Raw genomic sequence first — 51,409 nt, forward strand, 5'->3', positions numbered from 1 at the left:
CTGGCCGTCCCGCGGCTGTCGGGTCGTCGACCGGCCCCGACCGGCCTCCCGGGTGCGGCGCAGCCCCGGCGGGTTCAGCGCTGCACGCGCGCGCCGGCGCCCCGCACGAGCGCCTCGACCTCCCGGAGACTGGCCATCGAGGTGTCGCCGGGCGTGGTCATCGCCAACGCGCCGTGCGCCGCGCCGTACTCGACGGCCGTGGCGAGGTCGCCCTTCTTCAGCAGGCCGTAGATCAGGCCGGAGGCGAAGCTGTCGCCGCCGCCGACCCGGTCCATGATCTCCAGGCCGGGCCGGTGGGTCGCCTCGACGAAACGCCCGTCGCCCCAGGCGATCGCACCCCAGTCGTTGACGGTGGCGGTGCGCACCGTACGCAGGGTGGTGGCGACGACCTTGAAGTTGTCGTACGCCTCGGTGGCCGCCTCGATCATCCGCTTGAAGTTGGCCACCTCCAGCTGCGACAGGGAGGCGTCGGTGTCGGGCACCTCGAAGCCCAGCGAGGCGGTGAAGTCCTCCTCGTTGCCGATCATCACGTCGACGTAGCGGGCGAGCCGGCGGTTCACCTCCCGCGCGCGGTCCTGCCCGCCGACCGCCTTCCACAGGCTGGGCCGGTAGTTGAGGTCGTACGAGACGACGGTGCCGTGCCGGGCTGCGGCGGCCATCGCGGCCTCCATCGTCTCCGGGGTGGTCTCGGACAGGGCCGCGTAGATGCCGCCGGTGTGCAGCCACCGCACCCCCAGCGTGCCGAACAGGTGGTCCCAGTCCACCTGGTCGGCCCGCAGTTGGCTGGCGGCGCTGTGGCCGCGGTCGGAGGTGCCGACGGCACCCCGGACGCCGAAGCCGCGCTCGGTGAAGTTGAGCCCGTTGCGCACGGCGCGGCCGACGCCGTCGTAGGGCAGCCAGGTCACCAGTGACGTGTCCACCCCGCCCTGGAGTACGAGGTCCTCCAGCAGCCGGCCCACCTCGTTGTCGGCGAACGCGGTGACCACGGCGGTCCGCAGCCCGAAGCAGCGGCGCAGCCCGCGTGCCACGTTGTACTCGCCGCCGCCCTCCCAGGCCCGGAAGGTGCGCGCCGTGCGCACCCGACCCTCGCCCGGGTCGAGCCGCAGCATGATCTCGCCCAGGGAGACCAGGTCGTACCGGCACTCGCCGGCCGGACGGATCGACAGCACGGCTCAGGCCTCCACGGTGGGTCGGGCGGCTTCGACGGCCGCGGCGGTGCGGGCGGCGACCTCGTCCCAGCGCCCGGCGGCGATCAGGTCGGGGGCGACCATCCAGGTGCCGCCGACCGCCAGCACGGCGGGCAGGGCGAGGTAGTCCGCGAGGTTGGCGGTGTTGACCCCGCCGGTCGGGATGAACCGCACCGAGCGGAACGGCGCGGCGAGCGCCTTGATCATCCCGCCGCCGCCGAGCTGCTCGGCGGGGAAGAACTTGACCGTGTCGAGCCCGGCGTCGAGGGCCATCTGGATCTCGGTACCGGTGGCGACGCCGGGGAAGACGGGCACGCCCCGCTCCTGGCAGCGCGCGACGACCTTCGGGGAGAAGCCGGGGGTGACGACGAACCGGGCACCCGCCTCGACGGCCCGGTCGACCTGGGCGGGGGTCAGCACGGTGCCGGCGCCGACGAGCAGGTCGGATCGCTCGGACATGACGCGGATCGCCTCGGCCGCGGCGTCGGTGCGGAACGTCACCTCGGCCGAGCGCAGCCCGCCGCGGACGAGGGCGTCGGCCAGCGGGGCGGCGTCGCGGGCGGCGTCCAGCACGACGACCGGCAGGATCCGGGCCGCACCGACGGCCGCGACGACCGCATGTCTCTGTTCATCATTCTGTACGCCAGTCACATATGTGACCCTAGCCGTGCCGCCCGGCCTGTCAACCCCGCTAGAGTGGCGCCCATGACGCTGCCCGGCGGGTTCCAACCGGTGAAGTCCTCCACCCGGACGCTGGAGGTGCTCGAGGCGCTCGCCGCCTCGCCGCAGCGGCGCTCGCTGGTCGACCTGGCCCGCGCGCTGGACATCCCGAAGAGCAGCCTGCACGGCATCCTGCGCACCATGGCCCAGCGCGGCTGGGTGGAGAGCGACCCGACCGGCACCCGGTTCGGGCTGGGGGTGCGCGCGCTCCAGGTCGGCGCCGCGTACCTCACCAGCGACGACACCGTGGGCCTGCTCGGCGGGGTACTCGACGACCTGTCCCGGCAGTTCGGTGAGACCGTCCACCTCGGACGGCTGGACGGCGCGCACATCGTCTACCTCGCCAAGCGCGAGTCGGTGCACCCGCTGCGGCTCTACAGCGCGATCGGCCGGCAACTGCCGGCGCACGCCACCGCCCTGGGCAAGGCGCTGCTCGCCGAGCGCCCGGACGACGCGCTCGACGAACTGCTGAGCTGGCCGCTGCCCGCGCTCACCCCGCACACCGTCACCGACCGCGAGGCACTGCGCGCCGAGCTCGCCGCCGTCCGCGAGCGCGGCTACGCGGTCGACCGCGAGGAGAACACCGAGGGCATCGTCTGCTTCGCGACGGCCGTACCCCTGGCGGCGCCGGCCACCGACGCGATCAGCCTGTCGGTTCCGGTGGCCCGGCTCGACGCCGCCGGCGAGGACCGCATCGTCGCCGCCCTCCGGCGGGCCGTCGACCAGGTCCAGGCGGCGCGCGGCCTGCTCTCCACCGCCTGATCCGACGCCCTCCCGGCCCCGCCGCCCTCGACGGGGCCGAGGTGGGCGGCCCGACGCCGTCGCCGAGGGCGACAGCCGGACCACAACTGGCAACCTTCTTGACAGATGCGACGGGACATCGACAGACTTCTCTCAGAGAGCGCTCTCTGCACCCGTCCGCCACCCCTCGCCGCACCCCCGGGAGGATCTCCTTGTCTCGAAGACTGCGCGTGCTCGCCCCCGTCGCCACCGCCCTGCTGCTCGTCGGCCTCGCCCCCGCGGCGGGCCACGCGAGCGACACTCCCCCCGCCGCCCCGGCCCCCGCCGCGGCGGCCACGGTCGACCTCAGCCCCGCCCTGGTCGAGGCGATGCGCCGCGACCTCGGCCTCACCCCCGCCCAGGTCGACGAACGCCTGCGCACCGAGGCGGCGGCGCCGGTGGTCGAGCGACGCCTGCGCGCGAAGCTCGGCCCCGCCTTCGCCGGCGCCTGGATCCCGTCCGGCGGGCAGCGCCTCACCGTCGCCGTCACGGACGCGGCGCTCGCCCCGACCGTCCGCGCCGAGGGCGCCGACGTCACGGTCGTCGCCCGCAGCGAGCGCACCCTCGACACGGTCAAGCGCGCCCTCGACCGGCGCTCCGCCGCCGCGGACCCCCGCGACGTGCACGGCTGGCACGTCGACGTCGCCGGCAACAGCGTCGTCGTGTCGGCCCGGCCCGGCGCCGCCGACGAGGCGATCGCGTACGCGAGGGCCAGCGGCGTCCCCACGGACGCGATCCGGGTGGTCACCTCCCGCGACGCGCCGCGCCCGCTCTACGACATCCGGGGCGGCGACCAGTACGTCATCAACGGCAACACGCTCTGCTCGGTCGGCTTCGCGGTCGTCGGCGGCTTCGTCACCGCCGGCCACTGCGGCGGCGTCGGCAGCCCCACCCTCGGCTTCAACAACGTCTCGCAGGGCACGTTCGCGGGCTCCTCGTTCCCCGGCAACGACTACGGATGGGTACGCACCAACGGCTCCTGGACGCCCCAGCCCTGGGTGAACAACTACGCCGGCGGCAACGTGACGGTGGCCGGCTCGCAGGACGCGGCGATCGGCAGCTCGGTCTGCCGCTCCGGGCGTACGACCGGCTGGCGCTGCGGGACCATCCTCGGCCGCAACGAGACCGTCAACTACCCGCAGGGCGCGGTGTCGGGCCTGACCCGCAGCAACGCCTGCGCCGAGGGCGGCGACTCCGGCGGCGCCTGGGTCTCCGGCAACCAGGCCCAGGGCGTCACGTCCGGCGGCTCCGGCAACTGCTCCACGGGCGGCACGACCTGGTTCCAGCCGGTCAACGAGATCCTCGGCGTCTACGGGCTGTCCCTGGTGACCACCGGTGGCGGCGGCGTAAGCCGGCTGATCAGCAACTGGAACAACCGCTGCATCGACGTGCCGAACTCCAACTTCTCCGACGGGGTGCCCCTGCAGACCTGGACCTGCAACGGCACCGCCGCGCAGTCGTGGACCTTCACCGGCGGCACGCTGCGTACGCAGAACAACAAGTGCATGGACGTGGCCTGGGGCTCCACCGCCAACGGCGCGACGATCCAGATCGCCAACTGCAGCGGCAACCCGGCCCAGCAGTTCGTCCTCTCGGCGGCCGGCGACCTGGTCAACCCGCAGGCGAACAAGTGCGTCGACATCAAGGAGTGGAACAACTCCGACGGCGCCCGCCTGCACCTGTGGGACTGCGTCGGCGGCGCCAACCAGAAGTGGCGGCGCGGCTGACCCGGTCCCGCCGCCGGGTCACCGCCGCTCGTCCCGCCGTCGCCGCGAGAGACGTCGCGCCGGCGCAGTTGCCAAGGAGGTCCTACATGTTCAGAGTCCGTACCCGTCGACGGCCGTGGGCGCTCGCCCTCGCCGCGACCGCGATCATCGGTGCCACCACGGCCCTCGCCGTGCCGGTCCACCCCGAACCGGCGCAGGCCGCCATCGGAGGGATCACCTGGCAGGACGAGTTCAACGCGCCGGCCGGCACACCCGTCGACCAGAGCAAGTGGCGCTTCGACATCGGCGGCGGCGGCTGGGGCAACAACGAGCGGCAGTACTACACCAACAGCACGAGCAACGCCGCGCACGACGGCCAGGGCAACCTGGTGATCACCGCCCGCCGGGAGAACCCGGCCAACTACCAGTGCCACTACGGCCGGTGCGAGTACACCTCGGCCCGGCTGCTCACGGCGGCCACGTTCACCCAGGCGTACGGCCGCTTCGAGGCCCGTATCAAGATCCCCCGGGGTCAGGGCATCTGGCCGGCGTTCTGGATGCTCGGCAACGACATGGGCAGCGTGGGCTGGCCGAACGCGGGCGAGATCGACGTCATGGAGAACATCGGCCGGGAGCCGAACACCGTCTACGGCACCATCCACGGCCCCGGCTACTCGGGCGGCGGCGGCATCACCGGCAGCCGCACCATCGGCCAGCCGCTCGCCGACGCCTTCCACACCTACCGGGTGGACTGGGAACCGAACTCGATCGTCTGGTACCTGGACGGCGTCGAGTACCACCGGGTGGACCCGGGACGACTCGGCGGCAACCGGTGGGTGTTCGACCACCCGTTCTTCATGCTCCTCAACGTGGCGGTGGGCGGGAACTGGCCCGGCTACCCCGACGCCTCCACGCAGTTCCCGCAGCAGATGCTCGTCGACTACGTACGCGTCTCGGGCTACACCTCGGGCGGCAACCCGCCGGGCACCACCGCGATCAGGGGCGCGCTCAGCGGTCGCTGCATCGACATCCCGAGCGCCAACCCGGTCGACGGGGCCAAGCTTCAGATCTGGGACTGCAACGGCACCGTCGCGCAAGCCTGGACGTTCGCCTCCGACGGCACGATCCGGGCGATGGGCAAGTGCATGGACCCGGCCTGGGCCGGCACGGCGAACGGCACCGAGGTCAACCTCGTCACCTGCAACGGCAACCCGGCACAACGCTTCACCCTCAACGCCGCCGGTGACCTGGTCAACCTCAGTGCGAACCGCTGCGTCGACGTGCGCGACCGCAACACCGGCAACGGGGGCAAGCTGCAACTGTGGGACTGCACCGGCGACGCCAACCAGAAGTGGTCGCGCGCCTGACGCGCCCCCACGCGGGTGACGACACCCGTCGGCGGCCCGCCTGAGCGGCGGGGTCGGCCGAGGCACCCGGCCTCGACCGGCCCCGCCGCCTGCTGTTTGCTCTCGCACCGGGCGGGTAGGGAGCCACGGGTGACCGCCACCGACGAGTCCCGCACCGTCGAGTTCAGACAGTCGACGCGCCGGCGGATCCTGGCGACGGCCCTCGGGCTCGTCGCCGTCGCGGCGGTAGGCGTCGTCGTCAGCCTCGCGCGCGGCCGGCAGTGGTGGGACCTGCTGTGGATGCTGCCGCTGTTCCTCGTACTGGGCGCCACGCAGCGGTCCGCCCACCGGCCACGGCTGCCGCTGCGCCTCACCGAGCAGCACCTGGAGGTGACCGGCCCCAGCCACGCCACCGTGGCCATCGAGTGGTCGAACGTCGCCCGCGCCGAGATCCGTGGACGCCTGACGTCCGTCCTGGTCGTCGAGCCGGTCGACCCCGACCGGACCCGACCTCCGCTGCGGCGGTGGCAGTGGGCCGGGCACGGGCGGAGCCGGCCGTACGAGTTGGTCGTACCGCTCGCGGGCATGACGCCCGGCCGTGGGGTGCTGCGCCGTGAGCTCGCCCGCCGGCTGGCCTGACCGGGGCGTCCGACGCCGCCGTCGTCCGGACGGCCGCACCGATGGCCGCCGGGCCCGTCCGGTTGCGCACATCAGGAGGTGTCGGAAGCGCCATCGAGATGTGAGGATCCGGTGGACCTTGGCGTACGCGATCAGGAGGCCGCCGTGAGTACCGGTTTGTCGCTCGTGCTCTTCCCTGTCGCGTTGGGCATCGTGATGCTCGGCCTCGGCCTCACCCTCACCGTGGCCGACTTCCGCCGCGTCGTCGCCTATCCCCGGGCGGTGATCATCTCCCTGGTCTGCCAGATGCTGGTCCTGCCGGCCATCTGCCTCGGCCTGGTGCTCGCCGCCGACCTGCGCCCGGAACTGGCCGTCGGGATGATGCTGCTGGCCGCCTCCCCGGGCGGCAGCACGGCCAGTCTCTACAGCCACCTGTTCAAGGGCAACGTCGCGCTCAACGTCACCCTGACCGCCATCAACTCGGTGCTCGCCCTGTTCACGCTGCCCCTGGTCGTCAACCTCTCCGTCGCCGCGTTCATGGGTTCGGACAGCTCGCTCGGCCTCCAGTTCGACAAGGTGATCCAGGTCTTCGCCCTGGTGCTCATCCCGATCGTGATCGGCATGGCCATCCGTCGCCGTCGCCCCGGGTTCGCCGCGCGCATGCAGCGACCCGTGAAGATCCTCTCCGTCGTGGTCCTCGCCGTCGTGATCACCGGCGCGGTGCTCGGCGTCAAGGACGAGTTCGCCGCCACCATCGGCGCCGTCGGCCTCGTCGCCCTGCTGTTCAACCTGCTCAGCCTGGGCATCGGGTACGCGGCGCCGCGGCTGCTGCGCGTCGGGCACCGGGACTCCGTCGCCTCGTCGTTCGAGATCGGCGTCCACAACGCCACCCTGGCCATCACGATCGCGCTCAGCCCCGCCCTGCTCGACAACACCGACATCGCCATGCCGGCCGCGATCTACGGCATCCTGATGTTCTTCACCGCCGCCGCCTTCGGCTTCGTCGCCGCGCGCCGGGGCAGCGCCGCGGCCGAGCCCACCCGGCCGTCGGCCACGACGGTGTGACCGGCGCGCTGCGGGCCCGTACGGGAAGCGAGGGCTCGGCGCGGGTAGCCGGGACCCACCGGAGTTCGCAGCGTCTCTCCCGCTTTGGGGACGGAGCGGCGCGTCGCTCGACGGTGCCCACCGGTGGCTGTTCGACCCGGTGGGCCGGCACGCCGGGAGCCGTCGGGATCCGCCCGTTGCAGCCCAGCGCCGCGTGTGCAATCGATCACCCTCTGCGGTCAGCGTCTCCCTACGCTCCTGGCACGGTCGTCCCGACAGGAGAGGAACCGCCATGAAGCGTTGGTTAGCGGGGACGTTGAGCGTCCTGATGGCCACGGCCGGCCTGGTCGCCGGGGTGGGTGCCACCCCCGCCTCGGCCGGCACCGGCTTGTTCTACCAGGTGGTCGACGCCGACAACGACCCGTACGCAGGCATCTACCTGCGCAACTCGACGAGGATGGACGACGTCAACCGGGTGTTGTCCCGGTACATGCTCTACGGCAGCACGATCGAGCTGATGTGCGGCACGTGGGGCGAGGCCGTGGGCCCGTACGCCAACCGGCGCTGGCACCAGGTCTACGTGCCGGGCGGGGATGCCCGGGGTCAGACCGGTTGGGTGGCGGACCGTTACCTGAACACCCCCAACCGGGCCAACGAGCCGACCCCCCACGAGCCCGAGTGCGGGGCGCCGCCGCCTCCGCCACCGCCGCCCGCCCCGGTGGGCCTGTACGCCCACCCCAAGGACGATCCGGGCGACACCACCTACCGCTTCCGGTACACCTCGGCCACGACCCGGTACGCCTACCTCAGCAACTGGTCCGCCGGGGAGTGTGACTCGGCCGGCGCCTACAGCCGGATCAGGTCGTTCACCGCGAACACGCCGATCGGTTGGATGGCCTCGTGGAGCAGGAGCCGGTACGCGCCGCTGTACTTCCTGCACAAGGCCTCACTGGAGGAGAGGCGGCAGCTCGACTACATCCTCCTGATCGACCCGGGGAACTACAGCGACATGGCCACCTGCGGCAACGGCTCCGGCGACGGCACCGCGGGCACCCAGTTCGACGCGGGCCGGGTGCTGGCGAGATGGCTGAACGACAACCCGGACGCGCGGCTCGTGGTCATCGACGGGGACTACACGCGCGGCGACGGCAGTAGCGGCATCCAGAACGTGCTGTTCAACGACGTGCGCAACCACGCCGGTCCGGCCCGGGGACGCGTCGGCGTGTGCGAGTACAGCCTGGCCCACGAACCCGACTCGTTCCGCTCCTCCGAGTGGTACATCGAGCGACCGATCACGGACAGTTGCCCGCGTCTGGAGAACAACAACTACCCGCTCCACGGCATGTGGCACCCGTAGGCCGTACCTGGCGGCGCGGAGCCGGCGAGCGTCGCCCTTCCGGGTGTCCCGCCGGCTCCCTCGTCGCTCGTAGACTCGAACCAGGCCGGGCAGGGCCACGGAGGCGATGGGCATTCAGATGTCGCTGACAGCTCGACGTACGGACCGCGTCTTCTTCGACGAGCGCGTGGCGTGGATGCTGCGGGTCAACCGCACCCTCGGCGCCGACGGCCGGTGGGTCAGGGCCAAGCGCTTCGCGGCGGCCTTCCACGGTGGTTCGTGGGAGAGGTTGGTCAGCGAGAGCAGCGTGTCGCGGTGGGAGACCGGCGGCAGCCGCCCGAGCCGGGCCGCCATCAGCCGGTACGAGGAGATCCTCGAACTCGATCCGGGCGAGATCACCGCGACGGTCGACACGATCCGGCGCTACGTCGACACCCCCGGATCCCCGGGCGCGGCGCCCACCGGCGCCGCGGACGGCGCCGCCACGGCCGAACTCGACGCGCTGCTCGACCGCGCCCTGTCCCGGGAGATCATGACCGGCGCCGGGTGGGACCGGCTCTCCGCGCTGGTCACGGCCGCCCCGCACCTCGTCATCGCCCCGAGGTCCGCCCGGGAGAGCGTCACCCAGCGCCTCGTCAGCGAGATGATCATCGCGCACGGTCGGCCGTGGCGGCAGCGCTTCGAAGCCCTCAACCGGCTGTTCGGCCACGAGACGCTGGGACGGGAGGCGGTCGCCGCCTGCGCGGCGCTGGGCGCCGATCGGGAGAACCAGATCTTCATCGAGACCGTCGGTGCCCTCGACGGCAGCCGGCACCCCGACGCCAGCGCCCACGTGATCGCGCAACTGCACGACCCGACGAACGACCGTGCGCTGCGGGGCGCGCTCCTCGCCTGCCTCCGCAAGGTGCGGTTCGGGCACTTCGCGCCCGGGCAGCGCCGGGTGCTGGTGCCTCGGATCAGGGATCTGCTGCGGGACCCGCTCTTCCACGCCGACGCCGTCCCGGTCGCGGCCGCCCTCCAGGCGGGCGCGGGTGTCCCGCTGGGCGGCCCGCAGGTCGCCCCGGCGCTGCCCCACCCGGTCCCGCACGTGGCCGCCACCGTCGCCCGCCGGGTCTTCGACGCCACGACCGGGCGGCTGCCGCGCGAGCCGCAGTCCGACTGCCGCGACGCGACGCTGCTCACGCTGATCGGTGAGATCCTGCTCCATCCGGCCAGCGACCGGCGCCTCTACGCGGCGATGCTCGTCGCCTCCACCCCGTACGGCCCGTCGCTCGCCGCCGCCCTGGCGGCCGAGGTCGTGCCCACCGCCGCCGACCGCGTGGAACTCAACGTCCGGCTGCTCGCCGGCCTGCGGGTGCTCGGCGGCCAGGCCGAACGGCCGACGGTCGAGCGCCTCGTCACCGCGGCCCGGCTGCCGCGAAGCGTCGTCGATGCCGCCGCGTTCGCGATCGGGCACCTGCGGGGCACCAGCGAGCGGGGGTTCTGGGAGGCCGCGCTGCGGCACCACGCGCGTCGCTGGCGGGCCCGGCGCGACGCGCCGTCGGCCGCCGCGCTCACCGGCATCGTCTACAGCCTCGGCATCGCCGGACAACGGCAGATCCTGGCGGCCGTACGCGACGACCCGGGGTCCCCCGAACCGAGCCGGGCCGCGGCCCGCTGGTGGCTCAACCTGCCCGGCCACGTCTACGACAGCTCACGCCTCTGAGAACAGCTCACGCCACTGAGCCGGGCGGGCACCGGCACCACCTCGACGAGGCGGACTCCCCCGCCGGACGCCCGACCCCCGCAGCGTTGCCGGGGGGCCGGGCGTCCGGACCGATCTTCCGGGAGCCGGGCGGCGCGTCAGTGGATGATGACGGGGGCCTTCGCCTGCCCCGGCTGCTCGTCGTCGAGCAGGTGCGACGGCTCACGCCGGCGGGGCAGGAACGCGGCCGGGATGAACGTGAGCAGCACCAGCGCGAACGCGACCCAGAACGTGGTGGCGAAGGAACTGGCGGCGAAGTCGAGCCCACGGGAGAGCAGCGACGGGTCGACCGGGAACCGCTCGGCGAGCTCCGGCTGCTGCTGCACGACGATGGCGACCTTCGCCTCGGTCAGCGGCTCACCGTCCGGGCCGACGGCGCCGGGGATCTCCCGGGAGCCGTTCATCTCGCTGGTCAGGATCACCGACATCGTGGCGGCGCCGACGGAGCCACCGATCTGCTGGAGGATGTTGACCAGGGTGGAGCCGCGGGCCACCTCGTGGGTTTTCAGGGTCTTCAGCGCCGAGGTCATGATCGGCATCATGGTGCCGCCCATGCCGAGGCCCATGACGAACAGCGACCCGCAGAGCAGCACGTACGACGTCTGCGGGTCGATCTGGGTGAAGGTGAAGAACCCGAGAGCGATGAGCACCAGCGCGAACGGCACGGTACGGCCGACGGGGACCCGGTCGGCCAGCATCCCCGCCACCGGCATGGTCACCATCGCGCCGATGCCCTGCGGCGCCATCAGCAGGCCGGCGGTCAGCGTCGACTCGCCGCGGATCTGCAGGAAGTAGCTGGGGAACAGCAGGCCGGCGCCCATGAACGCGATGATGAACACGAACATGGTCACCGTGGCGATGGTGAGGTTGCGGTTGGCGAACAGCCGCAGGTCGAGCAGGGGGTGCCGGGGCCGGAAGGAGTAGCGCACGAAGGCGACGACGAGCACTCCGCCGACCAGCATGGGAGCCCACACCTCAGGGTCGGCGAACGTGCCGGCGTCGGGCAGCGAGGAGACGCCGTAGAGGAAGAGGGCGAGCCCCGGCGAGAGCATCAGCATGCCGACGAAGTCGAACGACTCGGAGGGCTCGGGGTTGTCCTTCGGCAGCGCCAGGGCGGCGTAGACGAGCGCCACGGCACCGATCGGCAGGTTGATCAGGAAGATCCAGTGCCAGCTCGCGATGTCGATCAGCCAGCCGCCGAGGATCGGCCCTCCGATGGGCCCGAGCAGCATCGGGATGCCGAGGACGGCCATCAGCCGGCCGATCCGGTGCGGGCCCGCCGCCCGGGTCATGATCGTCATGCCGAGCGGAAGGAGCATGCCGCCGCCGAGGCCCTGGAGCACGCGGTAGCCGACCAGTTGCCCGATCGTGTCGGCGTTGGCGCACAGCCCCGACCCGATCGTGAACAGCGCCAGGGCGATCATGTAGAGCCGCTTGGTGCCGAACCGGTCGGCGGCCCAGCCGCTGAGCGGGATCACCGTGGCCAGCGCGAGCGTGTAGGCCGTCATGGTCCAGGCGACGTCGGCGTACGACGCGTCGAACTCGCGCTGGAAGGTCGGCAACGCGACGCTGACGACCGTCACGTCGAGGATCGACATGATCGCGCCGAGGACGACGACCCCGGCCACCTTGAGCACCGAGGCGTCGAGTTTGTCCGAGGTCGCGATGGATTGCTGTGTCACGAATTCTCCTGAAGTCCCCGTTGTGGCCGGCGTCGGGCCGTGCCTCGACCTGTCACCTGCCGAGCAGTGTCCGCAGGCAGACTAACGAGCGACACCGACGATCGGCCGACGATTTTCGACCGGCAGAAACGGCGGTGCCGACCGGCAGGAACGGCGGCCCGCCCGGCGGTGACGTCGGCGTCGTCCCGGCGGCGCGGCTACCCCGGGAACGAGCCCGCGAGTTCGAGGCGGCTGCGCACCCCCAGCTTGTGGTACGAGCGCTGGAGGTGGTTCTCCACCGTGCGCACCGACAGGCGCAGCCGGTGGGCGATCGCGGTGTTGTCCAGCCCCGTGGCGGCCAGCTCGCAGATCTCGCGTTCCCGGCCGGTCAACGGGCTCGGCGCGGACTCGACCCGCCCGCACCAGGCCGGCCAGTACGCGTCGCAGTGGCCGCGCAGCTTCTCGGCGCGGGCGGCGTGGGCGTTGGCGGCGCGGTGGTCGCCGCGCCGCCGCCGGGCCGCGCCGGCGGCGATCGTCGCCTCCAGCTCCAGGGTGGTGTATCCCCGCTGCCCGAACGTCGCCGCCAACTCCTCCAGCGCGTCGGGATCCGCGCCCGCCAGCGCCGCGGCCAGGTCGGCGTAGAGCCCGAAGAGCGGGCTGTCGCAGGCGTCGGCGACCTGACGGAGCGCCGAGGCCGCCGAGGTGGACGGCGCCACCCGGGACAGCAGGTGCAGCGCCTGCGCGGCGATGGTGCGTACGCCATTCTCGCGGGCCTGCGCGGCCAGCGCGGTGAGCTGCCCGGCCGCGACGGCGAGGCGCCCCTCGGCGACGTGCGTCCAGGCCTCGGCGAGGCCCCAGAAGTCGGCGGGCCCGCTGTGCGTGGGGAAGCTCCCACCCAGCTCGTCGCGGACCTCCCGGACGTCGCGCGCCGCACCGGCCTGCGCGGCGAACCAGGCACTGACGGACAGGACGTAGCCCCGGATGGGGAACAGCGTGTGCCCGTCGACGAGGGCACGCGCCTCACGCAGCCAGCGCAGCGCGTCCCCCAGGCGCCCCCGGTGGTAGCGGCAGTTGCCGACCATCAGGGCGAGCAGGGCCACGCCGTCGGCGGAGCCGCGGTCGACCGCGTCCAGGTAGTAGGCCTCCGCCGACTCCGTCGCCTGGGTCAGGCTTCCCGACATCACCAGCGCCTGCACGTGCAGGGCCTGGGTGGCGGCGCGCATGGTGGGCCAGGCCTGCGGGAAGGTGACCTCGTCGCCGTCGAACATCGCGGCGGCGCGGGCCGGCTGACCGGAGAAGACCAGCAGGTAGGGCAGGAGCGGGGCGCCGGCCATGCCCAGCAGCGGGTCGCGCGGCGGGTGCTGGCCGAGCCGGGTGACGGCGTCGCGCCCCTCGGCTATCCGGCCGTCGAAGACGGCCATCGCGGCGACGGCGGTCAGCAGACCGTCGTGCACGGCGGCGGGCAGCGCCGCCGCCGCGTCGGCGAGCACGGTGCTGGCGGCCCCGGGCCGGCGCAGCCCCCAGAACAGGTTCACCGCCCGCAGCGCCGCCGTCTCGGCGCGGTCGCGGGGGTCGTCCAGCGAGTCGTACGCGCGGCGCAGGTGCTCGTCGGCCTCCTCGCCGCGCCCCTGCGCGACCAGGGCGCGGCCGAGCTGGCGCGCGGAGCGGGGTGAGGCGACCCGCCGGGCGAGCCGCTCGGCGAGGCGGGCCCCGCGCCGCAGCAGCGCCGACTCGGAGGCGGCCAGCAGGTCCGCGTCGTCGACCGCCAGGTCGGCCTCGCACCGCCACGACACCACGCGCAGGTGGTCCTCGTACTGGGCCGGCGAGGTGTCCTCCAGGGCGTCCGCCAACTCGCGCAGGATGCGGCGGGTACGCAGCGCGCCGGTGCTCGCCCGGGCCGCCTCGGCGTAGAGCGGGTGCGCCACCCGGACCAGGCCGCGCTGCTCGCCGGTGGTCAGCTCGATGAGCCCCCGCTCCTCCAGCCGCTCGGCGACCTGCGCCGGGACGAGCCGCTCGACGACGGGCAGCGGCGCGGGCTCGCCGTGCGCCACGTACTGCAACGCCTCGATCTCGTCGGGACCGAGCTGGCCGAGCGTCTCGGCGATGAGGTCGCTCAGGTGCGGGTGTTCCAGCGGGGTGCCGCGCCAGGTCCACACGCCGCGCCGCCGGGCGAGGGCGCCGGTCTGCCGCCCGCCGCGCAGCATCTCCCGCAGGAACAGGGGGTTGCCGCGTACCGCCTGCCAGACGGTGGCGAGGGTCAGGCCGTCGGTGGGCCCGCCGAGCATCGCCTGGATCAGCTCGGCCGTCTCGTCCTGGCTCATCGCCGCCAGCTCCACCCGCTCGACGGGGCCGAGGCGGCGCAGGGCGGTGACGGCCGGGCTGGCGACCGCCTCGCTGCGGGCGGTGGCGAGGACCCGTACCGCCTCGCCGGCCACGAGCCGCTCGAGCAGCGCCGACGACGCGTCGTCGAGCCAGTTGACGTCGTCGACGACGAGGACGGGCCGGTCGGCGGCGATGGCGCGCAGCCTGGCGGTCACGTCGCGGAAGGCCTCGACGACCGACGGACCCACCGGCTGGGCGACGAGCTGGGCGAGCACGCCGAAGGGCACGCTCTGCCAGCCCGGCGTCGCGGTCACCCGCAGCGCCAGGAAGCCGCGCCGTCCCGCCTCGGCCAGCACCTCCGTGACGAGGCGGCTCTTGCCGATGCCGGCCTCCCCGGTCACCAGGGTGCAGCGGGTCACGCCGCTGTCGAGGCTGTCGAGCAGCCGGTCCAGCTCCCGCCGCCGCCCGACGAGTGGCCATGGTGTGGACAACGGGTCCCTCCCCACAAGACGTCTGCCGTGACAGACGCTGTCAGCGGCGCACGAGGTTGTCGGCCGGGATGACGGTAGGGCAACCGCGATGGTTGAGTACCGAATTCCTCCGGCCCTGAGTAGCCCCGCCGGCGCCCGCGTACGCATGCTGACCTGCGCATGTAGCTATCTTTCAGCAAGGCGCTCCTACGTGGCGTCAGGTTTCAGACACCGTCGCGCACGTCGCCGCGCGCGGTCGGCGGTGACCGGTTCGCGACTGCGGTGGAGTAGCCGCTACTCACGCCCCGGCCCGCGCCCCCGGCCAGTCTCGAAGGGACGGACCGCGGCACCCGGCCGCCGGTCGCGACCAAGGAGGAACCTGATGTCGATCACCGACGTCGTCCGTGCCTGGAAGGACGAGTACCACCGCGGCGAGGCGTCGCCCGACCACCCCGTCGGCCTGGTCGAGCTGAGCCGCGAGGAGCTGGAGACGGTCGCCGGCGGCATGCCGCCGATCGACGGGCACACCGAGAAGTGCTGCCACTGCATGTCGCCCTGCTGACCTGTCCATCACGGCGACCGCGCCGGAGCCCGGCGAGCTGCCGGGCTCCGGCCCCGCCCCGCACCCGAGGATCGGCGATGACCGTTGGGTTCCTACCCGCCCTCTCGCTCACCGAGCGCGTCCCGGTCGACGGGGCCGGCGCGTACCCCGTCTCCGACCGCGCGCGCTGGCGGCTCTCCCGGTGGCGCGACTCGCAGGCCTTCGCCACCGCCGGGGCCTGGCAGCGCCGCCTCGCCGCCGACGCGTGCGACGAGGACGTCCTGCTGCGCCTGCTCGACGAGCCCGCCGCGGCGATCGCGGCCCGGCTCGCGCGCCCCCCGGAGTGGTCACGACGGTTGCGGCGCCTGTACTCCGGGCCGGCCCCCGACGACTGGCGCCCGGAGCGGCTGCCGGGCCGCCCGCTCGACGACGCGCTGGTCGTCGCCGCCCCGCTGCTCGCCGACGCCCGCCGCCGCGTGCGCGAGGCCGCGGCGGAGCTGGCCGGCCCCGCCACGCCCGTCGACCCCGCCGCCGTCGACGCGCTCGGCCTCGCCGAGCTGCTCGACGAGCTGGTCCGGCTGCTCAGCCGCGCGAGCGTGCTGGAACTGAACGTCGCCCGCGTACGCGGCGAGCTGACCGGGCCGACGCCGGCGCGGCGCTTCGCCACCTTCTTCGCCCGGATGGCGCAGCCCCGCGTCGCGATGGACTTCCTCACCGAGTACCCGGTGCTGGCCCGCCAGCTCCTGACCGTGGTCGACGCCTGGGCCTCGTCCACCATCGAGTTCCTGCGCCGGCTGCACGGCGACTGGGCCGCGATCGCGCCGGCCCTCGGCGTACGCCCGGACGCACGGCTCACCGGGCTCACGCCCGCCGGCGACGCCCACTGGGGCGGGCGGCGGGTGTGCGTCGCCCGCTTCGACGACGGCTCGCGCGTGGTCTACAAGCCCCGCGACCTCGCCGTGGACGCCCGCTTCCAGCGGTTGCTGGGCTGGCTCGCCCGGCGCGACGCCGACCTGGGCCTGCGCCCCTTCGGGGTGCTGACCCGCGACGGCTACGGATGGACGGAGTTCGTCGCCGCCGCCGCACCGACGTCGCTGCCCCGCTACGCCCGCCACTACGGCAGCCTGCTCGCCCTGCTGCACGCGCTGGGCGCCGGCGACTGCCATCCCGGCAATGTGGTGGGCGCCGGCGACACCCCGGTGCTCGTCGACCTGGAGACCCTGTTCACCCCGGCGCTGGAGCGCGGTCGCGGCGCCGCCGACGGCGGGGCTGTCGCGTCCTGCGTCCTCGCCGTCGGTCTGCTGCCGGCCGGCGAGCCACCGGCGGGCGAGGCGGGTGCGTGCAACTGCGCCGAGTGGCTCGGCGCGGGCACCGACGAGATGCAGTTGCACGTACCCGGCGTGCACGTCGGGCACGGGGCGCCGGTCGCCGTCGAGGGCGTCCGGCCGGCGGACCTGCGGGCGTACGAGGCCGACGTCGTCGCCGGCTTCCGCCGCGCGTACGACGTGCTCGGCGCCGAGGCCGGGGTGCTGGCCGACCGGGTACGCGCCTTCGCCGGCGACGAGATCCGGGTGGTGCTGCGCCCGACGCGCACCTACGCCCGGCTCCAGGAGGCGCTGCTGCACACCGACCACCTGCGCGACGCCCTCGACCGCGACCGGCTGCTGGACTGGCTCTGGGTCGGCGTGGAGGAGTTGCCCGTGCTGGCCGCGACGATCGCCGCCGAACGCGCCGACCTGGCGGCCGGGGACACGCCGCTGTTCACCGCCCGGGTGGGCTCGCGCGACCTGTGGGCCGGCCGCGACCGGCGGCTGCCCGGCGCCCTGGCCGGCTCGGCGCTGGACGAGGCGCTGCGTCGCATCGCCGGCCTGGGCGGGGCCGACCGGGAGCGGCAGGTGTGGCTCATCCGCGCCACGTTCGCGTCCCTGGCCGAGACGCCCGACGCCCCGCACGCCGAGGTCCGCTGGCGTCCCGGGCCGGTGCCGGCGGAGCCGTCGACGTTCCGTCCGCTGCTGGCGCGGGCCGCCGAGATCGGGGAGCGGGTCGCGGCGATGGCCCACGGCGGGACGTGGTTCACGTTCGGTCCCACCGCCGGGGCCCGCTGGGCGCCGGTGCCGATGGGGGCCGGCCTCTACGACGGTCTGTCGGGCCTGGCCCTGTTCTACGGGTACCTGGGCGAGGTCACCGGGCACGAGGACTTCACCGACCTGGCCGCCGGGATCGCCCGCCGGCTCGGCGAGCGGCTGCGCGCCGACGGGTTCCCCCTGACCGCCGTCGGGGCGTTCAACGGCTGGGGCGGCCCGTGCTACGCGTACGGTCACCTGGCCGCCCTGTGGGGCGACGACCCGACCGCCCGCGCCGGGCTGGACCTGGCGCTCACCCGGCTGGCGGCGCTGGCCGACGACGCCGGCGACGCCGACGTGGTCGACGGGCTGGCCGGCGCGGTGCTCGCGGTGCTGGCGTGCGGCGCGGAGCCGCAGCGCGCGGTCGAACTGGCGCGTCGCCTCGGCGACCGGCTCGTCGCGGCGCTGCCCGCCGCGCTCCGGCTGGGCGGCCTGTCGCACGGCGCCGCCGGGATGGCGACGGCGCTGTTCGAGCTGTGGAGCGTCACCGGCGTGGAGCGCTACGCCGAGGCGGGACGCCGCGCCCTGGAGTTCGACCGCTCGCTGTTCGACCCGGCCTCGGGCAACTGGGCGGACCTGCGCCGGCCCGGCCTGCTCAGCAACGCCTGGTGCCACGGCGCACCCGGCATCGGGCTGTCGCGAGTGCGGATCCGGCGGGCGCTGTCCCGCCGCCCGCTGCCGCAGGTCGACGGCCTCGACGCCGAGATCGCGGTGGCGCTGCGCACCACGTTCACGCACGGCTTCGGACGCAACCACAGCCTGTGCCACGGCGACCTCGGCAACCTCGACCTGCCCCTGCTCGCCGGGGCGGACCCGGCGGCGGTCGGCGCGGTCGTCGACGGCGTGCTGCGCGACGTGACCGCCCACGGGTGGCGCTGCGCCAACCCGGCCGGGCTCGACTCGCCGGAGCTGATGACCGGGCTGGCCGGCATCGGCTACCAGCTGATGCGGTTGGCGGAGCCGCAGCGCGTCCCGTCGCTGCTGACCCTGGCGGGTGCCCCGTGAGGCGGCGCGGCCGGGTGCCCGTCGTGTTGCAGATGACCGACACCGACTGCGGCGCCGCCTGCCTCGCGATGGTCCTGCGCCACGCGGGCGTACGCGCCTCGCTCGCCGGGTGCCGCGAACGCCTAGGGGTGGGCCGCGACGGGGTCAGCGCGCTGGCCCTGCTGGACGCGGCGAGGGAGCTGGGGCTGCGCGCCAGCGCCTACCGGGCGACCCCGGAGGACCTCGCGTCGCTGCCGATGCCGCTGATCGCGCACTGGGAGGGCTCGCACTTCGTCGTGGTGGAGCGCCGCACCCGGCACGGGTTCTCGATGGTGGACCCCGCCCTCGGGCGCAGGACGGTCCCGTTCGCCGAGGCCGCCGAGTTCCTCACCGGCACCGTGCTGGTCTTCACCGGCCGCGCGACGGCGCCCGGCCCGGCCGGGCGCGCCGGGGCAGCCCGTACGCCGTGGCTGCGCCGGGGTTACCGGCTCGCGCGGGGGTTCCTGCCCGCGCTGGGGACCGTGCTGTCGGTCTCCGTCGCCCTGCAACTGCTCGGCCTCGCCCTGCCGCTGGCCATGTCGACGGCCCTCGACGCGATCCTGCCGGCGCGGGAGACCGGGCTGCTGCCCTACCTCGGCCTGGCGGTGCTGGCCCTGGCCCTGACCCAGTTCGGGCTGGCGCACCTGCGCTCGATGCTGCTGGTGAACCTCCAGTCGCGGGTGGACCGGGAGCTGATGACCCGGCTGTTCGCCCACCTGATGAGCCTGCCGTTCCGCTTCTTCCAGCAGCGCTCCAGCGGCGACCTGATGCAGCGGCTGGCGAGCAGCGTGCTGCTGCGCGAGATCGTGACGACCCAGGTGCTGACCGCCGCCATCGACGGCGCGCTGGTGCTCGGCTACCTCGCGGTACTCTTCGCCGCCGACACCGGGTTCGCCGTGGTGGCGCTGGGGATCGGCCTGATCCAGGTCTGCGCGGTCGCGGCCGTCAACCGCCGCCTGCTGCGGCTGAACCACCGCCAGCTCACCGTGCAGGCGGAGGCCGAGAGCGTGCTCATCGAGGCGCTGTCGGGCATCGCCACCATCAAGTCGATGGGCGCCGAGAAGCAGGTGTACGACCACTGGCTGGGCCGCTACTCGGCGGCGCTCGCGGTGGACCGCGCGCGCAGCCGGCTGTCGTCGACCGTCGACAACGTGGCGGCGACCGTACGGCTCGTGGGACCGCTGGCCCTGCTCTGGCTGGGCATGTACCGCATCTTCGCCGACGGCATGAGCCTGGGCGACGCAATGGGCCTGCAGATGCTGGCCCTGGCCGTGATCGCCCCGCTGGGCTCGCTGGTCGCCAGCGCGCAGGTGCTCCAGTCGGTCGCCTCGACCGTGCAGCGGCTGCGCGACGTGTTCTCCGCCCGGCCCGAGATCGAGGACCCGTCGCGGCTGCTGTCGCCGACGCTGCGCGGCAAGGTCGAGGTGCGTGGGCTCAGCTTCCGCTACGACGGCACGGGCCCGTACGTGCTGCGGGACGTCTCGTTCACCGTGCAGCCGGGCCGGACGGTGGCGGTCGTCGGCGCCTCCGGCAGCGGCAAGAGCACCCTGGCGATGCTGCTGACCGGGCTCTACCGGCCCAGCGGCGGCCAGATCCTCCTCGACGGGGTGCCGCTGGAGCGGATCGCCCCGGACGCGCTGCGCCGCCAGTTCGGCGTGGTGTTCCAGGAGAGCTACCTGTTCCGCGACTCGATCCGGCGCAACATCGCCCTCGCCCGGCCGGACCTGCCGATGGCGGACGTGCGGCGGGTCGCCCGGCTGGCCGCCATCGACGCCGACGTCGAGGCCATGCCGCTGCGCTACGACACCCGGGTGGCCGAGCGGGGCCAGGCGCTCTCCGGCGGGCAGCGGCAACGCCTCTCCATCGCGCGGGCGCTCGCCGGGGGGCCGGTGGTCCTGCTGCTCGACGAGGCCACCAGCCACCTGGACGTGGCCACCGAACGCCGGGTGAGCCAGGCCGTGGCGGCCCTGCGCTGCACCCAGATCGTCATCGCGCACCGGCTGAGCACGGTGCGCCACGCCGACGAGATCCTCGTGCTCGACGGCGGCACGGTCGCCGAGCGCGGAAGTCACGACGAGCTGCTGGCGCTCGGCGGCAGGTACGCGGCGCTGGTCCGCGCGCAGCTCGACGGCCAGGCCGCCGACGACGCCGCCGAGGTCGTACGCGACAGCACCGGAGCACCCGTGGAACACGAGCCGGTCGTCACCGGAGGGAGTCACCGATGAGCGTCACGTTGCCGTTCGAGCGGGTCCTCGTCGCCGTCTGCGGATCCAGCGGCGCCATGTCGCTGCCGCAGTCGTTGCTGGCGATGAGGCACGCGCTCCACCTCGAGGTGCGGGTGGTGATGACCGGGGCCGCCGCGACGTTCGTGACCCCGACGGCGCTCGCGGCGATCACCGGCCACCCGGTGACCGTCGAGGAGGCCCAGGGGCAGCCGGGGGTCCCCCACCTGGACCTGACCGAATGGGCGCAGCTGGTGCTCGTACTGCCCGCCACGGCCAACACCCTGGCCAAGGCGGCGGCGGGCATGGCCGACAACCTGGTCACCGCGTGCGTGCTGGCCTCCGCCGCGCCCGTGGTGTTCGTCCCCGCGATGAACGTACGGATGTGGGAGAAGCCCGCCGTCCAGCGCAACGTGGCGCAGCTACGCGCGGACGGGCACGGCGTCGTACCGCCCTCGCGGGTCCTCGCGCTCAGCTCCGGCACGGCCACGGGCATCGGGGTGCCCGGCATCGAGACCGTGCTGGAGTGGACGGTGGCCCACCTGGCCTCGGCGGCCTCCGATGCCTGACGCGATCGACCGGGAGGCGCGGGCGACGCGGTGGGTGGCGGGGCTGATGGCGCTGCTGGGCGTCGGCCTGGCCGGCTGGGTGGCGGCGCCGATCGCGCGGCAGCGGCTGGCTCCGCCCCCGCCGATCGCGTCGTTCGGGGTGCCCGAGGCGGCGGCCGGCTGCGATCCGGAGCTGACGGACCCGGTGTCGGGCAAGGGCGTCCACGTCGGGCGGGGCGCCCGCGTCGCCTACCTGACCGTGCCGCCGTCGTCGGGGCCGCACTACGAACTGCCCGCGCCGCTGCGCCGGTTCTACCTGACCGGCGACCGGCCCCCGGTGGAGGTGCTGGTGCACAACCTGGAGCACGGCTACACGGTGGTGTGGTACTCGGCCGACCTGCCGGCGTCCCAGGTGGAGGCCCTGCGCGGCCTGGCCGCCCGGCTCGGGGCCGACGAGCGGACCGCGAAGTTCGTCGCCGCGCCGTGGGACGCCTCCTACGGCCGGTTCCCGCCGGGGCGTCGCGTCGGCATCAGCCGCTGGGGCGCCACCGCCGGCTACCGCCTGTTGTGCGGGTCGGTCAGCGGCGCCGTCATCGAGCGCTTCCTCGCCGCCCACCCGGCGACCGACTCGCCCGAACCGGAGGGGGCATGACGGCGGCCGGCGCCGCGGCCGGTCAGCCCACCTTGGGCACCGCGCGGGAGATGATCGCGGCGAGGTCGACGCCACGGGGCAGCGTGCCGTACGCCTGGCCGTGGTCGCCGTCGAGCCGCGAGGCGCAGAAGGCGTCGGCGACGGCGGGGTGGCCGTGGCGCACCAGCAGCGCGCCCTGCAGGACCAGGGCGAGGCGCTCGACGACGCGGCGGGCCCGCAGCTCGACGTCGTCGGGGTCGGCCAGCTCGGCCCGCACCCGGCGTACGGCGGCGTCGAGCCGGGCGTCGGCGCCGGCCGCGGCGGTGACCTCGGCCTGGAACGCCGCCATGACCGCGGGTTCCCTGGCGAGGGCGCGCAGCACGTCCAGCGCGGCGACGTTGCCGGAGCCCTCCCAGATCGAGTTCAGCGGGGACTCGCGGAACAGCCGGGGCATGCCCGACTCCTCGACGTAGCCGTTGCCGCCCAGGCATTCGAGGGCCTCGGCGGCGTGCGCCGGCCAGCGCTTGCAGACCCAGTACTTGCCGACGGCGAGGGCGAGGCGCTTGAACGCGGTCTCGGCGGCGTCGCCGCGCGCGGATCGGTCGGTGGCCCCGGCGAGCCGCATCATCAGGACGGTGGCGGCCTCGCTCTCGACCGCGAGGTCGGCGAGCACGTTGCGCATCAGGGGCGCCTCGACGAGGTACCGGCCGAAGGCCTGCCGGTGGGCGGCGTGGTGGGCGGCGGTGATCACGCCCTGGCGCATCCCGGCCGCCGCGCCGATGACGCAGTCCAGCCGGGTGAGGTTGACCATGTCGATGATGGTGCGTACGCCACGGCCCTCGTCGCCGACCCGCCAGGCGACCGCGTGCTCGTACTCGACCTCGGCGGAGGCGTTGGAACGGTTGCCGAGCTTGTCCTTGAGGCGCATCAGCCGCATGGGGTTGCGCGTGCCGTCGGGCAGGACGCGCGGCACGAGGAAGCAGGTGAGCCCGCCCGGCGCCTGGGCGAGGGTGAGGAAGACGTCGCACATCGGCGCGGACGTGAACCACTTGTGCCCGAGCAGGCGGTAGGTGCCGTCCGGCTCGGGGCGGGCGGTGGTGGTGTTGGCGCGTACGTCCGAGCCGCCCTGCTTCTCGGTCATCGACATGCCGGCCAGCAGTCCCCGCTTGGCCAGCGGCGCACGCAGCCCGAAGTCGTACGACGTGGCGGTGAGCAGCGGCTCGTAGCGCGCGGCCAGTTCCGGGGCATGCCGCAGCGCCGGCACGGCCGCGTAGGTCATCGAGATCGGGCAGCCGTGCCCGGCGTCGGGACGCCAGGTGTAGAACTTGGCCGCCCGCGCCACGTGCGCGCCGGGCCGCTCGTCCGCCCACGGTGCGGCGTGCAGGCCGTGCGTGACCGCCGTGCGCATCAGCTCGTGCCAGGCGGGGTGGAACTCCACCTCGTCGACGCGGTTGCCGTGCCGGTCGTGGGTACGCAGCACCGGCGGGTGCTCGTTGGCCAGCCGCCCCTGCTCGATGGCCTGCTCGCCGCCGCCGAGGCGGCCCAGCTCGTGCAGCTCGGCGGCGGCCCAGCCGGCACCCTCGCGGTCGAGCGCGTCGAGCAGGGCCGGGTCGTCGGCCGCGTCGTGACCGACCAGCGGCGGAACCTGGTTGAAGACCTCGTGCGTCGTCACGGCGACACTCCCAGCGCGCGGTGGAGGAACGTGATCAGGTGTGCGATGGTGCGCGGCCCGGCGACCCCGGCGGCCAGGGGGCCGACCATGGCCTCGGCCAGGGCGCCGACGAGCGCGGTGGCGGTCAGCTCGGGATCCTGCGGGGGAAGCTCGCCGTTCGCCACCCCCTGCGCGACGTGGCCGGCGATCAGCTCGGCGTACGCGCGGCGGAAGACGAGCCGCTCGGCGTCGACCGCCGGGTCGGCCGGCTCGGCGAGCAGGGCGTACGCCAACCGGGGGGACCGCAGCGCCCGGCCGGAGAACGTCTCGATGACGGCGGTGACCCGCTCGGCGACGGTGTCCTCCCGCGCCGCCGCACGCGCCACCGCGTCGACCTCGCGCTGCGAGGCCGTGCGGAACACCTCGGCTACCAGGTCGGCCTTGGTGGGGAAGTGCCGGTAGACGCTGCCGGTCGCCATCCCCGCCCGCTCGGCGACGGCGGCGACGGAGCAGCCGGCGTACCCGTGCTCGGCCATGATCTCCAGCGCGGCGGCGATGATCCGCTGCCGGGACGCGCTCAGCCGAGCCTGCACGCGCTCGGTGCTCCGGTAGACCACGCCAAGGATTGAACCATCGTTCACTCCTTGGCGGCAAGGTGCCCCTGGCCGGCGCAGGACCGCCCGCGACGCGGTCTAGGATCACTCTCTTCGGCAGGCGTACGCCCCGGAGTCCTCGAAGGCGGTCCCGCCGTGACCCCTGATCCGATCGACGTGAACCGCCGCCTGGACGCGGCGCTGGCGGGCGTGGCCGCCGCCTTCCGGGGCATGACCGCCCACCGGCGGGAGTCCAACTGCGAGTGCCACTGGGGCAGCGCCGAGGAACTGGCACTGCTCAAGACCCCCGACGCGCCGCTCGACGAGGATCTGCTGCGCCGCACGTACTGGACCACGGACTGGCGCTACCCGGGGCCGCTGCTGCGCCGCATCCTGCCCCCGGTGACCCGGCGCCTCGCGGCGGGTGAGGTGGAGCCGCACTCCGGGATGGACCCCCTGTCCCGCCTGTTCGTGATGGGTCGCTGGCTGGACTGGCCCGCCGCGCAACGCGACGCGGTAAAGGAGTTCCTGGACGCCTGGTGGCAGCACACCCTGGTGGACCCCGGGGCGAAGGTGCCCGCCCACGAGGCCCTGGCCTTTGTCGTGGAGGTGACCGGGCAACTCGCCCCGTGGCTGAACACCTGGTCGCAACTGCTGGCCGACCCGACGGCGCGGCGGCGGCTGGTCGCGGCGGTCGACGAGTGGATGTTCGACCTGCGCGGCGACCGCCTGCCCTGGTCGAGCTGGCGCGACGAGGAGGACACGCCGTGCCTCGCGCTGTCGATGTGGGTGCTACGGCACGCGCCGCCCGTGCTACGGGACCGCGACGCGTCCGGCGAACTGTGCCACCTCGTACGGCTGCTCGCCCTCCCCCACGCCGACCGGTGGGGCGAGCGCGACTAGGGCACGGCCGCCACGCGGAACTGTCACGAACGGCGACAGGGGCACCCCCGTCTCCGGGAGGTGCCCCTGTCGGCGGCGGCCGGTACGCGGCCCGATGAGCTGCGGTCAGCAGCCCTGCCGTCGGCTGTAGATCTGGTGGCGCTCGCCCGCCCACCCGATGTAGCCGACCGCCTCGACGCAGTAGGACGCCACGCCGGTGACGCCGACCGGGCCGGCGTGGTAGCTGAAGTCACCCGAGTCGGTGTCCGCGCTGCCCGAGCGGGTGCAGTGCGCGCCCTCGCCCGACCGCTCGGCGCAGCGGTAGATCTGCACGAAGGTGGGCGCCGACCTCCCGTAGGCCGCGCCACGGTGGTAGAAGCACGCGCTGTTGGTGCCCCCGTTGCTGCTGTTGTAGTAGATCACCAGCTCGCCGAGGCCCGAGGACTGCAGCTGGCTGTAGATGATCGTGCCCGAGCAGGAGCCGGCGGCCTGAGCGGCGGGCGCGCCGATCACCATGACCGAGGCGACGGTCACCAGCGCCATCAGGGTCGAGAACAGTCTTTTCATGATCACCAAGCCCATCCACCGTCGACTGTCGTCTGTTGTGGATCATGATCGCACGACACGGCCTCCGGCGGTGCCCCTGCCCGTGCCACGGCCGGCGGACGTCACCGCCCGCCGAGGCCGAGGCCACCCGTCCGACGACCGTCCTGTCGTACGCGGCAAGCGTCAACCGGCGTCGCGCCACCAGGGGCGGTCGACGACGAGTTCCTCGAGGTCACGGACGTTCTCGGCGACCATCCGCGCGGAGGTGTCCGGGCGTTGCAGCGCGACCCGGAGGTCCGAGGCGAGATAGCTCGCCTCACGCACCTCGCACTCCTGGCGCAGGGTCGTCGGGGGCGTCTCCGTCGCGCCGGCGACGACGTCGAGGACGGCCTCCCGGTGCGGGCCGCTGAACCGGATCAGGAAGAACCAGTCGTCCATCGGCTCACCGAGACGCGCCCACTCGAAGTCCAGCAGCGCCGTGACGCGCCGGTCGCGGGCCAGCCAGTTACCCCAGTGGCAGTCCGCGTGCACCGGCACGTCCGCGCGCGCCCGCGACGGCGCGTCCTGCGCCATCGCCGTCACACCGTCGAGCACCCGGCGGGCGACGATGCCGTCCCGGTCCAGGGCGGCGAGCTTCTCCACCTCGGCGAGAAGGGCGTCGCGGCTGACGAACCCGCCATGGTCCAGCGTCTCCCCCAGCGTCCGCCGGGCGTCGGCCCCGGGCGTCCAGCCGTGCAACCGGTGCAGCCGCTGGACGGCGTCCTCCGCCAACCGGCGCGCGGTCGCCTCGTCCACACCGGGTAAGCCCTGCCCGGGGTCACCCCCGGCACGCGGGTGTAGCAGGCGTAGCGGACCTCGCCGGTCGCCAGCTCGTGCAGCCCGCTGTCGAGCAGCGGCGCGGTGATGCCGGCGGGCAGGTGGGGCGCGAGGGCGATCTCCCGCTTCAGTCGCGAGTGGCCCGCGGTGCCGATGATCTTCACGACGACGTCGGCGCCGAGGTAGACGTGGTGCGAGAGGCTGTCGGCCGTGGTCATCGGGCCGGGGTCGCGACCCAGGGCCGCGGCGGCGATCGCGTGGGCGACGTCCTGGGCCTGCCTCAGGTCGGTCGCCGGCGGTGGCGGGGTCGTGTCGCCCACGTCCTGGCGGGAGTCGTCCCAGTCGAGTCGGTAGCGCTGTTCGAGGCGACCGCTGCGCGGGTGCGGGACGGCCTCGCCGTGGGGCAGCCAGCCGGCGGCCTCGTACAGGCTCACCGCCCGCGGGTTGTCGACGTAGACGCCCAGCTCGGCACGGGCGAAACCCGCCGCCGCGAGGTGGGCGGGGGCGGCCCGCAGCAGCTGCCGGCCGACGCCCCGACCCCAGGCGGCGGGTTCCACGCCGAGGTACCGGATCTCGGCGGTCGAGCCGTCCGCCGGCACGGGCTCGACCGCCGCGAAACCGACGACCCGACCGGCGTCGAGGGCCACCAGCAGGAGCGAGCGGGGTGTGCCGTCGAGCACCGCCTGGATCAGGGGGCGGGCGAGGCGGAGCGGCGCGACCTCGGTGTCGCCGTCGCGGGCCGCGGTCGCCTCCGCCCAGATCCGGGCGGCCTCGTCGATGTGCCGTTCATGGGAGGTCGGCCGTACCCGCACGTCGCGCATCGACACAGTCTGTCGATGCGGCGTCCCGGTGGCGACCCGGTTTGTCGCGCCGCTCCGCGCGACGCCAGCCCCACGCGGCGCGCTACGGCCGGCGGGGCGACGGCACGAGCTTCCAGGCGATCACGCCGGCCGCGACCAGCAGGACGGCGGCGATGAGGGAGGTCGTCTGCATGGCGTGGACGAAGGCTTCCCGGGCGGCGGCCAGGATCTGGGCGCCCTGCTGCCCGTCACCGGCCAGGGCCCGGCCCGCGGTGGCCAGCGACTCGTGCACCGCGTCGCGGCTCGGCCCGGACAGCGTCGACAGGTCGGGCAGGGCCGAGCGGTAGAGGACGGTGTGCAGGGTGCCGAGCAGCGCGATGCCCAGGGCGACGCCCAGTTCGTACGCCATCTCGGAGATGGCCGAGGCGGAGCCCGCCCGGTCCTTCGGCACCGCGCCGAGCACGGCGTCGGTGGCGGCGGTGAAGGCGAGGCCGACGCCCAGGCCGATGACGACCAGGCCCAGCGCCAGCGGCGCGTAGCTGGCGTAGCCCTCGCCGACCGTCAGCACGGCCATGCCGGCGCCCGCCGTCAGCAGCGCGACGGCGAGGGCGCGTCCCACGCCCAGGCGGGCGAGGACGGCGGCGGCGATGGCGACGACCGCGATGGACGCCAGCGTCAGCGGCAGCTCACGCAGGCCCGCCTCCAGCGGCGAGTAGCCGCGGACGAGTTGCAGGTACTGGGAGAAGAAGAAGAGCAGGCCGCTGAAGGCGAAGATGGCGATCAGGCTGGCGACGACCGTACCGGTGAAGACCGGGCGGGCGAAGAGCGAGACGTCCACGAGCGGCGCCGACAGGCGGCGCTGGCGGCGCACGAACAGCACCCCGCCGACGAGGCCGGCCACGGCCGCGCCGACACCGACCGGGTCGACGCCGGCCTTGGCGGTGTGCTTGACGGCCCAGACCAGCGCGACGATCGCCGCCACGGACAGCAGGGCGCTGACCAGGTCGAAGCGCCCGGGGCGCGGATCGCGCGACTCGGGCACCAGTGCGGCGACGCCGATCAGCACCAGCAGCATGATCGGGACGTTGATCACGAAGACGGAGCCCCACCAGTAGTGCTCCAGCAGCGCTCCGCCGACCAGGGGGCCGAGTGCCGCGCCGCCGGAGGCCCCGGCCGACCAGACGGCGATGGCGCGGGTGCGTTGACGCGCGTCCGTGAAGATGTTGCGGACGATCGACAGCGTCGAGGGCATGAGCGTCGCGCCGGCCACGCCGAGCAGGACCCGGGCGGCGATCAGCCAGCCGGCGCTGGGGGCGAAGGCCGCCAGCAGCGACGCGGCGCCGAAGCCGGCGACGCCGATCAGCAACAGCCGCCTGCGTCCGATGCGATCGGCCAGGGTGCCCATGCTGATCAGCAGGCCGGCCAGCGCGAAGGAGTAGGCGTCGCCGATCCAGAGCAGCTGGGTGGCGGTGGGCTGCAACTCCGCGACCAGCGCGGGCACGGCCAACGCCAGCACGGTGCCGTCGACGGCCAGCAGCGTGACGGCCAGGGTCAACGCGGCCAGGGCTGCCCACTGCCGTACTCCGGCGCGTCCGCCGGCGGTCGCGCCGGTGGGCTCGGAGGCCAGGTCCGCGTTGCTCATGCCGCCACGCTACGGACCAAATGGTCGGCTGTGCAAGCCGATTGGTCGGCTAGGGTGGTGATGCGCCCGACACCTCCACGGCGCTTCGGAAGGCGCCAGAGCGAAAGGACACGGCATGCCGGCTCGCGAGCGCGACACCGCCAGGACCCGCCGGGTGGTGCTGGACGCCGCCGCCCGCGCCGTCGTCGTACACGGCGCCGGCGTCAGCCTGGATCTCATCGCCCGCACGGCCGGGGTCTCCAAGGGCGGCTTGCTGCACCACTTCCGCAGCCGCGAACAGCTCCTGTTGGAGCTGGCCCGCGACCTGGCGGAGCAGTTCACCGCCGCCGTGCACGCCGCCGTCGACCCCCGCGACCATGCCCGGGGCCGGCTGGTGCGCGGCTACGTCCGAGCGACCCTCGACGGGCTGGGCGACGGGTCGACCGTGCCGGAGCACGTCATCCTGGCCGCCTCGCTGGCCGGCGTACCGGGCGTGGCCGAACTCCTCCAGGAGGACAACCGGCGCTGGAACGAGGCCCTGGAGGCCGACGGCCTCGACCCGGACCGCGCGCGGCTGATCACCCTGGCCGCGGACGGCGCCGCCGTCGCCGGCCTCTACGGCGGCGGTACGGACCCGGACGAGGCGAGGCGCCTGCGGGAACTGCTCATCCGGCTGTCGACCGACGAGGGCCCCCTCGTCGGCCCGGCCTGAGTGGACGCCGAAGCCGCCTTCGGCCGCCCGACGCGTCAGGGCCGGGATCTCCCGGCCGCCCGGCGGCGAGTGGCCGGGCGGCCCTCAGCCCGGCCCTGCCGGGCGTGACCCGCCCCGACAGGAGTAGCCGGTGCGGGAACGGGCAGACGGGGGCGGTGAGCCAGCGTCGCGACGTTCCCGACGGCCGGGCCGGTGCCGCGCGCGCCGACCCCGAGCCCGAGGTGGCGCAGGCGTTCGACCGGCTGGTCGAGGAGGGCGACGTCCGGCTCGCCCGGCCCTGGCCGGCGCTGATCGTCACCGGCCTGCTCGGCGGGATCGACGTGGGCACCGGGGTGCTGGCGTACCTGCTGGTCCTGGACGCCACCGGGCAGAAGCTGCTCGCGGGGCTCGCGTTCGGCATCGGGTTCGTGGCCCTGCTGCTGGCCCGCAGCGAGCTGTTCACCGAGAACTTCCTGGTGCCGGTGACGGCCGTGGCCGCCCGCCGGAACTCACTCGCCGCCCTGGGCCGACTCTGGGCCGTCACGCTGGCCGGCAACCTGCTGGGCGGCTGGCTGGTGGCGTGGTTGATCACCCGTGCGTTGCCCGGGCTGCGGGAGACCGCCACCTCGTCCGGCACCCACTTCGCCGCGCTGGGCGTGAACCTGCACTCGTTCACCCTGGCGGTGCTCGCCGGTCTGGTGATCACCCTGATGACCCGGATGCAGCACTCCACCGAGAGCCTCGGCGTACGGCTGGTGCCGGCGCTGCTCTTCGGCGCGCTGCTCGCCGGCGGGGAACTCTTCCACAGCGTGCTCGACTCGATCCTGATGTTCGCCGCGCTCACCGCCGGCCGGGCACCGTTCGGCTACCTGGACTGGCTCGGCGCCCTCGGCTGGTCGGTGCTGGGCAACATCGTCGGCGGGGTGGGCCTGGTGGCCTTCCTCCGCATGGCCCGGGTGCCGCAAGAACTCGCCCGGGAACGCGCCCGCAACCGCTGACAGTAGGCACCGCATGCCGGCGGGACGCGGGGAGAACGTGCGGAACCGCCCGGAACGCGGGCGAGCCCCGGTCGATTGTGCGATCGACCGGGGCTCGTCACGTGGCACGGGTCAGGCGAGGTCGAACCGGTCGAGTTCCATGACCTTCGTCCAGGCCGCCACGAAGTCGGCGACGAACTTCTCGCGCGCGTCCTGGCTGGCGTAGACCTCCGCGAGGGCCCGCAGCTGGGAGTTGGAGCCGAAGACGAGGTCGACCGCGGTGGCGGTCCACTTCACCTCGTCGGTGGCCAGGTCCCGGATCTCGTAGACGTGCTCGTCGGACTGCGACGCCTTCCACCGCGTGCCCGGGGAGAGCAGGTTGGCGAAGAAGTCGTTGGTGAGCACGCCGGGCTTGTCGGTGAGGACGCCGTGGCGGCTGCCGCCGACGTTGGCCCCGAGCGAGCGCAGGCCGCCGACGAGGACGGTCATCTCCGGCGCGGTCAGGTTGAGCATGTACGCCCGGTCGAGCAGCAGCACCTCCGGCTGGGTCTTCTCGCCCGCCCGCAGGTAGTTGCGGAACCCGTCGGCGCGCGGTTCGAGGACCCGGAAGGACTCGACGTCGGTCTGCTCAAGGCTGGCGTCGGTGCGGCCCGGGTGGAACGGCACGGTGACGTCGACGCCGGCGTCGCGCGCCGCCTTCTCGACGGCCGCGGAGCCGGCCAGCACGATCAGGTCCGCGAGCGAGATCTTCGCCCCGCCACTGGCGTTGAACTCCCGCCGGATGCCCTCCAGGGCCTCCAGGACCGTCGCGAGCTGCTCGGGCTGGTTGACCTCCCAGCTGCGCTGCGGCTCCAGGCGGATCCGCGCGCCGTTGGCGCCACCGCGCTTGTCCGTGGAGCGGAAGCTGGCGGCCGAGGCCCAGGCGGTGGAGACGAGCTGGGCGGTCGTCAGGCCGGACTCCAGGACCTTCGCCTTGAGGGCGGCGACGTCGGCGTCACCGACCAGCTCGTGGTCGACGGCCGGCACCGGGTCCTGCCACAGCTGGGGCTCCGGCACCCACGGCCCGAGGAAGCGGCTGACCGGACCCATGTCGCGGTGCAGCAGCTTGTACCAGGCCTTGGCGAACGCCAGCGCGAACTCGTCGGGGTGCTCCAGGAAACGGCGCGAGATCTTCTCGTACGCCGGGTCGACGCGCAGCGACAGGTCGGTCGTGAGCATCGTCGGCTTGTGCTTCTTCGACGGGTCGTGGGCGTCCGGGATGATCGCCTCGGCGTCCTTGGCGACCCACTGCTTCGCGCCGCCGGGGCTCGTGGTCAGCTCCCACTCGTAGCCGAAGAGGATCTCGAAGAACCGGTTGCTCCACTGCGTCGGCACGTCGGTCCACGTCACCTCGAGACCGCTGGTGATCGTGTCCGCGCCCTTGCCGCTGCCGTAGGTGCTCAGCCAGCCCAGGCCCTGCGCCTCCAGCGGGGCGCCCTCGGGTTCGGGGCCCACGTGGTCGTCGGCGACGCCGGCGCCGTGGGTCTTGCCGAAGGTGTGGCCACCGGCGATGAGGGCGACGGTCTCCTCGTCGTTCATGGCCATCCGGGCGAAGGTCTCGCGGATGAAGTGGGCCGCCGCGAGCGGGTCGGCGTTGCCGTTCGGGCCCTCCGGGTTGACGTAGATCAGACCCATCTCGGTCGCCCCGACCTCCGGCGCCATCTCCTTCTCGGAGACGTAGCGCTCGTCGCCGAGCCAGGTGTCCTCCGGGCCCCAGAAGATCTCCTCGGGCTCCCAGACGTCCTCCCGGCCGAAGGCGAAGCCGAAGGTCTTGAAGCCCATCGACTCCAGGGCGACGTTGCCGGCGAGCACGAGCAGGTCGGCCCACGAGATCTTCTGGCCGTACTTCTGCTTCACCGGCCACAGCAGTCGGCGGGCCTTGTCGAGGTTGGCGTTGTCCGGCCAGCTGTTGAGCGGGGCGAACCGCTGCCCGCCGTCGCCGGCGCCGCCGCGGCCGTCGTGGATGCGGTAGGTGCCCGCCGCGTGCCAGCTCATCCGGATCATCAGGCCGCCGTAGTGGCCGAAGTCGGCCGGCCACCAGTCCTGCGAGGTGGTGAGGACCTCGACGATGTCCCGCTTGAGCGCCTCGACGTCGAGCTTGGCGAACTCCTTGGCGTAGCTGAAGTCCTCCCCCAGCGGGCTGGCCTTGGACGAGTGGGCGTGCAGCACCGACAGGTCGATCTGGTTGGGCCACCAGTCCCGGTTGGTACGCGGACGACCGCCGGTCTTCGGCGTCGGCGAGTCGATCGCCGGGTTCTCGCTCTCGCTGCCGTGCGCGGTCACGGAGTCGTGCGCGACCGGGCAGCCGGCCGCCTCCTTCTTGTCCACGCCCTGTGCGCTGGAGGGAGCGTTGTCCTGCATGTCGCTCATCTACTTCCTTCCGAACTGGCGGACCACTGGGAGGTGCGTTCGGCCGCACACCCGGGGCAGGTGCCCCAGAAGACGACCTCCGCCTCGTCGACCGTGAAGCCGTGGTCGTCGGAGGCGGTGAGACAGGGGGTACGGCCGACAGCGCAGTCGACGTCGGCGATCGCGCCGCAGGAACGGCACACGACATGGTGGTGGTTGTCGCCCACCCGGCACTCGTAGCGGGCGGTCGCCCCGGCGGGCTGGATGCGCCGCACGAGGCCGGCGTCGGTGAGCGCGCGCAACACGTCGTAGATCGCCTGGTGGGACACCGTGGGCTGGGTCACCCGTACCAGCGCGATCACCGTGTCGGTGTCGACGTGCGGATGGTCGCGCAGCGCTGCGAGCACCGCCAGTCGAGGCCGGGTCACGCGCAGCGAGACCGCCCGCAGCTGAGCCTCGAAGTCGGACGCCACGCGATGAATATAGTCGACTCTTCTGGAATGAATCAGGTTTTGCTTCGGCCGAATCCGCACGGTAACCGAGCGGTTCCGGGTGGTCGCCGAGCCGGGTGGTCGCCGAGGACGCGGCCCGGCGGACGTGTCAGCGGGCCGGCGCCCGTACGCCGGTGAGGTGTTTGGTGATGCGCAGCAGCACCCGGTCCGGTGGCCCGGGAACGAAGTCCGCCCCGTCGGCGAGTGCGGCGATCAGGGGCAGTCCACGGCCACCGACGGTCAGCGGGGCGGGGAGTTCGGCACCGAGTCCGACGCCGTCGGGGGTGCTGCCGCGGTTGCCGACCTCGAGCCGGCAGACATCGTCGTCGATCGTGATGGTGACGTCGACGGCGCTGTCCGATTCGGCGTGCAGCACCGCGTTGGCGCAGGCCTCGGTGATCAGCACGGCGAGGTAGCCACGGACCTCCTCGTCGGCGTCGGTGAGGCTCAGCAGGGTGGTGAGCACGTGCCGGGCGCGGGTCACCGAGGATGGTTGACGCGGCAGTGACAGCGTCATGGCAATGCGCATCGCGCAGTTCCTCCTCGGCCCGTGGGTGACCGCGCCGGATTACTGTGCCACACGCTGAGGCGGGACGCTCCGGTTGTGATCACCCCTACCCTGCGCTACCGGGGGGAAACCGCCGGGACCACGCGCTCGGCGGGCGGGGCACCGTGCCGGGGCGTAGCCGGCCCTCGGCGGTTCGTCCGTCGGCGGAATATGGTGAGCGGAGATCATTCGGCGTGGGAGGTCGTTGTGGGTGTGCAGTTGACGGTCCGGCCGGGGCGGGGTTGCACCGTGCTCGAGGTGCGCGGCGAGCTGGACATGGCGACGTCCCCGCAGCTGCGCGAGGGCCTGCGACGGCTGGTCGACGGCGGCGACCGCCAGGTGGTGGTGGATCTGGCCGAGGTCGGGTTCATGGACTCCAGCGCGCTCGGCGCACTCGTGGTGAACTTCAAGGCCCTGCGGGAGGTCGGCGGCCGGTTGTGCCTCGCTGCGGTGCAGCCAGCCGTGCGCAGCGTCCTGACGGTCACGTCCGTGGATCGCGCCATCCAGGTCTACGACACGGTGCAGGCCGCCGAGGCCGCCGTGCCGCCCACGGACGACACGGCGGCCCGGTAGTCAGTCCGGCAGCGCGGCGCTGGCGCGCGCCTGGTCGGCGCCGGCGCGGGTGTTCCGCTCCTCGCCGTGCCCGTCGTGCCAGTCGAGGACGAACAGGGTGGCGTCATCGGCCAGCGTCGGTCCGCTGACTTCGAGCACGGCATCGGCCAGCGCCCGGGCGGCCTCGCGCGGGTGCAGGTCGGTGATCGACCGCAACATGGCCGCCAGGTCCAGGTCGGCCGCGTTGCGCTCCCGCATGCCGTCGGTTATGACGACCAGGCGGTCGCCCGCCCGCAGCGTGACCTCGCCGGCCTGGTATTCGACGCCCTCGAACATGCCCAGCGGGAAGTTGGCCGGCAGCGACAGCGGGCGAGCGTCTCCGGCGCGTACCAGCAGCGGCGGCACGTGCCCGGCGTTGAGCAGCGCGCACACCCCGGTACGCAGGTCGAGGCGGCCGAGGACCGCGGTGACGAAACTGCCGGGCACGGCGGCGTGCCCCGCCACGTCGGCGTTGGCGGCGTCGGCCTGCTCCACCAGGCCGACCCCCCGGCGACGGCTGTTGCGCAGGCTGCCCACCCCCAGGGTCGCCGTCAGCGCGCTCGCCACCCCGTGGCCCATCGCGTCGGTGACGCTGAAGTGCAGCACGTCCCGGGCGAGGCTGTAGTCGAAGGTGTCCCCGCCGATGCTGGCGGCGGGTTCGAGCCAGCCGGACAGGGTGAACGCGCTGCCCTCGCACGTGAACGACCCGGGCAGCAGACGACGCTGGATCTCCCCGGACAGGGTGAACGGGGTCGTGCGCTGCCCCCACTCGAAGAGATCGGTGTGCCGCCGGTTGGCGATCACCACGAACGCCAACACGTGCGCCGCGCGGGCGATCTCCGCCAACCCCCGCGGCCCGGGCTCGTCCGGCAGGACCATCTCGAGCAGGCCGATCGCCTCACCACGGTCGGTCACCGGCGCCAGCACCGTCCACCCGTCCGGCTGCGCGACGACCCGCACCTCCTGGGTGCGGAGCGCCTGCTCGACGGGGCCACCGTCGAAGGGCAGCACCGTGGCGACCTCGGCGTCGTGCCGGCGTCCCGCACCGGCGTCGTCGAATGGCATGTGGGCCAACCGGACCAGCGCGCGGCCGCTGAGGTCCGCGATCAGGAACGCGACGGTACGGGCCCCCAGCGCCGCGCCGAGTTCCCGGGTGACCGCCCCGACCGCGTCGACCGGCGAGGCGTTCTCCGCCGCTTCCAGCATGTTGATCACGTAGTGCCCCCGGTCGCTTCCCACTGCCCGAGCCTACGAGACCGATCGGCCGACGCCGAGCACGAGGATCGTCACAGCGGGCATCGCCAGCCCGGACCGGGTCCCGATCCCGTGCCCGCGGAGGGGCCTGGACCCACGGGTCCGCCCCTCGACTGGAGATCCGTCCCGCGCCGGTGGCGGCACGGCCGCCCGGCTCAGTCGGCCGCCTCGACGTACGCCGCCAGGTTGGCCAGCGAGGAGGCGATCCCGGTTTCGTGGTCCGCCTGGTCGATGCCGGGCGGCACGTCCGTGGCGGTGACGGTCACCCCCGTCCCCGCACCGGCGGCGGCGAGGTGCCACGTCATCGTCATGGTGCCGGCGTACGAGGGGTCGTCTGCCTCGAAGACGGCCCGCTGCACCACGCGCTCCGGCGGCACCAGGGCGGCGAACCCGACCTCGACGACATCCGTTCCGGCTGACGTCTTGCCGGGACTGTCGGCGGCGTCGAGGTAGGTGAGGACCATCCGGAAGCCGCCGCCTGGCCGGGGGTCCCACCGCTCGATGCGCCCGCGCATGCCGGCCGGGGGCAGCCACGCCTCCAGCGCCTCCCGGTCGAGCAGGGCGCCGTAGACGGTCACCGGTGGCGCCGCGATCAGCCGGCTGGCGCGGTCGGTCCTTCCCATGACCCGATCCTAGGACCGCACACCGACATCCCGTTCGTCTCCGTGGAGCGGCCCCGTCACCCGCCAGGACGGAGTCGTGGGCCCGTTCCCGACACGGGCGGCGCCCGGGACCCACCTGACCCGCAGAAGGCGTGCATGGCCGGGCCGCCGAGGGGCAGTAGGTGGCGATGGATGAACAGGTGATGGTGTTCGCGCCCGCGCCGCTCTTGACCGTGACCATCGAGCAGCAGGCCGACGCCGTCGAGCTGCACCTGCACCCCGGCGGGCAGGGGGTGTGGCAGACCCGCATGATCGCGGCCCTCGGCACGCCGGTCACGCTGTGCGTGGCCGTCGGCGGCGAGGTCGGCGACGCGCTGCGCAAGCTGCTCGTCGACGAGGACGTGACGGTACGCGTGGTGAACCGGCAGTCGGGGACGGGCTGGTACGTGCACGACCGGCGCGACGGCTCGCGGGCGGAGATCGCCGAGGACCCGGGTGCGCCGATGGTCCGCCACGACATCGACGAGCTGTACACGGTGACGCTGACCGAGGGACTGCGCGCGCCGGTGAGCGTCCTCAGCGGCCCGGCCGACCCGGACGTGGTCGACCCGGACATCTACCGGCGCCTGGCCGCCGACCTGAGCGCCAACGGCGGCACCGTCGTGGCGGACCTCTCCGGCCCTCACCTGGCGGCGGTGCTGGAGGGCGGGGTCGCCGTGCTCAAGGTCAGCCACGAGGAGCTGATGGACGACGGCTACGCGGACGACGACAGCGTCGAGTCCCTGCGCGACGCCGGCCGGCGCCTGCAACAGCGGGGCGCGAAATCGGTGCTGATCAGCCGGGCCGGGGAGCCGGCTCTGGCCCTGCTCGACGACGGTACGGCGCTACAGGTGCACGCCCCGCCGTTGGAGCTGGCCGACCACCGGGGCGCCGGTGACTCGATGACCGCCGGCGTCGCCGCGGTGCTCGCCCGTGGCGGCGACCTGCGGGAGGCCATCCGCATCGGCGCCGCGGCCGGGGCGCTCAACGTCACCCGGCACGGACTGGGCACCGGCCGGGCGGAGGCCGTACGGGAACTCGCCGGGCGGGTGCGGCTGACGTCGCTGGAGGACGCGTCGGGGGGCTCCGATGACGGGTGACCGGCCGGCGCGTGTCCTGGTGACCAACGACGACGGCGTGCTCGCCCCCGGCATCCGCTGGCTCGCCCGCGCCGCGTACCAACGCGGCCTCGACGTGGTGGTCGCCGCGCCGCAGTCCGAGGCGAGCGGGATGAGCGCGGCCCTGTCCGCGGTCACCGACGACGGGCGGGTGATGTTCACGCGCACGGAGCTGACCGGGCTGCCCGAGGTGCCGGCGTACGGCGTGGCGGCCTCGCCCGGCTACATCGCCATCCTGGCCGGGCTCGGTGTGTTCGGGCCGCCTCCACAGCTGGTGCTCTCGGGCATCAACCGGGGCGCGAACGCGGGACACGCGATCCTGCACTCGGGCACCGTGGGCGCGGCGTTGACCGCCGGCAACGGCGGCGCCCGGGCGTTGGCCGTGTCGCTGGACGTGCTGTCGCCGGCGACGGCGAGCGCGGGCAGCGCGGGCGCGGCGATCGACGTGCTGGACACCGTCGACGACGAGGCCCGCCACTGGTCCACCGCCGCCGGGCTGGCCGGGGACCTGCTGCCCTGGCTGATCGACGCGGACCCCGGCACGGTGCTGAACCTCAACGTGCCCGACCTGCCGGCCGGGCAGGTCGCTGGGCTGCGCCAGGCCACCCTCGCCCCGTTCGGGCAGGTGCAGGTCGCCATCGTCGAGAGCGGCCACGACTACGTCCGTACGGCCATCGAGGGGAACGGCGCCCGCCACGTCCCCGGCACCGACCTGGCCTGGCTGGCCGACGGCTACGCCGCCGTCACCGCCGTGCGGGCCCTGGGCGACCTGCCCGACGTGCGGATACCGACGGCGCAGGCCGGCGGCCCGGTCGTCGGCTGATCCGTCCCGGCAGCGCCCCGCCCCGCCGGTGGCCGGCGGGGCGGGGCCATGTCTCGTCGGGTCAGACTCCGCCGGTGGCGCGGTCGCGGTCGGCCTCGGCGTCGGCCGCGCCGGTCGGGACGCCGTCGCTGTCGCGGCTGGCCCCGGACAGGTCCACGTCGGCCCCGGCGCGGGCGGCGTCGGCGGCCACGTCGTCCGCGCCGACGATCTCTCCGCCGGAGGTGGCGCCGTCGCTGTCGTCCTCGGTCAACCTGCCGGCGGCCGCCAACCCGACCGGTACGTACCTGGGATCGGTCATCTCGTCCTCCTCGGGATCCGGCTTCCTTCCTCATCGCTACCCCGAGGCGTCGCCGACACACCGCCGCCCGGCCATCAGGTCGGCTGCGCGGTCACCGGCTCGCGTTCCCCGGCCGGTGACCGCGTGGCGCGCGATCATGTGCCCCGACCGAGCCTGCCCCTGCGTCGTCCCGAGTCGGCGCCCGCGCACGTTGTCGCTACCCGAGTTCCTGCCGCGCGGCCTCGCCCATGGGGTCGTCGCGGGTGGGCAACTGCTGGATCATCGGCAGCACCTGATCCTGGAAGAGGCAGTGCAGCCGCCGCAGTTCCCGCGCCGGATGGTCGGCGTCGTCGACCCGCACGTCCCACAGTGGGTACGGCTGGTCGCTGATCACCGTCACGGTCGCGGATCGTGCGCCGTGCCGGTCGCCGCCGGCCTCCTCGCCCGCCTCGATGGCCAGCACGAGCCGCTCCGCCAGGTCCAGTTCCCGGCTGTCCTCGAACACCCGGACGATCTCCGCAAGGGTCGCCGGGCCCACCAGGCGGTTGCCCTGCGCCGCGTAACCCGGCCCGGTGTGGTGCCCCGCCCACTCCCGCGCACGGGAGCCGGTGAAGGCGTACGAGCGCCCCTGACGGTCGACCATGCCGACCTGCCGCACCTCCCGACCCGGGTCGCGGGCCAGCAGTTCGGTCAGGACGTCCTGCGGCGAGCGGCCCTCGGCGAGCAGCGGCAGGCCGTCGTACGCCAGGAAGGGGTTGTGGGTGGCCTGGGTCGCCACCGCGCCACCGGAGCAGTTGACGTGTGCGACGAGCTTGCCGACCGCGGGGCCGGCGGTCAGGGCGCCCACCCCGAGCTGGCCGGTACGCGGACACCGCGCCGCGATCGAAAAGGTCATGATCGGCAGTTACCCGGCCGGACGCCCGCCATGCGGGAGCGTCGTCAGCGGACGTCGGCGCGCTACTCGTTGCTGAGCTGCTCGCGAAGGATGTCGGCGTGCCCGCAGTGCTGGGCGAGCTCGCGCAGCACGTGGAGATACACCCAGCGCAGCGGAAGCGGGCCCCGCCGGTGCCCGTGGAGGATGTCGTCCAGGCCCAGGGACGACGTCGCACGGCGTGATGCCGCGCAGGCTTCGCGGTGCGCGTGCCGGACGCTGGCGATCGTGTCGTCGTCATCGAGGATGAACGAATCCTCCGACCTCGCCGGGATACCGATCTCCGCGCGCGAGCGGCCCGTGACGGCTTCGTCGAACCAGACCTTCTCCACGAAGGTCGCGTGCTTCACGAGACCGAGCAGTGTGGTCCGGGAGGCCACCAACGAGCGACGCGCCTGTTCCTCGGTCAGCCCGTCCAGGCAGCCGTTGAGCGCGCCACGGTGCTCGTCGAGGAACGCCTCGAACTGGGCGCGGGCCGGTTGCGCGACGACCCGGTCGTCGAAGGTGGGCGGGTAGGAAGGCATGGGCAGAGCATCCCAGACCGTGACCCGGTCTCCGCCCCTGCGGTCAGTCGTCGATCGCCTGGTAGACGGCGGTCCAGAGGTCGAGCCACATCGGCAACCGCTGGTCGCCGGCGTGCGCCCGCTGCATCATGAAGATCGCCGACAGATCCTCGGCGGGATCGTTGTACCAGGCGGTGCCGTAGAAGCCGGGCCACCCGTAGGCGCCGACCGATGGGCCGAGGTGCGTGCGGCGGGTGCGCACCGACATCCCGAGACCCCAGCCGATGCTGTCGAAGTATCCGGGCCAGAAACCGGAGACCGCCTTCTGCGCCGGCGTCAGGTGGTCGGTGGTCATCAGGGTCACCGACGGCCGCGAGAGCACCCGTTCGCCGCGACGGGTGCCGCCCGCGAGCAGGGCCGAGGCGAACGCGAGAAAGTCGTCTGCGGTCGAGACGAGCCCGCCGCCGCCCGACTCGAACGCCGGCGGCCGACTCCACCGCCCGTCGGGGGTGTCTTCGACGACCGGCTCGCCCGTGTCGGCGTTGTCGCGTTCGTACGCCGTCGCCAGCCGGCCGATGTCCTCGGCGCGCACGCTGAAGGCGGTGTCCTTCATTCCGAGCGGACCGCAGATCCGCTCGCGCAGGGCGTCCCCGAAGGACATGCCGGTGGCCCGGGCGATGAGCACGCCCGTCACCTTGGCGGCGGTGTCGTACATCCAGCGCTCACCCGGCTGGTGGATGAGTGGAAGCGCGCCGAGCCGGCGGATCCACTCGTCCGGCGGCGGCTCGCCGAGGGTGTCCAGTGCGTCGGCGATCGGAACCGTTCCCGGCTCGGCAGGGACCATGCCGGTGCCGAGGGTGCCGGCCAGCAGGTCCCGCAGCGTCATCGCGCGCTTCGCCGCGACGGTGTCCTCCAGCGGCCCGTGCGGGTCGGTGAGCACGGTCATGTCCGCCAGTTCCGGGAGGAGGTCGTCGACCGGGTCGTCGAGGCGGAGGGTGCAGTCCTCGACGAGCGTCATCGCACACGCGGCGACGATCGGCTTCGTCATCGAGCCCAGGCGACAGATCGTGTCGCCCGCCATCGGCGTTGTCGACCCCGCGCCCTCGAACGCGAGATCGCCCGTCGTCTCGATGTGCACCTCGCCGTGGCGGGCGAGGACAGCCACCACACCCGGGACGAAGCCGGAGGCGACGAGACGCTCGATCAACTCTCGGACCCGAACCAGCCGTTTCGGCGAGAAACCACCAGTCGTCACCTGTTGCCCCCTCACCCCGGCGATCCGCACGTTACCTGCTGCGCGGCGACCGCACGGCCCCTGACACCGTCCGGCAGATCCGGACAGGAATGTCGAGGTCACCGGACGACGTCGCTCCGGCTCCGGCACGATGGGCTGGTGACAGCGGTACGCGCCGGGCGGCCCGCGTACGTCTGATCCTCACCGTCGTCGGATCGCGGCGGTGACCACCGGCACCGCCCACCGATCCCGCCGCCGGTACCGACGGCCGACCTCGCCAGGCAGGCCAGGAGGAGGACGCGATGCAGGCCATCCGGAAGGTCCGCCATCGACGGGCCGACGTCGACAGGCTGGAGGTGTTCTTCCGCGAGGCCGGGCGCCCCGACCAGCCGGCGGTACTGCTGCTGCACGGCTTCCCCAGCTCGTCGCACACGTTCCGCGAGGTCATGCCCACACTCGCCGACGTCGCGCACGTTATCGCGCCGGACCTGCCCGGCTTCGGGATGTCCTCGTCGCCGACCGTCGACACCTACGACTACACGTTCGAGAACCTCTCCCGGACGATCGGGAACCTTCTCGACCAGCTCGGGATCGAGCGGTTCTTCGTCTACCTGCACGACTTCGGCGCGCCGGTGGGATACCACCTGGCCACCCGCGCCCCGACCCGCATCCGCGGCCTCATCGTCCAGAGTGGCAACGCGCACGACGACGGCCTCGGCGGGCAGTGGGACAGCGCCAGGGCCTACTGGGCCGACCCGACCGACGCCACGCGCGCCGAGCTGCCGGACTGGTTGACCTTCGAAGGCACCCGCGAGCAGTACCTGGCCGGGCTGCCCGAGCGCCTGCGCACCCTGCACGCTCCCGAGTCGTGGCACCTCGACTGGGAGCGCATGAGCCGACCCGGCAACGTCGACGCGCAGTTCGCGCTGTTCACCGACTACGCCAACCACGTCGCCCGCTTCGACGAACTCGCCGCATACCACCGCGCCCACCAGCCGCCAGCGCTCGTGCTCTGGGGACGACACGACGCCTACTTCGACGTCGACGAGGTCCTCGCCTACCACCGCGTCCTCGAACGCATGGACGCGCACATCTACGACGGCGGCCACCTGCTGTTGGAGACGCACGCGGCGGAGTGCGCGCAGCTCATGAGAGCGTTCGTGCTCGACAACACGTGAGCCGTTGGCGCACCGGTTCACGGGCTGCCGTCGGGAGCTGGGGCCAGGCCGGCGGATCAGCGTTGCGGAACGTGTAACAACCTGGTTACCCTTCCGGCGTGGACGAGGTGGCGGCCGCGATCGCCGATCCGGTGCGGCGGGAGATCCTGCTGATGCTGCGCGACGGGCCGCTCTCGGCCGGCCAGATCGCCGACCGGTTCGTGATCAGCCGGCCGGCCGTCAGCCGTCACCTGCGCGTGTTACGCGAGGCCGGCCTGGTCCGCGACACGGCCGACGGACGCAGGCGGGTCTACACACTGGTCACCGCGCCGCTCGACGAGCTGGCCGGGTGGCTGGGACGGCTGATGCGCCCGTCCGGCTGGCAGCACCGCCTCGACGCGCTGGAGACCGAGGTCTACCGCACCCGCCGCGAGCGGCAGACGGCCGCCGGGCGGCACCCATCCCAGAAGGAGACCGCATGAGCCCGACACCCACCGGCCGACTGATCGGCGACGACCTCGTGCTGACCCGCACGTTCCGCGCTCCCGTGGCTGACGTCTGGGCCAGCCTCACCGATCCGGCACGCACGGCACGCTGGTTCGGCCCGTGGCAGGGCGACGCCGCGCCGGGACGCACGATCAAGGTCCAGATGGCGTACGAGGAGGGCACGCCCTGGATGGACATGACCATCGACGCGTGCGAACCGCCGCGCCGGCTGGCGGTCTCCGCAGTGGACGAGCACGGCAGCTGGCACCTGGACATGACGCTGGTCGAGAGCGCGGGCGTGACCGAGCTTCGGTTCACACAGCACCTGACCGGCACGGAGGGCGTCGGCGAGGTCGGACCGGGCTGGGAGTACTACCTGGACGCCTTGGCAGCCTCGCGCGACGGCCAGCCGGCACCGGACTTCGACGACTACTACCCCGCCATGAAGGAGCACTTCGAAGCGCAGCGGTAGCGGGATCAAGCGGTGTGACCAGGACGTCGGTGTGAAGGGAGCACGGTGGGGCGCAGAGCGATCATCTTCCACGGGACCGGCGGCAACCCGGACATGTGCTGGTATCCCTGGCTGGCAGGGCGGCTCGCGGCCCGGGGGTACGCCGTCGAGGTGCCGCACCACCCGGGCATCAACGTCGAGCCGATAGCCACGTTCCTGCCGAAGGTGCTGGACGCGCACCGCTTCACCGAGGACACGGTCCTCGTGGGCCATTCCGGCGGCGCGGCCCTCCTGCTCGCGCTCCTGGAACACCTGGACGTGACCGTCGCCCAGGCGATCCTGGTCGCCGGCTACTGCACCCCGCCCAACACCGAGAAGGAGCCGGTCCTCCAGCAGGGCTACGACTGGGCCGCGATCCGGTCGCACGTGCGGGACATCTACTTCATCAACTCCCGCGAGGATCCGTACGGCTGCGACGACCGACAGGGGCGAGCCATGTTCGAGCGGCTCGGCGGCACCCAGATCGTGCGCGACGACGGGCACTTCGGCGACTACAACCAGCCGTACGAACGGTTCGATCTGCTCGACCGGCTCATCCACTGACGCGCCGCACTGTTCATCCCGGTTCTGCTGGCACGGTTGCCCTGCTTCGATGTGCTCGCCGACCGTGCCACAGCCGGACGGGATCCGAACGTGCTGCTACACCGCCAAGCCTGTTTCCTTGCCGGCATGGACCCCACCAGGGCAGCGGCAGGATGGCTCACCCGGACCACCGCCCGAGCCCGCCGAACCACCTTTCCCTCCTGGCCACCGCTGTGGCCCGACGCCCGCTCGACCGTCGCGTCCCTCACCAACCAGGGCGACCCGGAACCGTTGCGGGACTTCATCGCTCGCGCACACCCCGACGACGCCTGCGATCGAGCAGCCCTAGGGCCTGTGTCGAAGTCGGCGGTGGTGCCTGAGCTGGCGTGACCGCTCGGCGTGTCGAAGATCGAAAATGGGTGAGGTCTCCGGTAGATGGTTCAGCGACCAAGCAGAACCTGAAAACCGGAGACCTCGTGGACACCCTAGCGGTGACGAGGCGGTTCGACCTGACCGACGTGCAGTGGGCGGTGCTGGAGCCGTTGCTGCCGACGCCGAAGCGGCCGGGTCGACCGTCGTCATGGACCAGGCGGCAGTTGATCGACGGGATCCGGTGGCGGATCCGGGTGGGCGCCCCGTGGCGGGACGTGCCACCGCAGTACGGGTCCTGGTCGGCGGTGTACGCCCTGTTCCGCAGGTGGCAACGCAACGGGACCTGGCAGCAGGTGCTCACCGCACTGCAGGCCCTCGCCGATGCGGCCGGGCGGATCACCTGGGACGTCAGTGTGGACTCCACGAGCGCTCGGGCCCATCAGCATGCGGCCGGAGCGCGGAAAAGGGGGATCTGCAGGTCGAACCGCCTGGCGGGGTCAGCGTCGAGCCGGCAGACCACGCGCTCGGCCGGTCCCGCGGCGGGTTGACCACCAAGCTGCACCTGGGCTGCGAGCAGGGACAGAAACCCCTGGCCATCGTGCTGACCGCCGGGCAGCGAGGCGACAGTCCGCAGTTCGTCCCGGTCCTCGCCTCCATCCGTGTTCCCCGCGTGAGCACCGGCCGCCCGAGGACCCGCCCGGACCGAGTCCTGGCCGACAAGGCGTACACGTCGAAGGCGAACCGGGCCTACCTGCGCCGGCGGGGCATCGCCGCGACCATCCCGAGCAAGGCCGACCAGGACGCCCACCGGCGGGCCAAGGGGTCCAAGGGCGGCCGGCCACCGGCCTTCGACCCGCACATCTACCAGCAACGTCACGCCGTGGAGTGCGGGATCAACCGCCTCAAGCGCAATCGGGCCGTGGCCACCCGGTTCGACAAACTCGCTGTGCGCTACGAAGCCATCATCCACCTCGCGGCCATCAACGAGTGGCTGTGACCGACTTCGACACAGGCCCTAGGTCTATCCGGCCCGACGACGAAGGAGCACCACCGTGTGCCTGGCCCGCGAGGACCCACCGATGGGGCATCGTCTCAGGCCCCGCGATCTGCGATGATTGGTGCCGCGCATCGCCCGGTGCCCCTTTTCGCAGGAGCGAGGCTTTGAGTTCCGACGATGCTACGGTCCCGACAGCGGCGTCCGGCAATCGCAGGGACTACGCGCTCGATCCGCGGCCGATCGCCCGTGGCGGGCAGGCCACGGTCTTCGCCGCCACGCACAAGCGGAGCGGCCGCCGGGTGGCGTTCAAGCGGGTGAATATTCGGCACGTGGACATGATCGCGCGCATGAAGCGGGAAATCGAGGCGGCAACGATTTTCGGCGATCATCCCAATGTCATGCCGGTGCTCGACCACGATTCGGCCTTCGAATGGTTCGTCATGCCACTCGCGGAGGCTACCGCGCTCACCCTGGCCAAGGACCTGGCCGAGACCGGGGCACTGCGTGACCTGATAAGTGCCATCTGCCAGGCGCTGCGCCTGCCGCACGAACAGGGCTGGATACATCGGGACCTCAAGCCGGACAATCTGCTGCGGCTCGACGGGCGCTGGGTCGTTGCCGACTGGGGTCTGGGGCGGCGTCCGCGGGGGCAGACGACCGACGCGCGCCGCACGCGGATGGGCACCGCGTTCGGCACCGAGGGTTTCGCCGCACCCGAGCTCGCCGTAGACGCCCACGCCGCCGGTCCGCCGGCCGACATCTACAGCATCGGGCAGATCATCGGTTGGGCGCTGACCGGTGTTCCGCCGCATGCCAACATCCCCCTGTTGCCTGATGGCGGTCCTTGGCGGGCCATCGTCAAGGCGGCGACCCTGCATGACGTCGATCGTCGCATCGGCAGCGTTGACGATCTGCTCGCGATGATCGCCGACGAGTTGGACAATCCGGAAGTCGTGGTCCACCGTGGCGGCCAGCTACTTGCCAGGGCGCGGACCGGGGATTCCGCAGCGCCGCTGGAACTGTTGAGACTGGCAGCCCAGTCGGACGAGAACTGCCGAATCCTACGGGATGGCGTGCTCGGTCTTCCCGACGAGCAGACGCACGGGGCGATCACCGCCGATCCGGGGGCTGCGGCCGAGGTCGTACGCCTGCTGCGCGTGCCGGTCAGCCGAGATCCCGAGGCTGCGACCAACCCGCCTGACGTGATCCGGTGGTTGCTGGTCGTGGCTCACCAGGCCGAGGAGGGTGAGCACTGGGATCTGCTGGACGAGACGATCGAGAGTCTCCTGCTGCTGAGCGCGCGAGTCGGTGACCGCAGAAGCCTCGCGGAGGTCTCAGAGTGGATGGGCAGCCGCACCGGACAAGCGGCCTCCAGCCTCGCCGTCGCTCTGCGCCGTTGGCCCGCGCATTCGCGGATCCGCGAGGAGCTGTCCGGACGCAGCGACGTGGACTACAGGATCAGACAGAACCTCCGGATCCAGCCGAGCAAGGGTCCCCGACCCACCCGGCAGCGCGGCGTTCTTCGGCGACCGCGAGCCTGGCTCCTGGTCGGTGCGGTGGCTGCCGCACTGGGGATCACCGCTCCGGTCCTGGTGGACCAGCTGAACGGTAACGGATCGCCCGGTGAAAACGGGTCCGCGCCCGAGTCCGGGGAGCCGAAGAATCCCTTCGCTGGCCTGCCGAAGACGCCGGGAGAGCTGGCGTTGTTCGTGATGGACGATTTCGTGGCGCCCTGGGACAGCTATCCGAGCTGGGCGGGTTGCCGTAGTGGTTCAGGCGACACGGTCATCAACGGGAGCTTCCCCTCGCAACCGGGTCCGAAGATTGCCCCGTCCAAGAGCATCTACTGCGACAACGGCGGAAACTTGGCGGTGATGTTCGCCGAGTTCAGGGACAGCAGAGACTTCACCGCTGTCCGTAACCGCTACCTCGCTGCCAAGCCTCCGGCCAACCTGAGGCCGGGTGAGGCCGCTGCTCCCCCAGGCTTGCACGTCTTCGAATGGAGCCAGACAGAACGGGCGGTCGTCTGGACGGATCCGAAGAATCAGCTCATCGGACTCCTGGTCACGGGTAGCAGCGGTACGGACCTCGTCGAGCTCTGGACCAGGTACCAGACCTGATCCGCCGCTCCTAGAGAATCTGATCCATGCGTACGTAGCCGCAGATCAGCTCGTTGCCACGGGCCGCCCTCGCCAGCACCCAGTCCCCTTTCTGCTCCTCGGGTATGTAGGGCGACACCGCGAGCTCACTCACCAACAGGCTGTCGTACTTCTGCGCGGGCTCGACGATCGGCGCGCGGTCGTCGGTATCGACGCGCAACTGGACCACTCCGCCTGGGCGCAGCGGCACGATCAATCTCTTCGGGTCACACGTCGCAAGCGGCCCATACGTCGGCCTGACCCGAACCGGCCATCCATCACGCACACCTGCCACGTACGAGATCGGCACGACGCCACCACCACCGCAGTTGTCCTGGTCGGATTGGAAGAGGAACGCTCGTACCTCGAACCCGCCCGTCACCGCGGTTACCGCCTCGATTGGGCGATCACACCTGGTCGTCGACACAATCGGTTTCTGCAGTTGGAGGGCGGAGCCGTCGCGCCACAGCCAGATGTACCAGGCAACATTCACGGATTGCCCGCCCGATGTGCTCAAACCCACCGCAGCATCTTCGTCGCCGTCTCCATCCGCGTCCGCGAAGCGCGGCGCGTCGAGAAGTTTCCATGAGCCGCCACCGTCCATTGGACTGATGGAGGCGTCGTCGCTCCGCTTGGCGGAACCTTGTTCGAGTTTGATGGTCTCCGCCACCGACGTGTCGAACCACTCGGCGTTGGCGAAGTCGAAATCCCGGATCTCGCGGGATGGTGACGGTGTGGGTGACCCGTCCGGGGAGGAGCAACCCGACATCGCCAACAGCGCCCAGGCCAGCGAGCCAGTCACGAACCGGGGAACAGTCGCAAACACATCGATAGGTTATCGCTCGATCGAGCGGGATCAACCATCCGCTGAGCACTCCGTTTGAAGCAGGACGCTGCACTCATCGTGAGCGAGTTCCCGAAACGGCTCAACCGGGGGACGAGCCAGTTCGGCTGCAAGCGCGCGGATCGCTGCATGGGAGTGCCCGGTGCCGGCCCTCGACGCGGCGAAGCGAAGCACCCGGATGCCGGGCGACGTCGCGAGAGGAAGCGAGGGCTCAGCGGGCGGGGGTCGGCTCGGACGACGGCCGCCACTCCCGCCTGATCAGCCCGTAGACCCACGAGTCAGAGACCTCGCCGTTCACGACGCAGTCTTCCCGCAACGTCCCCTCATGCACGAACCCGAGCTTCTCCAGCACGCGGGCAGATGCCACGTTGCGGGTATCGGTCTCAGCCTGGACGCGATTCAGGTTCAGCGTGTCGAATGCCCACCGCAGCAGAGCGCGTGCGGCCTCCGTCGCGTAGCCCTGGCCCCACGCTGCATCGTCGAAGCAGTAGCCCAGCGATGCGCTGCGGTAGTCCGGGTTCCACGGGTTCAGGCTGCACCAGCCGATGAACGCCCCGTCGGAGACGCGATCCACGGCCAGCCCCGCCCCGGTGCCTCCCTCTGCCATCTGCCGGCAAGCTGTGATGAACCGCTCGGCGCGCACGCGGTCGCTCCACGGCGGCGCGTCCCAGTAGCGCAGCACGTAGGCGTTGCTGTGCAGCGCGAAGAGGTCGTTCGCATCCGCGTCGTCGAAGGGACGCAGTCGAAGGCGAGGGGTGTGCAGCGTGGGGGTGGGCAGCGACACGGGTGTCATGTTCCCTCCTGTGAGCGATGGCCGATCAATCCGACATCCGGTGCCGGCCACTCGCAATGGATTTTCTCGGCAGGGCAGGAGGAACGACGTGCCCGCTCATCGGCTACAGATCCGTGCACATCAACTGGCGGTAGGAGAGCTCTCCGCGCCTCTGACCGAGGCGGCACCCGGCGTCGTTGAGGTCTGACTCTCCGCCGGTTGGGGTGGCTGCTTGTCGTCGGGTGGTTGCGGCGGTGAGATCCAGGTGACCAGCACGACAGAGATGATCATCAAGAGGAACCAGGAGGCCAGCTTTGTCAGCGAGACCGGATGCCAGCCGTCCGTCTGGCTCGGGTAGAGCCAGGCGTTGGACCAGGTGGCGATGTTCTCCGCGAGCCAGATGAAGAAGGCGACGAGGACGAAGGCCAGCAGCAGAGGCATGCGCCACCGTGCCCGGAAGATGCGGAAATGCATGACACAGCGTCCGAACACGAGTGCGACGGCCGCGATGAGCAGCCACCGCAGGTCGTGTAGGTAGTGGTTGGCGAAGAAGTTGAGATAGATCGCGGCAGCCACCGCGGCCGTCCACCAGCGTCTCGGGTAGCGCGTGAAGCGCAGGTTGAAAAGCCGATTCACTCGCACCATGTAGGAGCCGACCGCGGCGTACATGAAGCCGCTGAACAGGGGCACTCCTCCGAGCCTCAGCACGCCGTCGGGCTCGTAGGCCCATGAGCCGATGTGGGTCTTGAACAGTTCCATGAGGGTGCCGACGAGGTGGAACAGGACGATTACTCGTAGCTCGCGCAGCGTCTCCAGGCGTCCGGCGAGCATCGCGACCTGGATGACGACGGCGGCGACGGTGAGGGCATCGTTGCGGGCGAGCACGGCGTCGTCCGGATACCACAGGTGCGCCGCGCAGATGACCGCGAGCATGGCGGCACCGAAGACGCATGCCCATGCCTGTTTGAGTCCGAAGGCCACGAACTCGGTCAGCCACCCAGCCAGCCCGTGACGTGGCAGCCGGGCCAGCGCGGCACGGAGGTGGGCATCGATCGCCCGTTCGGCCGTGGTGAGCGTGGCCGTTGCGGCGGTGTCGTGTCGCATCGCCAGAGGTTAGGCCGCGTCTCATGATTCGACCGGTACGGGCGGGCCGTTGTTGGTCCTGGCACGGCGGGGACAGAACCGTGCCACGGGTAGTGCCGGCCCAGACCGCGCGGTGGCCGGCCTACGGAGCGGCGTTGGGCGATGATGCCAGCTGCATTCGTTCAAGACCATCGATAGAATGGCGCAATGACCGTTCGACGACTGCTACTACACACGATGGCGGCCTGCCTCGCGGCGACCACGCTGACGGCTCTCGTACCGGCCGGGACGGCGCAGGCGGCCTGCACGACGAGCAGCTTCACCGTCGTCTGGGACTACGCGGGCATGTACACCGCCCCCAACGAGTCGACCCTGTACGGCACCCGCCGCTACGGACAGGTCGTTACCGGCCCCACCGGGAACACCGCCAACGGGTGGACAATCACCTACGACTACTGGAACGGCATGGCACTCTGGGCCTACATGAAGGACGCCGCCTTGCAGTACCGCGGCTGCGCCTGAAGCGGAACCGACGGGTGCAGTGACGCCAATCGGCCGGACACCTCGGCGTGTGTCAGTGGGGGCAACAATGCGAAAGCCCGTTACCGGTGGTTCCGGCGACGGGCTCGCTACCTGCAACTATTAACGACGGGCGATACTCAGGTCGAACCAGTGACCTCGTCGGTGCGTACTCTCGGCGAGCGGGCCGGGTCGGGCTCGGTGCGCGGCCAAACGGTCTGCTGAGGCGCGTCTCGGCTCGTTTCGACTGGCACCGCTCTGTACTTCGCTGCTGTAGTGCTGGCATCAGACGAGGCGCTGGATGCGGACCTTGGGTTGCTCGTTCCTGAGGTGTCCCTGCTTGTGCTGGCGGACCTGCTCGTCCCAGACCTCCTGGTCGTAGTCGGGGCCGGGTGGGATCCACTTGTGGATCGCTGTATCCCGCTCCCCTGCGGGCGGACGGACTCACCGGCACAGGGACGGGCAGATGACCGACGACCACGACGCCACCGGAGCAATAGCTTCATCTTCGAAGCCGGCGTCCTCAAACGCGCTGGGGTCTGCTGCACCGATAGGTGACAGTTCCAGTCACGCGGCCTGACTGGCCGGTGGGGTCATGATTGTCTCGAACT

General features: G+C 72.7%; 47 protein-coding genes and 1 pseudogene. 26 read left to right on the plus strand and 22 right to left on the minus strand.

The features are described from left to right. Window positions 1-74: 74 nt before the first annotated feature. Together AC5L34_RS18875 and eda are read right to left on the minus strand one after the other, a co-directional pair. Window positions 75-1,169: a sugar kinase gene (locus AC5L34_RS18875; RefSeq protein ID WP_441176308.1), complete on the minus strand. Its 1,095-nt coding sequence runs from the start codon at window positions 1,167-1,169 to the stop codon at window positions 75-77. A gap of 3 nt (window positions 1,170-1,172) precedes the next feature. Then, on the minus strand, window positions 1,173-1,838 hold the full coding sequence (gene eda / locus AC5L34_RS18880) for a bifunctional 4-hydroxy-2-oxoglutarate aldolase/2-dehydro-3-deoxy-phosphogluconate aldolase (protein ID WP_441176307.1): 666 nt from the start codon (window positions 1,836-1,838) through the stop codon (window positions 1,173-1,175). 54 nt (window positions 1,839-1,892) lie between these two features. Between eda and AC5L34_RS18885 the strand changes: the two genes are divergently transcribed. From AC5L34_RS18885 to AC5L34_RS18915, 7 genes are all read left to right on the plus strand, one after another. After that, on the plus strand, window positions 1,893-2,669 hold the full coding sequence (locus AC5L34_RS18885; RefSeq protein ID WP_494826162.1) for an IclR family transcriptional regulator: 777 nt from the start codon (window positions 1,893-1,895) through the stop codon (window positions 2,667-2,669). Window positions 2,670-2,860: 191 nt separating this feature from the next. Beyond that, window positions 2,861-4,414: a ricin-type beta-trefoil lectin domain protein gene (locus AC5L34_RS18890; protein WP_494826164.1), complete on the plus strand. Its 1,554-nt coding sequence runs from the start codon at window positions 2,861-2,863 to the stop codon at window positions 4,412-4,414. Between the two features lie 86 nt (window positions 4,415-4,500). Then, the gene (locus tag AC5L34_RS18895) at window positions 4,501-5,760 is read left to right on the plus strand and encodes a ricin-type beta-trefoil lectin domain protein (RefSeq protein WP_441176304.1); all 1,260 of its coding nucleotides are present in this window, start codon (window positions 4,501-4,503) and stop codon (window positions 5,758-5,760) included. Between the two features lie 129 nt (window positions 5,761-5,889). Continuing rightward, window positions 5,890-6,378 carry a hypothetical protein gene (locus tag AC5L34_RS18900; RefSeq protein WP_494826166.1) on the plus strand — a complete coding sequence of 163 codons (489 nt, stop codon included), beginning with the start codon at window positions 5,890-5,892 and terminating at the stop codon, window positions 6,376-6,378. Between the two features lie 144 nt (window positions 6,379-6,522). Then, window positions 6,523-7,422 carry a bile acid:sodium symporter family protein gene (locus tag AC5L34_RS18905; RefSeq protein WP_441176302.1) on the plus strand — a complete coding sequence of 300 codons (900 nt, stop codon included), beginning with the start codon at window positions 6,523-6,525 and terminating at the stop codon, window positions 7,420-7,422. A gap of 271 nt (window positions 7,423-7,693) precedes the next feature. Beyond that, a complete protein-coding gene (locus AC5L34_RS18910) occupies window positions 7,694-8,758 on the plus strand; it encodes a hypothetical protein (RefSeq protein WP_494826168.1) in 1,065 nt (354 codons plus the stop codon). 106 nt (window positions 8,759-8,864) lie between these two features. Further along, the gene (locus AC5L34_RS18915) at window positions 8,865-10,442 is read left to right on the plus strand and encodes a helix-turn-helix domain-containing protein (protein WP_494826170.1); all 1,578 of its coding nucleotides are present in this window, start codon (window positions 8,865-8,867) and stop codon (window positions 10,440-10,442) included. Between the two features lie 137 nt (window positions 10,443-10,579). Here the strand turns inward: AC5L34_RS18915 and AC5L34_RS18920 are convergent, their stop codons facing one another. Both AC5L34_RS18920 and AC5L34_RS18925 read right to left on the minus strand, forming a co-directional pair. Continuing rightward, window positions 10,580-12,163, minus strand: coding sequence for a DHA2 family efflux MFS transporter permease subunit (locus AC5L34_RS18920; RefSeq protein WP_494826172.1), 1,584 nt, complete (start codon window positions 12,161-12,163; stop codon window positions 10,580-10,582). A gap of 197 nt (window positions 12,164-12,360) precedes the next feature. Continuing rightward, window positions 12,361-14,955 carry an AAA family ATPase gene (locus AC5L34_RS18925; protein ID WP_494826174.1) on the minus strand — a complete coding sequence of 865 codons (2,595 nt, stop codon included), beginning with the start codon at window positions 14,953-14,955 and terminating at the stop codon, window positions 12,361-12,363. Window positions 14,956-15,316: 361 nt separating this feature from the next. Here AC5L34_RS18925 and AC5L34_RS18930 point away from each other — a divergent pair, with 361 nt between their 5' ends. The 5 genes from AC5L34_RS18930 to AC5L34_RS18950 all read left to right on the plus strand — a co-directional run bounded on the left by AC5L34_RS18930 (window position 15,317) and on the right by AC5L34_RS18950 (window position 22,043). After that, on the plus strand, window positions 15,317-15,496 hold the full coding sequence (locus AC5L34_RS18930; RefSeq protein WP_157747182.1) for a mersacidin/lichenicidin family type 2 lantibiotic: 180 nt from the start codon (window positions 15,317-15,319) through the stop codon (window positions 15,494-15,496). Between the two features lie 77 nt (window positions 15,497-15,573). Further along, the gene (lanM, locus tag AC5L34_RS18935) at window positions 15,574-18,603 is read left to right on the plus strand and encodes a type 2 lanthipeptide synthetase LanM (protein WP_494826176.1); all 3,030 of its coding nucleotides are present in this window, start codon (window positions 15,574-15,576) and stop codon (window positions 18,601-18,603) included. A gap of 23 nt (window positions 18,604-18,626) precedes the next feature. After that, window positions 18,627-20,846, plus strand: a complete 2,220-nt coding sequence (locus AC5L34_RS18940) for a peptidase domain-containing ABC transporter (protein WP_494826178.1) — start codon at window positions 18,627-18,629, stop codon at window positions 20,844-20,846. After that, entirely contained in the window at window positions 20,843-21,412 is a 570-nt protein-coding gene (locus AC5L34_RS18945; RefSeq protein WP_441176295.1) for a flavoprotein, read from the plus strand. The genes AC5L34_RS18940 and AC5L34_RS18945 overlap by 4 nt, the downstream gene beginning before the upstream one ends. Then, window positions 21,405-22,043 carry a DUF3105 domain-containing protein gene (locus tag AC5L34_RS18950; RefSeq protein WP_441176294.1) on the plus strand — a complete coding sequence of 213 codons (639 nt, stop codon included), beginning with the start codon at window positions 21,405-21,407 and terminating at the stop codon, window positions 22,041-22,043. The genes AC5L34_RS18945 and AC5L34_RS18950 overlap by 8 nt, the downstream gene beginning before the upstream one ends. A 22-nt stretch (window positions 22,044-22,065) precedes the next feature. Here the strand turns inward: AC5L34_RS18950 and AC5L34_RS18955 are convergent, their stop codons facing one another. Then, window positions 22,066-23,694, minus strand: a complete 1,629-nt coding sequence (locus AC5L34_RS18955) for an isovaleryl-CoA dehydrogenase (protein WP_494826180.1) — start codon at window positions 23,692-23,694, stop codon at window positions 22,066-22,068. Continuing rightward, window positions 23,691-24,290, minus strand: coding sequence for a TetR family transcriptional regulator (locus AC5L34_RS18960; RefSeq protein WP_441176292.1), 600 nt, complete (start codon window positions 24,288-24,290; stop codon window positions 23,691-23,693). Before AC5L34_RS18960 ends, AC5L34_RS18955 begins: the two co-directional genes overlap by 4 nt. Window positions 24,291-24,422: 132 nt before the next feature. On the opposite strand from AC5L34_RS18960, the gene AC5L34_RS18965 reads away from it, so the two are divergent. Next, window positions 24,423-25,169, plus strand: coding sequence for a hypothetical protein (locus AC5L34_RS18965; protein WP_494826182.1), 747 nt, complete (start codon window positions 24,423-24,425; stop codon window positions 25,167-25,169). Between the two features lie 105 nt (window positions 25,170-25,274). Here the strand turns inward: AC5L34_RS18965 and AC5L34_RS18970 are convergent, their stop codons facing one another. From AC5L34_RS18970 to AC5L34_RS18985, 4 genes are all read right to left on the minus strand, one after another. After that, window positions 25,275-25,715, minus strand: a complete 441-nt coding sequence (locus AC5L34_RS18970; protein WP_494826184.1) for a hypothetical protein — start codon at window positions 25,713-25,715, stop codon at window positions 25,275-25,277. 162 nt (window positions 25,716-25,877) lie between these two features. Then, a complete protein-coding gene (locus tag AC5L34_RS18975) occupies window positions 25,878-26,336 on the minus strand; it encodes a phosphotransferase (RefSeq protein WP_494826186.1) in 459 nt (152 codons plus the stop codon). After that, window positions 26,273-27,331 carry a GNAT family N-acetyltransferase gene (locus AC5L34_RS18980; RefSeq protein ID WP_494826188.1) on the minus strand — a complete coding sequence of 353 codons (1,059 nt, stop codon included), beginning with the start codon at window positions 27,329-27,331 and terminating at the stop codon, window positions 26,273-26,275. Before AC5L34_RS18980 ends, AC5L34_RS18975 begins: the two co-directional genes overlap by 64 nt. A gap of 82 nt (window positions 27,332-27,413) precedes the next feature. After that, complete coding sequence (locus AC5L34_RS18985; RefSeq protein ID WP_494826190.1) at window positions 27,414-28,952, minus strand: MFS transporter; 1,539 nt, start codon at window positions 28,950-28,952, stop codon at window positions 27,414-27,416. Between the two features lie 115 nt (window positions 28,953-29,067). On the opposite strand from AC5L34_RS18985, the gene AC5L34_RS18990 reads away from it, so the two are divergent. Both AC5L34_RS18990 and AC5L34_RS18995 read left to right on the plus strand, forming a co-directional pair. Next, window positions 29,068-29,643, plus strand: coding sequence for a TetR/AcrR family transcriptional regulator (locus tag AC5L34_RS18990; RefSeq protein WP_441176287.1), 576 nt, complete (start codon window positions 29,068-29,070; stop codon window positions 29,641-29,643). Window positions 29,644-29,798: 155 nt separating this feature from the next. Beyond that, on the plus strand, window positions 29,799-30,620 hold the full coding sequence (locus tag AC5L34_RS18995) for a formate/nitrite transporter family protein (protein ID WP_441176286.1): 822 nt from the start codon (window positions 29,799-29,801) through the stop codon (window positions 30,618-30,620). Window positions 30,621-30,731: 111 nt separating this feature from the next. On the opposite strand, the gene katG is transcribed toward AC5L34_RS18995, so the two are convergent. From katG to AC5L34_RS19010, 3 genes are all read right to left on the minus strand, one after another. After that, entirely contained in the window at window positions 30,732-33,008 is a 2,277-nt protein-coding gene (gene katG / locus AC5L34_RS19000) for a catalase/peroxidase HPI (RefSeq protein ID WP_441176285.1), read from the minus strand. Next, a complete protein-coding gene (locus AC5L34_RS19005) occupies window positions 33,005-33,460 on the minus strand; it encodes a Fur family transcriptional regulator (protein WP_494826193.1) in 456 nt (151 codons plus the stop codon). Before AC5L34_RS19005 ends, katG begins: the two co-directional genes overlap by 4 nt. Before the next feature lie 127 nt (window positions 33,461-33,587). Further along, window positions 33,588-34,007 (minus strand): ATP-binding protein, encoded by a 420-nt coding sequence (locus tag AC5L34_RS19010; RefSeq protein ID WP_441176282.1) that lies wholly within the window; start codon window positions 34,005-34,007, stop codon window positions 33,588-33,590. Window positions 34,008-34,196: 189 nt separating this feature from the next. On the opposite strand from AC5L34_RS19010, the gene AC5L34_RS19015 reads away from it, so the two are divergent. Next, on the plus strand, window positions 34,197-34,598 hold the full coding sequence (locus AC5L34_RS19015; RefSeq protein ID WP_494826195.1) for an STAS domain-containing protein: 402 nt from the start codon (window positions 34,197-34,199) through the stop codon (window positions 34,596-34,598). Here AC5L34_RS19015 and AC5L34_RS19020 read toward each other — a convergent pair whose 3' ends face one another. Together AC5L34_RS19020 and AC5L34_RS19025 are read right to left on the minus strand one after the other, a co-directional pair. After that, window positions 34,599-35,855, minus strand: a complete 1,257-nt coding sequence (locus AC5L34_RS19020) for a PP2C family protein-serine/threonine phosphatase (RefSeq protein WP_441176280.1) — start codon at window positions 35,853-35,855, stop codon at window positions 34,599-34,601. Between the two features lie 170 nt (window positions 35,856-36,025). Beyond that, window positions 36,026-36,493 (minus strand): SRPBCC family protein, encoded by a 468-nt coding sequence (locus AC5L34_RS19025; RefSeq protein ID WP_441176279.1) that lies wholly within the window; start codon window positions 36,491-36,493, stop codon window positions 36,026-36,028. Window positions 36,494-36,660: 167 nt separating this feature from the next. On the opposite strand from AC5L34_RS19025, the gene AC5L34_RS19030 reads away from it, so the two are divergent. Both AC5L34_RS19030 and surE read left to right on the plus strand, forming a co-directional pair. Next, a complete protein-coding gene (locus AC5L34_RS19030; RefSeq protein WP_441176278.1) occupies window positions 36,661-37,611 on the plus strand; it encodes a PfkB family carbohydrate kinase in 951 nt (316 codons plus the stop codon). After that, complete coding sequence (surE, locus tag AC5L34_RS19035) at window positions 37,601-38,452, plus strand: 5'/3'-nucleotidase SurE (protein WP_494826198.1); 852 nt, start codon at window positions 37,601-37,603, stop codon at window positions 38,450-38,452. The genes AC5L34_RS19030 and surE overlap by 11 nt, the downstream gene beginning before the upstream one ends. A 61-nt stretch (window positions 38,453-38,513) precedes the next feature. Here the strand turns inward: surE and AC5L34_RS19040 are convergent, their stop codons facing one another. From AC5L34_RS19040 to AC5L34_RS19055, 4 genes are all read right to left on the minus strand, one after another. Beyond that, window positions 38,514-38,750, minus strand: a complete 237-nt coding sequence (locus AC5L34_RS19040) for a hypothetical protein (RefSeq protein WP_441176276.1) — start codon at window positions 38,748-38,750, stop codon at window positions 38,514-38,516. A 196-nt stretch (window positions 38,751-38,946) separates the two neighbouring features. Beyond that, window positions 38,947-39,624, minus strand: a complete 678-nt coding sequence (locus AC5L34_RS19045; RefSeq protein WP_441176275.1) for a DUF1028 domain-containing protein — start codon at window positions 39,622-39,624, stop codon at window positions 38,947-38,949. Window positions 39,625-39,686: 62 nt separating this feature from the next. Continuing rightward, entirely contained in the window at window positions 39,687-40,184 is a 498-nt protein-coding gene (locus AC5L34_RS19050; protein ID WP_441176274.1) for a DinB family protein, read from the minus strand. Window positions 40,185-40,227: 43 nt separating this feature from the next. Further along, window positions 40,228-41,370: a serine hydrolase domain-containing protein gene (locus tag AC5L34_RS19055; protein WP_441176273.1), complete on the minus strand. Its 1,143-nt coding sequence runs from the start codon at window positions 41,368-41,370 to the stop codon at window positions 40,228-40,230. A gap of 329 nt (window positions 41,371-41,699) precedes the next feature. Here AC5L34_RS19055 and AC5L34_RS19060 point away from each other — a divergent pair, with 329 nt between their 5' ends. The 7 genes and pseudogenes from AC5L34_RS19060 to AC5L34_RS19090 all read left to right on the plus strand — a co-directional run bounded on the left by AC5L34_RS19060 (window position 41,700) and on the right by AC5L34_RS19090 (window position 47,562). Further along, the gene (locus tag AC5L34_RS19060; protein WP_441176272.1) at window positions 41,700-42,575 is read left to right on the plus strand and encodes an alpha/beta fold hydrolase; all 876 of its coding nucleotides are present in this window, start codon (window positions 41,700-41,702) and stop codon (window positions 42,573-42,575) included. Window positions 42,576-42,673: 98 nt separating this feature from the next. Further along, window positions 42,674-43,036, plus strand: a complete 363-nt coding sequence (locus tag AC5L34_RS19065; protein ID WP_441176271.1) for a metalloregulator ArsR/SmtB family transcription factor — start codon at window positions 42,674-42,676, stop codon at window positions 43,034-43,036. Continuing rightward, the gene (locus tag AC5L34_RS19070) at window positions 43,033-43,512 is read left to right on the plus strand and encodes an SRPBCC family protein (RefSeq protein ID WP_441176270.1); all 480 of its coding nucleotides are present in this window, start codon (window positions 43,033-43,035) and stop codon (window positions 43,510-43,512) included. The genes AC5L34_RS19065 and AC5L34_RS19070 overlap by 4 nt, the downstream gene beginning before the upstream one ends. A gap of 45 nt (window positions 43,513-43,557) precedes the next feature. Beyond that, window positions 43,558-44,094: an RBBP9/YdeN family alpha/beta hydrolase gene (locus tag AC5L34_RS19075; protein ID WP_441176269.1), complete on the plus strand. Its 537-nt coding sequence runs from the start codon at window positions 43,558-43,560 to the stop codon at window positions 44,092-44,094. A 51-nt stretch (window positions 44,095-44,145) separates the two neighbouring features. Beyond that, window positions 44,146-44,421: pseudogene (locus AC5L34_RS19080) on the plus strand (transcriptional regulator); the annotation flags it as partial. A gap of 143 nt (window positions 44,422-44,564) precedes the next feature. Beyond that, a protein-coding gene (locus tag AC5L34_RS19085) for an IS5 family transposase (RefSeq protein ID WP_441178266.1) occupies window positions 44,565-45,442 on the plus strand; the annotation gives its coding sequence in 2 pieces (ribosomal slippage) (window positions 44,565-44,958 and window positions 44,958-45,442; 879 coding nt in all). Between the two features lie 164 nt (window positions 45,443-45,606). Then, a complete protein-coding gene (locus tag AC5L34_RS19090; RefSeq protein WP_441178094.1) occupies window positions 45,607-47,562 on the plus strand; it encodes a serine/threonine protein kinase in 1,956 nt (651 codons plus the stop codon). A 10-nt stretch (window positions 47,563-47,572) separates the two neighbouring features. Here AC5L34_RS19090 and AC5L34_RS19095 read toward each other — a convergent pair whose 3' ends face one another. The 3 genes from AC5L34_RS19095 to AC5L34_RS19105 all read right to left on the minus strand — a co-directional run bounded on the left by AC5L34_RS19095 (window position 47,573) and on the right by AC5L34_RS19105 (window position 50,300). Then, window positions 47,573-48,382 carry a hypothetical protein gene (locus tag AC5L34_RS19095; protein ID WP_441178093.1) on the minus strand — a complete coding sequence of 270 codons (810 nt, stop codon included), beginning with the start codon at window positions 48,380-48,382 and terminating at the stop codon, window positions 47,573-47,575. A gap of 253 nt (window positions 48,383-48,635) precedes the next feature. Then, complete coding sequence (locus tag AC5L34_RS19100; RefSeq protein ID WP_441178092.1) at window positions 48,636-49,208, minus strand: GNAT family N-acetyltransferase; 573 nt, start codon at window positions 49,206-49,208, stop codon at window positions 48,636-48,638. 129 nt (window positions 49,209-49,337) lie between these two features. Further along, entirely contained in the window at window positions 49,338-50,300 is a 963-nt protein-coding gene (locus tag AC5L34_RS19105) for a DUF817 domain-containing protein (protein WP_494826204.1), read from the minus strand. 186 nt (window positions 50,301-50,486) lie between these two features. Between AC5L34_RS19105 and AC5L34_RS19110 the strand changes: the two genes are divergently transcribed. Then, entirely contained in the window at window positions 50,487-50,801 is a 315-nt protein-coding gene (locus AC5L34_RS19110) for a hypothetical protein (RefSeq protein ID WP_441178090.1), read from the plus strand. Window positions 50,802-51,409: the final 608 nt, after the last annotated feature.

The organism is Micromonospora sp. ZG13 (assembly GCF_059359355.1).

What these genes read in the sequence shown, in the direction of transcription:
- AC5L34_RS18950 (WP_441176294.1), top strand. Translation starts at nt 21,405, where the DNA reads ATGCCTGACGCGATCGACCGGGAGGCGCGGGCGACGCGGTGGGTGGCG.
- lanM (WP_494826176.1), top strand. Translation starts at nt 15,574, where the DNA reads ATGACCGTTGGGTTCCTACCCGCCCTCTCGCTCACCGAGCGCGTCCCG.
- AC5L34_RS19070 (WP_441176270.1), top strand. Translation starts at nt 43,033, where the DNA reads ATGAGCCCGACACCCACCGGCCGACTGATCGGCGACGACCTCGTGCTG.
- AC5L34_RS18985 (WP_494826190.1), bottom strand. Translation starts at nt 28,952, where the DNA reads ATGAGCAACGCGGACCTGGCCTCCGAGCCCACCGGCGCGACCGCCGGC.
- AC5L34_RS18895 (WP_441176304.1), top strand. Translation starts at nt 4,501, where the DNA reads ATGTTCAGAGTCCGTACCCGTCGACGGCCGTGGGCGCTCGCCCTCGCC.
- AC5L34_RS19040 (WP_441176276.1), bottom strand. Translation starts at nt 38,750, where the DNA reads ATGACCGATCCCAGGTACGTACCGGTCGGGTTGGCGGCCGCCGGCAGG.
- AC5L34_RS19110 (WP_441178090.1), top strand. Translation starts at nt 50,487, where the DNA reads ATGACCGTTCGACGACTGCTACTACACACGATGGCGGCCTGCCTCGCG.
- AC5L34_RS18885 (WP_494826162.1), top strand. Translation starts at nt 1,893, where the DNA reads ATGACGCTGCCCGGCGGGTTCCAACCGGTGAAGTCCTCCACCCGGACG.
- AC5L34_RS19105 (WP_494826204.1), bottom strand. Translation starts at nt 50,300, where the DNA reads ATGCGACACGACACCGCCGCAACGGCCACGCTCACCACGGCCGAACGG.
- AC5L34_RS19030 (WP_441176278.1), top strand. Translation starts at nt 36,661, where the DNA reads ATGGATGAACAGGTGATGGTGTTCGCGCCCGCGCCGCTCTTGACCGTG.
- AC5L34_RS18970 (WP_494826184.1), bottom strand. Translation starts at nt 25,715, where the DNA reads ATGAAAAGACTGTTCTCGACCCTGATGGCGCTGGTGACCGTCGCCTCG.
- AC5L34_RS19060 (WP_441176272.1), top strand. Translation starts at nt 41,700, where the DNA reads ATGCAGGCCATCCGGAAGGTCCGCCATCGACGGGCCGACGTCGACAGG.
- AC5L34_RS18915 (WP_494826170.1), top strand. Translation starts at nt 8,865, where the DNA reads ATGGGCATTCAGATGTCGCTGACAGCTCGACGTACGGACCGCGTCTTC.
- AC5L34_RS19010 (WP_441176282.1), bottom strand. Translation starts at nt 34,007, where the DNA reads ATGCGCATTGCCATGACGCTGTCACTGCCGCGTCAACCATCCTCGGTG.
- AC5L34_RS18930 (WP_157747182.1), top strand. Translation starts at nt 15,317, where the DNA reads ATGTCGATCACCGACGTCGTCCGTGCCTGGAAGGACGAGTACCACCGC.
- AC5L34_RS18945 (WP_441176295.1), top strand. Translation starts at nt 20,843, where the DNA reads ATGAGCGTCACGTTGCCGTTCGAGCGGGTCCTCGTCGCCGTCTGCGGA.
- katG (WP_441176285.1), bottom strand. Translation starts at nt 33,008, where the DNA reads ATGAGCGACATGCAGGACAACGCTCCCTCCAGCGCACAGGGCGTGGAC.
- AC5L34_RS18980 (WP_494826188.1), bottom strand. Translation starts at nt 27,331, where the DNA reads ATGCGCGACGTGCGGGTACGGCCGACCTCCCATGAACGGCACATCGAC.
- AC5L34_RS19025 (WP_441176279.1), bottom strand. Translation starts at nt 36,493, where the DNA reads ATGGGAAGGACCGACCGCGCCAGCCGGCTGATCGCGGCGCCACCGGTG.
- surE (WP_494826198.1), top strand. Translation starts at nt 37,601, where the DNA reads ATGACGGGTGACCGGCCGGCGCGTGTCCTGGTGACCAACGACGACGGC.
- AC5L34_RS18990 (WP_441176287.1), top strand. Translation starts at nt 29,068, where the DNA reads ATGCCGGCTCGCGAGCGCGACACCGCCAGGACCCGCCGGGTGGTGCTG.
- AC5L34_RS19050 (WP_441176274.1), bottom strand. Translation starts at nt 40,184, where the DNA reads ATGCCTTCCTACCCGCCCACCTTCGACGACCGGGTCGTCGCGCAACCG.
- AC5L34_RS19045 (WP_441176275.1), bottom strand. Translation starts at nt 39,624, where the DNA reads ATGACCTTTTCGATCGCGGCGCGGTGTCCGCGTACCGGCCAGCTCGGG.
- AC5L34_RS19015 (WP_494826195.1), top strand. Translation starts at nt 34,197, where the DNA reads ATGGTGAGCGGAGATCATTCGGCGTGGGAGGTCGTTGTGGGTGTGCAG.
- AC5L34_RS18910 (WP_494826168.1), top strand. Translation starts at nt 7,694, where the DNA reads ATGAAGCGTTGGTTAGCGGGGACGTTGAGCGTCCTGATGGCCACGGCC.